The 57,671-nt window shown below is 45.4% G+C and carries 50 protein-coding genes and 3 tRNA genes (2 of these 53 cut by a window edge); 25 read left to right on the top strand and 28 right to left on the bottom strand.

Annotation, left to right across the window (positions count from 1 at the left end):
- Positions 1-433: the final stretch of a carbohydrate ABC transporter permease gene (locus tag AB5Z01_RS00515; protein ID WP_368365196.1), read on the top strand. It extends 497 nt beyond the left edge of the window; only the last 433 of its 930 coding nucleotides appear in the window; its start codon lies off the left edge, out of view; the stop codon is at positions 431-433.
- A gap of 6 nt (positions 434-439) precedes the next feature.
- Positions 440-1,321, top strand: a complete 882-nt coding sequence (locus AB5Z01_RS00510; protein ID WP_117897547.1) for a carbohydrate ABC transporter permease — start codon at positions 440-442, stop codon at positions 1,319-1,321.
- A 73-nt stretch (positions 1,322-1,394) separates the two neighbouring features.
- Here the strand turns inward: AB5Z01_RS00510 and AB5Z01_RS00505 are convergent, their stop codons facing one another.
- The 9 genes from AB5Z01_RS00505 to AB5Z01_RS00465 all read right to left on the bottom strand — a co-directional run bounded on the left by AB5Z01_RS00505 (position 1,395) and on the right by AB5Z01_RS00465 (position 8,410).
- Entirely contained in the window at positions 1,395-2,303 is a 909-nt protein-coding gene (locus AB5Z01_RS00505) for a hypothetical protein (RefSeq protein WP_278642831.1), read from the bottom strand.
- The gene (locus AB5Z01_RS00500) at positions 2,303-2,647 is read right to left on the bottom strand and encodes a hypothetical protein (protein ID WP_117865280.1); all 345 of its coding nucleotides are present in this window, start codon (positions 2,645-2,647) and stop codon (positions 2,303-2,305) included. Before AB5Z01_RS00500 ends, AB5Z01_RS00505 begins: the two co-directional genes overlap by 1 nt.
- The gene (locus AB5Z01_RS00495) at positions 2,640-3,062 is read right to left on the bottom strand and encodes a hypothetical protein (protein WP_256320967.1); all 423 of its coding nucleotides are present in this window, start codon (positions 3,060-3,062) and stop codon (positions 2,640-2,642) included. The genes AB5Z01_RS00500 and AB5Z01_RS00495 overlap by 8 nt, the downstream gene beginning before the upstream one ends.
- Before the next feature lie 15 nt (positions 3,063-3,077).
- The gene (locus AB5Z01_RS00490; protein WP_022287532.1) at positions 3,078-3,458 is read right to left on the bottom strand and encodes a hypothetical protein; all 381 of its coding nucleotides are present in this window, start codon (positions 3,456-3,458) and stop codon (positions 3,078-3,080) included.
- Between the two features lie 62 nt (positions 3,459-3,520).
- Positions 3,521-4,495 (bottom strand): hypothetical protein, encoded by a 975-nt coding sequence (locus AB5Z01_RS00485; protein WP_256320966.1) that lies wholly within the window; start codon positions 4,493-4,495, stop codon positions 3,521-3,523.
- Between the two features lie 176 nt (positions 4,496-4,671).
- Positions 4,672-5,508, bottom strand: coding sequence for a hypothetical protein (locus AB5Z01_RS00480; RefSeq protein WP_368365195.1), 837 nt, complete (start codon positions 5,506-5,508; stop codon positions 4,672-4,674).
- Positions 5,505-6,671 carry a phage portal protein gene (locus AB5Z01_RS00475; RefSeq protein ID WP_117905836.1) on the bottom strand — a complete coding sequence of 389 codons (1,167 nt, stop codon included), beginning with the start codon at positions 6,669-6,671 and terminating at the stop codon, positions 5,505-5,507. Before AB5Z01_RS00475 ends, AB5Z01_RS00480 begins: the two co-directional genes overlap by 4 nt.
- A 33-nt stretch (positions 6,672-6,704) precedes the next feature.
- A complete protein-coding gene (locus AB5Z01_RS00470) occupies positions 6,705-7,949 on the bottom strand; it encodes a PBSX family phage terminase large subunit (protein WP_287216052.1) in 1,245 nt (414 codons plus the stop codon).
- Positions 7,946-8,410: a terminase small subunit gene (locus AB5Z01_RS00465; RefSeq protein WP_368365194.1), complete on the bottom strand. Its 465-nt coding sequence runs from the start codon at positions 8,408-8,410 to the stop codon at positions 7,946-7,948. The genes AB5Z01_RS00470 and AB5Z01_RS00465 overlap by 4 nt, the downstream gene beginning before the upstream one ends.
- A 424-nt stretch (positions 8,411-8,834) precedes the next feature.
- On the opposite strand from AB5Z01_RS00465, the gene AB5Z01_RS00460 reads away from it, so the two are divergent.
- The 5 genes from AB5Z01_RS00460 (at position 8,835) to AB5Z01_RS00440 (ending at position 17,225) form a co-directional block, all read left to right on the top strand.
- Positions 8,835-10,367 (top strand): 4Fe-4S dicluster domain-containing protein, encoded by a 1,533-nt coding sequence (locus tag AB5Z01_RS00460; protein ID WP_117858009.1) that lies wholly within the window; start codon positions 8,835-8,837, stop codon positions 10,365-10,367.
- A gap of 865 nt (positions 10,368-11,232) precedes the next feature.
- The gene (locus AB5Z01_RS00455; RefSeq protein ID WP_195221184.1) at positions 11,233-12,333 is read left to right on the top strand and encodes a peptidoglycan bridge formation glycyltransferase FemA/FemB family protein; all 1,101 of its coding nucleotides are present in this window, start codon (positions 11,233-11,235) and stop codon (positions 12,331-12,333) included.
- A gap of 94 nt (positions 12,334-12,427) precedes the next feature.
- The gene (locus AB5Z01_RS00450) at positions 12,428-13,321 is read left to right on the top strand and encodes a hypothetical protein (protein ID WP_148303620.1); all 894 of its coding nucleotides are present in this window, start codon (positions 12,428-12,430) and stop codon (positions 13,319-13,321) included.
- 15 nt (positions 13,322-13,336) lie between these two features.
- Positions 13,337-14,242, top strand: coding sequence for a DUF368 domain-containing protein (locus AB5Z01_RS00445; protein ID WP_368365193.1), 906 nt, complete (start codon positions 13,337-13,339; stop codon positions 14,240-14,242).
- 571 nt (positions 14,243-14,813) lie between these two features.
- Complete coding sequence (locus AB5Z01_RS00440; RefSeq protein ID WP_022287542.1) at positions 14,814-17,225, top strand: glycogen/starch/alpha-glucan phosphorylase; 2,412 nt, start codon at positions 14,814-14,816, stop codon at positions 17,223-17,225.
- 290 nt (positions 17,226-17,515) lie between these two features.
- Here the strand turns inward: AB5Z01_RS00440 and rnr are convergent, their stop codons facing one another.
- The 8 genes from rnr to mscL all read right to left on the bottom strand — a co-directional run bounded on the left by rnr (position 17,516) and on the right by mscL (position 26,144).
- The gene (gene rnr / locus AB5Z01_RS00435) at positions 17,516-19,627 is read right to left on the bottom strand and encodes a ribonuclease R (protein WP_287216060.1); all 2,112 of its coding nucleotides are present in this window, start codon (positions 19,625-19,627) and stop codon (positions 17,516-17,518) included.
- Between the two features lie 70 nt (positions 19,628-19,697).
- Positions 19,698-19,952 (bottom strand): preprotein translocase subunit SecG, encoded by a 255-nt coding sequence (secG, locus tag AB5Z01_RS00430; RefSeq protein ID WP_022287545.1) that lies wholly within the window; start codon positions 19,950-19,952, stop codon positions 19,698-19,700.
- A gap of 84 nt (positions 19,953-20,036) precedes the next feature.
- Positions 20,037-21,473 carry a DUF389 domain-containing protein gene (locus AB5Z01_RS00425; protein ID WP_287216063.1) on the bottom strand — a complete coding sequence of 479 codons (1,437 nt, stop codon included), beginning with the start codon at positions 21,471-21,473 and terminating at the stop codon, positions 20,037-20,039.
- An 18-nt stretch (positions 21,474-21,491) separates the two neighbouring features.
- Positions 21,492-22,658, bottom strand: coding sequence for a serine hydrolase domain-containing protein (locus AB5Z01_RS00420; RefSeq protein WP_368365192.1), 1,167 nt, complete (start codon positions 22,656-22,658; stop codon positions 21,492-21,494).
- Positions 22,659-22,976: 318 nt separating this feature from the next.
- Positions 22,977-23,068 (bottom strand) — tRNA-Ser (locus AB5Z01_RS00415).
- A gap of 86 nt (positions 23,069-23,154) precedes the next feature.
- Positions 23,155-23,748, bottom strand: coding sequence for a hypothetical protein (locus AB5Z01_RS00410; protein WP_051706927.1), 594 nt, complete (start codon positions 23,746-23,748; stop codon positions 23,155-23,157).
- Positions 23,749-23,771: 23 nt separating this feature from the next.
- Positions 23,772-25,406, bottom strand: a complete 1,635-nt coding sequence (locus AB5Z01_RS00405) for a class I adenylate-forming enzyme family protein (RefSeq protein ID WP_368365191.1) — start codon at positions 25,404-25,406, stop codon at positions 23,772-23,774.
- Positions 25,407-25,694: 288 nt separating this feature from the next.
- Positions 25,695-26,144, bottom strand: a complete 450-nt coding sequence (gene mscL / locus AB5Z01_RS00400) for a large conductance mechanosensitive channel protein MscL (protein ID WP_022287550.1) — start codon at positions 26,142-26,144, stop codon at positions 25,695-25,697.
- 228 nt (positions 26,145-26,372) lie between these two features.
- Between mscL and AB5Z01_RS00395 the strand changes: the two genes are divergently transcribed.
- From AB5Z01_RS00395 to AB5Z01_RS00375, 5 genes are all read left to right on the top strand, one after another.
- Positions 26,373-26,448: transfer RNA gene (locus AB5Z01_RS00395), tRNA-Gln, on the top strand.
- 25 nt (positions 26,449-26,473) lie between these two features.
- Positions 26,474-26,549, top strand: a tRNA-Gln gene (locus AB5Z01_RS00390).
- A 200-nt stretch (positions 26,550-26,749) separates the two neighbouring features.
- Positions 26,750-28,510 (top strand): D-alanyl-D-alanine carboxypeptidase family protein, encoded by a 1,761-nt coding sequence (locus AB5Z01_RS00385; RefSeq protein WP_368365190.1) that lies wholly within the window; start codon positions 26,750-26,752, stop codon positions 28,508-28,510.
- A 268-nt stretch (positions 28,511-28,778) separates the two neighbouring features.
- Positions 28,779-29,972: a bifunctional phosphopantothenoylcysteine decarboxylase/phosphopantothenate--cysteine ligase CoaBC gene (gene coaBC / locus AB5Z01_RS00380; RefSeq protein ID WP_368365189.1), complete on the top strand. Its 1,194-nt coding sequence runs from the start codon at positions 28,779-28,781 to the stop codon at positions 29,970-29,972.
- A 50-nt stretch (positions 29,973-30,022) separates the two neighbouring features.
- A complete protein-coding gene (locus AB5Z01_RS00375) occupies positions 30,023-32,134 on the top strand; it encodes a glycoside hydrolase family 36 protein (protein ID WP_302833199.1) in 2,112 nt (703 codons plus the stop codon).
- Between the two features lie 281 nt (positions 32,135-32,415).
- Here AB5Z01_RS00375 and lnt read toward each other — a convergent pair whose 3' ends face one another.
- Positions 32,416-33,843 carry an apolipoprotein N-acyltransferase gene (gene lnt / locus AB5Z01_RS00370; protein WP_287214714.1) on the bottom strand — a complete coding sequence of 476 codons (1,428 nt, stop codon included), beginning with the start codon at positions 33,841-33,843 and terminating at the stop codon, positions 32,416-32,418.
- Between the two features lie 60 nt (positions 33,844-33,903).
- Between lnt and AB5Z01_RS00365 the strand changes: the two genes are divergently transcribed.
- Positions 33,904-35,256 carry a CCA tRNA nucleotidyltransferase gene (locus AB5Z01_RS00365; protein ID WP_368365188.1) on the top strand — a complete coding sequence of 451 codons (1,353 nt, stop codon included), beginning with the start codon at positions 33,904-33,906 and terminating at the stop codon, positions 35,254-35,256.
- The gene (locus AB5Z01_RS00360) at positions 35,216-35,710 is read left to right on the top strand and encodes a VanZ family protein (protein ID WP_368365187.1); all 495 of its coding nucleotides are present in this window, start codon (positions 35,216-35,218) and stop codon (positions 35,708-35,710) included. Before AB5Z01_RS00365 ends, AB5Z01_RS00360 begins: the two co-directional genes overlap by 41 nt.
- Before the next feature lie 122 nt (positions 35,711-35,832).
- Here the strand turns inward: AB5Z01_RS00360 and AB5Z01_RS00355 are convergent, their stop codons facing one another.
- Together AB5Z01_RS00355 and sigK are read right to left on the bottom strand one after the other, a co-directional pair.
- Entirely contained in the window at positions 35,833-36,249 is a 417-nt protein-coding gene (locus tag AB5Z01_RS00355; RefSeq protein WP_046439395.1) for an Hsp20/alpha crystallin family protein, read from the bottom strand.
- 255 nt (positions 36,250-36,504) lie between these two features.
- The gene (sigK, locus tag AB5Z01_RS00350; protein ID WP_041337407.1) at positions 36,505-37,194 is read right to left on the bottom strand and encodes an RNA polymerase sporulation sigma factor SigK; all 690 of its coding nucleotides are present in this window, start codon (positions 37,192-37,194) and stop codon (positions 36,505-36,507) included.
- A 255-nt stretch (positions 37,195-37,449) separates the two neighbouring features.
- On the opposite strand from sigK, the gene ptsP reads away from it, so the two are divergent.
- The 5 genes from ptsP (at position 37,450) to AB5Z01_RS00325 (ending at position 43,427) form a co-directional block, all read left to right on the top strand.
- A complete protein-coding gene (gene ptsP / locus AB5Z01_RS00345) occupies positions 37,450-39,117 on the top strand; it encodes a phosphoenolpyruvate--protein phosphotransferase (protein WP_368365186.1) in 1,668 nt (555 codons plus the stop codon).
- Between the two features lie 284 nt (positions 39,118-39,401).
- Positions 39,402-40,133, top strand: a complete 732-nt coding sequence (locus AB5Z01_RS00340; RefSeq protein WP_368365185.1) for a hypothetical protein — start codon at positions 39,402-39,404, stop codon at positions 40,131-40,133.
- Complete coding sequence (locus AB5Z01_RS00335; RefSeq protein WP_256320317.1) at positions 40,126-41,082, top strand: ABC transporter ATP-binding protein; 957 nt, start codon at positions 40,126-40,128, stop codon at positions 41,080-41,082. The genes AB5Z01_RS00340 and AB5Z01_RS00335 overlap by 8 nt, the downstream gene beginning before the upstream one ends.
- The gene (locus AB5Z01_RS00330; RefSeq protein ID WP_368365184.1) at positions 41,075-42,397 is read left to right on the top strand and encodes an ABC transporter permease; all 1,323 of its coding nucleotides are present in this window, start codon (positions 41,075-41,077) and stop codon (positions 42,395-42,397) included. Before AB5Z01_RS00335 ends, AB5Z01_RS00330 begins: the two co-directional genes overlap by 8 nt.
- 178 nt (positions 42,398-42,575) lie before the next feature.
- Positions 42,576-43,427 carry a putative manganese transporter gene (locus AB5Z01_RS00325; RefSeq protein ID WP_022287705.1) on the top strand — a complete coding sequence of 284 codons (852 nt, stop codon included), beginning with the start codon at positions 42,576-42,578 and terminating at the stop codon, positions 43,425-43,427.
- A gap of 92 nt (positions 43,428-43,519) precedes the next feature.
- Here the strand turns inward: AB5Z01_RS00325 and AB5Z01_RS00320 are convergent, their stop codons facing one another.
- The 6 genes from AB5Z01_RS00320 to sfsA all read right to left on the bottom strand — a co-directional run bounded on the left by AB5Z01_RS00320 (position 43,520) and on the right by sfsA (position 49,947).
- Complete coding sequence (locus AB5Z01_RS00320; protein ID WP_368365183.1) at positions 43,520-44,851, bottom strand: ATP-binding protein; 1,332 nt, start codon at positions 44,849-44,851, stop codon at positions 43,520-43,522.
- 25 nt (positions 44,852-44,876) lie between these two features.
- Positions 44,877-45,554 carry a response regulator transcription factor gene (locus AB5Z01_RS00315; protein WP_022287707.1) on the bottom strand — a complete coding sequence of 226 codons (678 nt, stop codon included), beginning with the start codon at positions 45,552-45,554 and terminating at the stop codon, positions 44,877-44,879.
- A gap of 434 nt (positions 45,555-45,988) precedes the next feature.
- Complete coding sequence (locus AB5Z01_RS00310; RefSeq protein WP_022287708.1) at positions 45,989-46,255, bottom strand: hypothetical protein; 267 nt, start codon at positions 46,253-46,255, stop codon at positions 45,989-45,991.
- Between the two features lie 215 nt (positions 46,256-46,470).
- Positions 46,471-47,865, bottom strand: a complete 1,395-nt coding sequence (locus tag AB5Z01_RS00305; protein WP_287214727.1) for an NlpC/P60 family protein — start codon at positions 47,863-47,865, stop codon at positions 46,471-46,473.
- A 172-nt stretch (positions 47,866-48,037) separates the two neighbouring features.
- Positions 48,038-49,201 (bottom strand): stage II sporulation protein P, encoded by a 1,164-nt coding sequence (gene spoIIP / locus AB5Z01_RS00300; RefSeq protein WP_287214728.1) that lies wholly within the window; start codon positions 49,199-49,201, stop codon positions 48,038-48,040.
- Between the two features lie 59 nt (positions 49,202-49,260).
- Entirely contained in the window at positions 49,261-49,947 is a 687-nt protein-coding gene (gene sfsA, locus AB5Z01_RS00295; RefSeq protein WP_278340338.1) for a DNA/RNA nuclease SfsA, read from the bottom strand.
- A gap of 222 nt (positions 49,948-50,169) precedes the next feature.
- On the opposite strand from sfsA, the gene AB5Z01_RS00290 reads away from it, so the two are divergent.
- From AB5Z01_RS00290 to dnaJ, 6 genes are all read left to right on the top strand, one after another.
- Positions 50,170-50,994, top strand: a complete 825-nt coding sequence (locus AB5Z01_RS00290; protein WP_022287712.1) for a hypothetical protein — start codon at positions 50,170-50,172, stop codon at positions 50,992-50,994.
- Between the two features lie 29 nt (positions 50,995-51,023).
- Entirely contained in the window at positions 51,024-51,761 is a 738-nt protein-coding gene (locus AB5Z01_RS00285; protein WP_368365182.1) for a hypothetical protein, read from the top strand.
- 251 nt (positions 51,762-52,012) lie between these two features.
- Entirely contained in the window at positions 52,013-53,041 is a 1,029-nt protein-coding gene (gene hrcA, locus AB5Z01_RS00280; RefSeq protein WP_022287714.1) for a heat-inducible transcriptional repressor HrcA, read from the top strand.
- Between the two features lie 22 nt (positions 53,042-53,063).
- Entirely contained in the window at positions 53,064-53,636 is a 573-nt protein-coding gene (gene grpE / locus AB5Z01_RS00275; RefSeq protein ID WP_022287715.1) for a nucleotide exchange factor GrpE, read from the top strand.
- A 63-nt stretch (positions 53,637-53,699) separates the two neighbouring features.
- Complete coding sequence (gene dnaK, locus AB5Z01_RS00270) at positions 53,700-55,574, top strand: molecular chaperone DnaK (RefSeq protein WP_117956727.1); 1,875 nt, start codon at positions 53,700-53,702, stop codon at positions 55,572-55,574.
- Between the two features lie 157 nt (positions 55,575-55,731).
- The gene (gene dnaJ, locus AB5Z01_RS00265) at positions 55,732-56,883 is read left to right on the top strand and encodes a molecular chaperone DnaJ (RefSeq protein WP_022287717.1); all 1,152 of its coding nucleotides are present in this window, start codon (positions 55,732-55,734) and stop codon (positions 56,881-56,883) included.
- A gap of 87 nt (positions 56,884-56,970) precedes the next feature.
- Here the strand turns inward: dnaJ and AB5Z01_RS00260 are convergent, their stop codons facing one another.
- Positions 56,971-57,342 carry a metal-dependent transcriptional regulator gene (locus AB5Z01_RS00260; protein WP_022287718.1) on the bottom strand — a complete coding sequence of 124 codons (372 nt, stop codon included), beginning with the start codon at positions 57,340-57,342 and terminating at the stop codon, positions 56,971-56,973.
- A gap of 184 nt (positions 57,343-57,526) precedes the next feature.
- A protein-coding gene (locus tag AB5Z01_RS00255; RefSeq protein ID WP_022287719.1) for a hypothetical protein crosses the window boundary here: on the bottom strand, positions 57,527-57,671 show its 3' portion. The gene runs 8 nt beyond the window's last position; 145 of the gene's 153 nt are visible here — the last part of the coding sequence; its start codon lies off the right edge, out of view; the stop codon is at positions 57,527-57,529.

Below are 57,671 nucleotides of genomic sequence, written 5' to 3'. Positions count from 1 at the left end.
AAGAGGTGTAGTTGGACTCATCAACTTCATACTTTGGTATGGTAATACAACAATTCTTCTTATGGCTGCTATCATGGGTGTTGATACATCACTCTATGAGTCAGCACAGATCGACGGTGCAACTTCCAGCCAGACATTCTGGAAGATCACAATTCCGCTCATCAAGCCTATCATGTCATATGTTCTTGTAACATCACTCATCGGTGGACTTCAGATGTACGACGTACCTGCCCTCCTCACAAAGGATATGGGTAACCCTAACGGAAAACTTAAGACCGTCGTAATGATAATCCAGGCAAATAAGCAGGGCGACATCGGTAAGGCGTCTGCACTCTGCGTAATAATCTTTATCGTTTCCGCTATTATCGGACTTGCACTTATGTTTGCATCTGCTGACCATGACGGAAAGAAGAAAAAGAAGAAAAGGGGGTAAGCTGAAATGCCAAGAAGTACTGAAATAGTTGGTGAAAAGACGAATAGTACTGGTCTTATCATACATAGGATAATAGCTTATGTTGTCCTTGTTCTTTTGGTCGTTGTTTCACTTTTCCCATTCTATCTTTTGATAATCAACGCAACACGAGGCAGATCACAGGCAGGTATCAGATGGTATCCTGACCACTTCCTCGCAACAAACTTCAAGAACCTTTTCAGCGGTTCAACAGCCGTAGCATACGGAAGCGTATGGCGTTCACTGGCTAACTCACTGTTCATATCAGCTTGTGCTTCATTGCTCAGCGTATACTTCTCAGCACTGACAGCATATGCAACACACGTTTACCAGTTCAAGCTGAGAAAGTTCGCAGATATGTTCATTCTCATCGTAATGATGGTTCCAACACAGGCTTCAGCTATCGGTTTCTACCAGTTCATGAACAAACTTGGCTGGACAGATACTTACATTCCGCTGATTGTTCCTGCTGTCGCAGCACCAGCTACATACTACTTCATGAAGCAGTATATGGCGTCTGCACTTCCGCTTGAGATCGTAGAAGCCGCCCGTATCGACGGTTGCGGAGAGTTCAAGACCTTCAACAAGATCGTTACTCCTATCCTCAAGCCTGCATTCGCAGTTCAGATCATCTTTACATTCGTAACAAACTGGAACAACTACTTTATGCCAAGACTTATTCTTACATCAAAGAGTAAGTACACGATCCCTCTGGTACTCAACGCAATGCGTTATGCAGGACCACAGGAGAAGGACGTGGGAATGTTCAGCTTGTACATCGTACTTGCTATCCTCCCTGTAGTAATTGTTTACCTTTGTCTTTCAAAGTTCATCATTCGTGGTGTTGCTCTGGGAAGCGTAAAGGGTTAATACGAAGCTTCAAACAGCGTACAGTTTTTCTGTACGCTGTTTTTTTGCTCTATTCATTCCTTACTTCTCTTTCCTATTCACATAAAAGCTTCGTTTGCATACCTTTGCTATTGACCGTTATCTCCATTCTGCTCACTCTTTTTCCATTTACGCCATATCCATTACAAATTATTTTATCCGTGATATCCTCACCGCAATACCCCTCATAAGTGATATGCTCCACCAAATACTCCCTCTCTGCAAACTCTATCCTATCTTTAAGCCCGACAACTACATTATTGAGCCACTGCTTATCAAGACCATAATACTTCTCCCTCGTGATACCATGTGGTATAGTTTTACCGCTTGAATAGCTATATCCATACTCCCCGTCCACGTTTTTCATATATATCTTCGACAGCATCGATCTCGTATCAAGCTGTTTGCCGTATTCAATAATACGCTGAGTACCGATATTCACCGAAAGGATACTCAGCGATACATTAACCTGCCTGTCCCCTCTAATATATGCACGCCTGCCGTAAGCCTTAACAGCATATACGCCAATAGCCTCCCACAGTGTAGACTTCTCTTTGATGTTCACATAGTTCACAGTGTCAGTTCCACTCTCGTAGGTTATCTCACTTGAGGGACTGTAGCTCTTCATAATATCCGTCAAACTCACCTTAGACCATACCCCGGGTTCAGGCTCGTTCTGCCCCAGCATAAGTGTTATCCCACGGCTTATAAGTTCAAGAACAGTTTTTCCGCCTCTCACCCTTGTTCTGATGTAATCCGCAGGACCGTAGTGCATACGCCTGCTGCCTATATAAAGTGCCACACGCCTGATGTTGTTAAGATTTATGCTGTTATTCAGAACGACAGACGCTCTAAGTTCACTGTATGGCGTATAGCGGTCTTTCACAAGCCTTGCTGAAACAATGTTTCTATAGTCCAAATTGCCACTGCCAATAAGTTCAAACCTGATGTATATCTTCGCCATTATTCCGCCCCCCTAAGCTTTATCATAAGGCTTCCGATCATCCTGTCAGGCTGAAAATCCATTTCTATCTCTGAGAGTATGTATCCGCTGTATAAGACCCCGTCTGCCGTGAAATTGATCGTCTTTCCTCCGTTCTCGCTTAGAGCAGCCCAAGCGTAAGCCTTGTCCGACGGAGCGATCCTGCCGCTGAACTGAAATATCTCCGCCGCCTTGCCTGAGATATTTCGCAAAATACCATTCACAGCCTTTGTTTCCTCCTGAATGTAACCTCCGCTTCGCTTAACTCCGTCCATGTAAAATGAACGTGTGCCGATGTCAAGCTTTATCTTTCCCTTTTTACTCACTTATATCCTCCTCACTGTAAATGCCGATACTAAGCTCTGCCTGCCTTTCGAGCCTGTGAAGGGGCAATGTCTGAACTGCGCTTCCAAGCTTTGCGTTCTTTACATTCAGAACCTCGCTTTTTGCAAGCTCCGCCATAACGCTTTCACACTTTCCCTGAAGCTCCTCCATGTCATCGTATTTTCCTGCCTTGCCCATGAGCCGCAGGTCGATATGACATATATACTCAGTGTAAAGCTTTTTGCCGCCCTGCCCAATGACTTCATCGACCACATCATAGCCTTTAAGTCCATAGAAGCCAATTGCTTCTCCACTGTGCAATAGACTGTCAGCCGAAGTGTATTCACCCATTGCAGTAAAGCCTGCTCCGTCAAGTATCTTTTTTATCTCTGCCGCCATTTCCGTCCAGACTGTCATGGCTCGTCCTCCTTCCTAATATGCGATAACGGCATTGAATACAAAGCCGTCCTTTGAGAAAAATCTTTCCGCCCTTGAAACTGCGCTGTCACGAAGCTCTCTTGCCGCCTTTATCCTGTTCTCCTCGTCAAAAGCCTCCACCGCCTTGCCCTGTGCCGTAAACATGACCTTATATTCAGCCGCTTTCAGACAAATAAATCTGTAAAAGACCTCCGCTGCCGCCGCAAATTCGCATATAGCCGTCCCGCCCTCAGCGACCATTCGCTCCTGGTCAACAGCCTTTTCCATTTCGTCAGCACACACCGTTATAAGCCCTGCATACACCTCAGCCGACGTGCTGTCAAGTCCGCTTAGCTCCATGAAATTGCTCTTTACATTGTCTTTGCTTATTGCCATTTTCCTGCTCCTTTCAAAAAATATACCCGCCCACCGTCCCTTTTTTTCATTATCCTCTCAGCTTACTTTGTAGTTTTCAGCGTCTTTACAGCACCGCTCGTAAGTACAGAGAAACCTGCAAGCACTGAGCAAACGATCTCGTTGCACTGATTAGTAAGAAGCTTATCGTAGTCCACGATAACATCTCCTCCAAGCACCATTTCAACCGCACTGCTCTGGTCGATGCCCACCGCAATACCGCCTGTGAGCTGAGGGCATTTTACAAGCGTTACACCATATGGCGTCTGAACTGTGCCGCCTGCCATATAGTCGCCAATGCAGTATTTCATCTCGTCCATAGCAAGGATCTTAGCCATAACATCAGGAGTACAGATCATGGTCGTCATGTTGAACTCGCCCATGGAAGCCCAAAAAGCCGCCAGATCAGCGTAAGTAAGCTCGCTGCCAATAAGAGTCTGAGCTGTAATACCTCTTGTTATCTCAGTCATGGCAAGACTGTTCACATCTCTGCTTATAGTCGCCCCAAGGTTTCTCAGCACCACGCCGAAAGCCTCAAGCTTCTGCTTCCTTACAGACTCAAAAGAACAGTTAAGACGTCTTGCAAACTTTGTAAGAGTCTTACTGGAGGTGCTAAGTCTGACAGTTGTGATAGGCACATTTCCACCCTCTGCCACAACGTCAGTTGAACCTGACTTTGTAACGTTCAGACCTCTGAAATCCACTCCGTCAGTGTATGAAACAGCCGCCGCTACCTTGCCCATGATAGAAGCCTCGTCCATGCCCTGCTTGACAGTGCGTCTTATGTACTCAGGAAAAAGCACTGCCGACTCAGTGGAAATGAAGAATTTTTCCACTCTGTCAGAATTTGCACCCTTTACCTTGATGTCAAAACGCTTGAGCTGTCTTTCAAAAGCGTCAAGACCTTTAAGCTCGGTGTTCTCATAGTTTGCGTCAGGATCAAGCTCAGCCAGCGCCTGTGTGAATGTCTTGCCTGTGATAGAATAAAGTCCCTTTTCAAGTTTGATATTGTTGTACATATTATTTTCTCCTTTTCGATAATTAAATTTGTCCGATTTTTTGTACTGATTTTCGTATCATCGAAAACCATTTGTCTTTTCGGGTGAACACTGTTCGCCCCTACAGTGATGATATCACATTCTGGCATTTAAGCCCCTATCTCCACATTGTCATCGCCCCCTTTCACATCTGTCCCTTACATCTTGTAATCCCCCGTGATAAAGCTCTCCCTTTCGGCTTTGTAGACCTCCTCATTCTCAGCCGCCTGCTTTTCAAGCCTGCCACGGAAGTCAATAAGCTCCGTAACTGTCATAAGCTCCGCAAGTTCTTTCACACGCTTTGCACTCATAAAAGGCTTGCAGAAATAGCTGAGCCTTAAAACGTCCTTTTCAAAAGCTTCCCTCGCAAGGGCAAGCTCATAGCTCTTGTCGGTGCTTTCCTGTTTCTTCCTTAAGGCAAAACGCTTCGTTACCCCTGCGTTCACCTGTGCAGGCACTGCCACGAACGACCACTCGTAAGCGTCAAGCGGCTCGTCAAGAATGTGATAACACAGCTTACCGCCGTATTCACCGCCCTTTTCATGGTCACAGCCGTCCTTGTACATATCCGCTCTGCATACAGAGCAAAGCTTCTTTCCCATGGTGCAGCTAACGGATACCTCTTTCTTTATTCCGCCCTGGATCTCGCTTATAAGGTCGCCGTTAGAAGCAGTTCGCACCATGTAAGCCTTTGCCATAAGCCTGCGGTAGACCTCTCCGTCTGCCGTAGTTTTCTCAGGCAGAGTTTCCACCCAAGTGTCGAATATTCTGGCAGTCTGCTTTGAGCTTTTAGGGTCATGGTCGAAAATACCCGTTCTGCCCTTAAAAAGCTCCGCAAGCTTCTCCAAAGCGCCTGATGAAAACTTTTCACCATCTCTGTCAATATCATTGTCACAAAGCGCCACCCTGAAAACAAAGACCTTGTCCTCCGTGAGCGGCTCTCTCGCATAGCCGTTTATCTTTTCAAGCTCCTCGCCTGATACTGTTTCGCTCATTGCATTTCCTCCTTTTTTCTCTCGTTCTCTACCCTTTCGTTTTCAAGCTCCGCCGCCTTAGCCTGCGCATTGTAAAGCCTTGACTTCGCCAACGCTTCCTCGTCCTGAAGATTTATATTGTCCCACTCTATCTCCACCCCACAAGCATATCCGTTAAGCCTTAAAAACGCCTCGCATATCTCTCTGAGTATAGGTTCAAGCAATCTGCGGTAATATTCAAGCTCGCTTGTGAGGATATCCGATTGCTGTGCAGACATTCGCTCAGTGGTTGACCAGTTCAGCCCAAGCAAAAACGGTGGTATTGAAAGCTTCGCCACAAGCTGTTCCATAAGCTGTCTGACAGGTATCTCCGTGTCGATCATCTGATTGTCAGCGCCTATGACCTTTATGTCCACATCACCCACAGCCACAAAATCCTGCACCGAGCCGTTTCGTGAGGCCCTCATGCCCCTGCTCCATTCCTGAGCTATCTGCTCTGCACGCTCCTTGGCTCTCGCCCTGTCGCTCTCCCCCTCAGGGTGATAAGTCACCGCATAGCGCACATTTCCTACCCTGTCGAAGTTCTGCCCCATGCACTCGTAAATTCGCATAAGTATCTCGCTCAGCGCAGGCAATCCACGGAGTATGGACACCCCGTCAGGGTGCTTAGGACTAGGATTGAGCGCCGTGTAAAGCAGTTTTTCAGGACTTCTTACCGGTATCTCCTCACCGCTTCCCATGTAAAAAATACGTTTTTCAAAAGCGTTCCTGCCCTCACGCACTCTGTACAAAGTCGGGTCGCCAACATATATCCCCTTGACCTTTCCAGTTCTGTAATCTGCATATATCCTGCCTATAGCCTTGCCATATGTAAGCAGTGAATCCAGATACATATCCGCAAAAGTGTAAATGGACTTTCCCGACACCCCCACGGAAACCTCTCTGCAAAACCTGTCAAGCTCCACCTGCGCCCTCTCGTCACAAGCCGTGACCTTAAAGCCCCCTGTGAGCCTTATTATCTTGCCGAAGCAAGCGTCAATGATCGGCACATTCGCCCTCAGTGCGTCATAAAGCTCCTGCTGAAAAACCCCCTCAGGCGCAAGCCTGTAATGAAACCCCGACTCTCTGTCAGAGCCTGCCGTGTTCGGCACAAATTCACGGACCTTCTTTCTGAAAATACTCATTTTCTCTCCTTTCTTTCTGTACACTTTTTTGTACTAATGTTCAACTGTCAGTACAAAAAAGTCGTCCTTTTCACGTCCCAGACATTCTGCCGCAAAGTATCTCATATCGTCCATGGCGTGATCGTTCTCTTTCACAGGTGCGTCCTTTCCTGCCTTTTCGTCCCAGCGGTAAAGATTTATCTCACGAAGCGTATCACGACACCTGCGGTTTATCCTTATCCTGCCGTCCTTTATGCAGTCCGACACAAGCCTGATACCCGAAACAACGTCGTTCTTTGCAGGCTGGACAGTGAATTTTCCATGCCTGCGTATGCACTGTATGAACGAAGCCGCCGAGGGGTCGCAAATGACCTTTTCGATGCAAAGTCCGTCGGCAAGCTCTTCAAGCCCCTTGTAATGCTCCTCGTCAGTTTTCTGCATACCTTCACGTCGAGAATCATAGTAATACTCCCTGAGCCTGTACCATACTCCACCACTCTCGCCCCAAAGCCCGAAGCTTGAAGGATTTACAGTGCCATAATCACAGCTTATAACATACCGCTCGCACTGTATATCCCCCTCAAAGACGTTTTTCTCCTCGTCGAACATAGGGTAAACAAGCCCCTCTGCCGCCGTCCATTTGCCAAGAACAAAACGCTCGTAAAACGTCCCCGTATATATCCTGTGATAGCGTTCTATCACCGCCCGGTCAAGGGTCGGATTGTCCTCCAGCACAAAATGTCTGTAGATAAGCCGTTTTTCCTCAGCCTTGTCTATCCACTCTTTCTTGAACCAGTGGTAAGGATTGTCAGGATTGCAGTTGAACCACAGCTTGCTCCCCGCCACCGAACACCTTGCCACAGCCTGCTCTATAAAGCTTCTGGGCATAAGTGCCGCCTCGTCAAGTAGCACCCCCGCAAGGGTCACGCCCTGGATAAGTGAGGGCGAGCCTTCGTCCCTGCCGCCAAAGTAGTAAAACCTGTTTTTCCTGCCGCAGAAGCTCACGTCCATATAGTTCTTTGACGTGACCTCCACAGCCGTCATGCCCATGGCTTTCATATACTCCCTGAGCGCAGGCAGGATATTCCTTTTCAGCGACACGATAGTTTTTGAGCATAGCCCAAAAATGCACTCGTCAAAATTAGTCATCGCCCATGTCATAAAAGACGCCGACAAACAAAAGGTCTTGCCCGATCTGACCGCACCGTCACAGATTATCCCGTCGTAATCACTAAGCTCCCGTGCCGTCCACCATCTGAAAACAAACCTCTGATTTTCCGACAGCCTTGTTATTTTCACAAGCTATCACCGTCCCTGCCGTAAATGCTCTCGATAAGTCGCTTCGACTCACCGCCGCCGTCAAGCTGAGGCGCAAGCTCCCCAAGCTTTTCCAAGGCTTTCTGCCTGTCAAAAAACTTGATCTCCAAAACGTTCTTTCCGCTGATCTTTATCTCGCTCACATTGAAAAGATCCATGCCCATGATGTCCCTTGCCGTCATGTTCTCAGCGTCAAAAACAAGCTTTACAGCGTCATTCACCGCCCCGAAAGCTATCCTGTTAAGCCCTCGCTTCACATAAGAAAGGGTGTCGCTGTCAGCCTCCTCCAGATTTTTAAGCTCCGCCTCCGTTTCTGCCGAGTGTAGAAGCTCAAGCCCCCTGTCCTCAGCCTCCTCCGCCCTTGCACCGGTGTGCAAAGCCGCTTCACGAAGATTTCTCAGATAGAAGAAAAATCTCGCAAATCTTTTCTGTTCGCCTGCCATATCGTTCCTCCTTTTTTAATTTCTGCGAAAGATGTACCACCGTATCTTAACGGCTCTCAAAAAACATCTCTCACTTATCCCGAAAAATGCCCCTTTTGTTGCATAAAAAATGCAACAATTGCAGAAATGTTGTCAAATTAAATCATTTATCATTTGTTTGCATAAATCACCCTGCCCAAAACTGTGCAAAAGCCACATACTTTCATGAACAGAAAAACTATTGGTAAAAAAGAAATACTTTTATTATTTGAGCCGTTTCGTGCCATTACTGCACCTTATTTCAGACAAATATGTAAGTCATGCGAAACTTTCAATATACCTTATGAAAAAAAGTATATATTACTTGACAAAAGCCGAAAAAATAGTACAATAGTAAGTGTATGACACAAATTTGAAGAACAACGCAGGAGGTAAAAATATGAAAATGAGAGGTATCTATTCCTCAGTAACAGATATCAGACGAAAAGTCTTTACAGAGGTGGCAAGACTTGCCTATGAAGAGGGCGATTATGCCGAAAAGATCGCAGAGCTTCCTTATAAGATAGTACCGGGAAGCAAAGCTGTTTACCGTGAGTCTATCTTCCTTGAAAGAGCTATCGTTGAAGAAAGGCTCCGTCTTGCTATCGGTCTACCCCTAAGACCGATCGAGGAGCATAAGTCTGTGGCTGACGGCATTGAAGAAAGTGCGATCGCAGAAAAGTATTACGATCCACCGCTTGTAAACATAATCAAGTTTGCCTGCAACGGCTGTCCTGAAACTCATTATCATGTTACCGACTGCTGTCAGGGCTGTCTTGCGCACCCATGTCAGGAAGTCTGTCCAAAGGGTGCCATAACCATCAAGCATGGCAAGTCAGTAATAGATCAGTCTAAGTGTATAAAGTGCGGCAGATGTCAGAGTGTCTGTCCATACAATGCAATAAACAAAATGGAAAGACCATGCGCAAGAGCCTGCGGCATGGACGCTATCGGCTCAGACGAAGAGGGCAAGGCAAAAATAGATTATGACAAGTGCGTATCCTGCGGAATGTGTCTTGTAAACTGTCCATTCGGCGCTATCGTAGACAAGGGACAGATATTCCAGCTTATAACAGCAATGAAGAAAAAGAAGAAGGTCATCGCTATCGTAGCACCTGCATTTGTAGGTCAGTTCGGACCAAAGGCAAGCCCTGAAAAGCTCACAGCGGCAATGAAGAAGCTTGGCTTTGCAGACGTGGTCGAGGTAGCAATAGGTGCAGACCTTTGTTCCATCGAGGAAGCAAAGGACTTCATGAGAGAAGTTCCTGAACATCAGCCATTCATGGCGACATCATGCTGTCCTGCATGGTCAGTAATGGCGAAGAAGCTTTTCCCTACCCTTGCCCCATACATTTCAATGGCTTTGACCCCAATGGTACTTACAGCAAGAATGCTCAAAAAGGACGATCCTGACGCTTGTATCGCATTTATCGGACCATGTGCGGCAAAGAAGCTTGAAGCTTCAAGACGTACTATCCGCAGCGACGTAGACTTTGTGCTTACCTTTGAAGAACTCATGGGAATGTTCAATGCCAAGGGCGTAACATTTGAAGACATTACAGATGAAGAAAAGGTAGATCTATGCGAGGGTACAGGTGACGGACGTGGCTTTGCAGTAAGCGGTGGCGTAGCAAAGGCAGTAGCAGACGTTATCCACAAGCTTGACCCAGAGCGTGAGGTCAAGGTAGTATCAGCGCAGGGACTTAAAGACTGCCGCAAGCTTCTCACACTTGCGAAAGCAGGCAAATATGACGGCTATCTTCTCGAGGGCATGGCTTGTCCTGGCGGCTGTGTAGCAGGTGCAGGAACGCTTCAGGCGGTAGAAAAGAGTACAGCGCTTGTAAACAAATATGTAAAGGACGCACCTTTACAGAACTCTCTCGACTCCAAATACGAGATCAATCTTGATCTTATCACCGAGTCGCATGATGACAAATAAGAGATAGAATTGAAACGGACAGCGTTATGCTGTCCGTTTTTTTGTACCGTCACTCGCCGTGACGGGCATTTTACGCCATACATTGTGGTATAAAACACTTTTTCACCGCTTTTTGAATTCGTATAGAATACTACACATTGTAATTATCACACACCCCCTGATACCCCCACAAACGGCAGTAGGGGCGAACAGTGTTCGCCCGTCGAAGAAACAAGCCCACGATTATATCATTGTTGGATAGAACTAAAAACTATCCAATCACATCTTCAGAGGAGCGACGCAATTTCTGCTTTGCAGAAATACGACATCCCGTTTCTGAGAGCGACAACGTTTGGTTTTATCACAAATTATGAGTAGACGTGCCGTGTTGTACAAAACATTGTGCGGATAACGTAAGAAAGTGCAGACAAACGGGTGCGGGACGTCGAGGGCGCCGTCCCCTACAATTCTACCCCGACTTCATCACGCCGAAAAATCGCTTCGCTCTTTGCGGATTTACGTTGTAATTGGGGATAGGATAGGCGGTGCAGATTTTTGCTCCGTTATTACTTTTGATAAGAAGCACAACTTTTGTGTGCTTTTTCTCATTAAATCTGCACCTTGTCGGCTATCGCCGAATGAGGCTCTGCCTCATACTCCGCAAGGGGCTTTGCCCCTAGACCCCACAAGCCCTCTGGCGCCGGGCTTGAGCGTGCGCTTTATCTCTCGCTTCGCTCGGTGCTTGGGGGCAGCTTTGCTCATTCCTCATTCCTCATTCCTCACTCCTCACTTAAACTCCCCCCTTGATTTTTCACTCAATATGTAGTATAATAAATGAAATAGTGCATAATAACAGAAAAATTCTTACAGAGAGGATCTTTATAAAATGGAAATAATCAATAAGTCCGATGAAAAACTCCTTGCAGAATATGAACAGTTCGCAAGCACCAGCAAATACGGCAATTTCATGCAATCCCTCAAATGGCCGAAGGTAAAGGACAACTGGGGCTGGGACGCTGTTATCTCCCGTGACGCTGACGGCAATATCCGTGGAACTTGCCTTATCATAATCAAAAAAGTGCCTATTTTCGGTGTTACTTTTATGTATGCCCCTCATGGCCCTGTTTGCGACTGGTCTGATAAAGAGGTCATGACCGACCTTTTCGAGGGCGTAAAGGTGCTTGCAAAGAAATACAAATGCTACCAGTTTATGTGGGACCCTTGTTTCGAGGAGGGCGACGACAAGTGTACAAAGCTTATCGAGGACATGGGTTTCCAGCACATACACAAAGCGGCTGAGCTGACCACTATTCAGGCTCGTAATAACTATATGCTCAGAAATATCGAGGGCAAGACCCCTGACGAGGTCATGGCGACTTTCAAGCCTGACTGGAGAAACCGTATCAGAAAAGCACCTAGAAAGGGCGTTTACTGCAAGGCTTGCGGCACTGAGGCTCTTGACGATTTCTACCCTCTCATGCAGGCAACAGGTATCAGAGATGGCTTCTCTATCCGTTCAAAGGAGTATTTTGTAAAAATGCTCAATGGTCTTGGTCCTGAACACTGCCGACTTTTCATGTGCTATGTTGACGAGGACGGCAAGCAGATACCGTTGTCAGGTGCAGTAACAACACAGTATGCAGGCAAGACCTGCTATGTTTACGGTGCTTCCGCAAACCACCACAGAAACCTCTACCCTAACTATCTCATGCAGTGGACGATGATAAACTGGGCTTTGGAGGGCAAAAACTATATCTATGATTTTCAGGGCATACCATTCTACAACGATGAAACAAACCCTAACTATGGCGTATACAAGTTCAAAAAGGGCTTTAACGGCGAGGTCGTTACCTATGAGGGCGAATTTTTCTACATTTTCAAGCCTTTCATGAAGAAAGTCGTAGACTTCTGCGAAAAGATAGTTATGGATAGACACGAACGCAAAAGACAGAAGCTTCTCAAAAACAGAAATAAGGATATGCAGTAGGCGGCAATAGATTAAATTTAAGAATTTTTGAACAGTTTATACATTTTTACCCATTCTTTACACAGACAACATTTGATTTTTACTTATATGTGATATGATTTACAAAGAGGTGAGCAAGGTGCATAAAGGCGTTATAAGGACCTTGTGGCTCATTGCCGCATTGAGCCTGGTGCTGAGTTATGCTGTGATGTGCATTGCATGGCTTTCAAAGGGCTGTCGCTATGGAGCGCAGTTTTGCATAAACGTTTTTATGAGAGCGCTTCCTCTTTGTCTTATATTCCTGTGCATCGTCGAGCTTGCAGGGCTTTTCATATGGGTCTTCAAAATAAAAAAGCTCGAAAGGCTCTACGCTAAAAAGGGCGGCTGTGACGAATATTTTGAGCTTCTTGAAAAATATCTTCTCAGGCAGAACAAAGATAAGGGTCACGGGCTTTTGAAGCTTGCCGCTGTTTACATTTCAGAAAAACGCTTTGAAAACTGTTTTCTCACACTTGACCGTATAGCTTTTGATAAGCTTACCCCCTCAGATCAGAACAAGTATTTTGAACTGCTTCTTTACGGCAGGCTCATGTCAGGTGATATTTCTCAGGCAAACGAGATATTTGTTTCGGCAGAGCATTACTTCAAGCGAGGTCTTCTCGATAAACGCAATGGGCAAATGCTTTTCACACTTGGTCTGCTGGAATATTTCAACGAACGCTTTGAAGCGGCGGTGAAGTTTTTTGACAGCGCAGAGAAAAGCCGTGACGCTGACAAGACGCTTCGGTGCAACTGTGAGCTTTACAAGGGCGAGTGTTTTCTCGCTCAGGGTGATGTGAGATCGGCAAAGGCTTCGGCTGAAAAAAGTGCGGCGCTCGTTAGTGACGATAAGCAGGAAGCACAGCTTGGAAAGCTGATGACACAGGTAGAAAAAGCTTACATCAGAACAAAAGAAAAGTCTGCTGATACGAAAGCAGACAACACCACGGAAGGAGGATATGCCTTTTAAGGCATAGAAACAAGTATGATAATAAACGCACTCAGAGGCTTTTGCATGGCTCTTGCGGACAGCGTCCCTGGAGTTTCAGGCGGAACTATAGCATTCCTGCTGGGCTTTTATGACAGCTTCATAAATTCCCTTAACGACATTATGGGACGTGACAATGCAAAGCGTAAAAAGGCATTTTTCTTTCTTATAAAGCTTGGCGTGGGCTGGGTGATCGGTATGCTTCTTGCAGTAAGCGTTCTTGCCAACGTGTTTGAAAGCGGCATCTACAAGGTAAGCTCGCTGTTTCTGGGCTTTATCATTCTGGCGATACCGGTCATGATAATGGAAGAAAAAGAGAGCATTAAGGGCAAATATTACAACATCATATGGGCTGTTATCGGCGTTGCTATCGTTGTGGGCATATCCCTTATAAATCCCTCCGGCAGCGGTGCTGACGTTTCTCACATGAATATAGGCACAGTGATATTCGTTGTTCTTGCAGGAATGTGCGCAATATCTGCAATGGTGCTTCCTGGCATTTCAGGCTCCACCATACTTCTCACATTCGGTCTTTATATGCCTGTTATCACGGGAATAAAAGAGTTTCTTCATCTGAATTTTGAGTATTTCGGACTGCTCTGCTCTCTTGGTATCGGCATTATCCTTGGGGTGTTCATTACCCTCAGGCTTATCAAAAAGGCTCTTGAAAAGTTCAGAAGCCAGACTATCTACTGTGTTATCGGCATGATGATAGGCTCACTGTACGCCATAGTTATAGGTCCTACAACGCTTAAAGAGCCTAAAGACCCTATGTCCTTCGGCACATTCAGCATCGTATTTTTTATCATCGGTGCGGCGATCGTGTTCGGTATTCAGGTAGCAAAGAGCGTGTATGACAAGAAACAGCTTGCAAAGGCTGAAGAAAAGATAGAAGAAGAATAGATATTATATCAAAACGAACGAATATATAAAAAGGCTCAATTTCTGCATCATAGAAATTGAGCCTTTTGCTACAGATAACGTAAGTACACTTTTTTCTGAGCACATATCGTATGGCCTATATGCCCACCTAGCAAATTCATATTCTTGTGATTATATAAAAACTACCGCCCCTACTGCCCCCTTTTGCTGTTCATTCTTCCAAAATCAGCATTTTATACAATTGAACGCCTTGACAATTATGCAACTATACCATATAATAAAATTAGGCAAATGCAATATCCTGTATTATATTCCAAACATAATATGACAACTATTGCAAAAATAGCATATCGGCGTCTATGATTTCTACAAATCATACGCCTGCCCTATGTAGAAAGTGTTTAAATTTTAGGTGCGTTTGGCATTTTTTCTTGCAAAAATTGTCGGCTTGTGGTATAATTATCAGGAGCAGGGGCGTGTTATTCCCCAAATGTGTGAAAACTATCCTTATTTCTCAAACGTTTTCGCCAATACAGTAATAAAGGTGCAGAGCGCAAAGCTCGACTTGAAAGTATATAGGAGGTAAAGATTTATGGCAAATAGTGCTGTAGAAAAAACAATTTCCACGCAGGAACTTAAAGAAAAGCTTCTTGACGTTCTTCACAACGATTTCCAGACAACACCTGAGGACGCTTCCGATCAGCAGGTATACGAGGCTCTTTCTAAGATCGTTGTAGGCATTCTTAAAGCTAAGAGAAGAAAGTTCACTGTTAAAACTCAGTCTGAGGGCAAGAAGAAGGTCTACTATCTTTCAATGGAATTTCTTATGGGAAGAAGCCTTAAGACTTCTCTTTATAACCTTGAAATGCAGAAGCAGGCTACAAAGGTCCTTAAGGACATGGGCATTTCTATAAACGGCATTTACGAGTGTGAGCCTGACGCAGGTCTTGGCAACGGTGGTCTTGGAAGACTTGCTGCCTGCTATCTTGACGCTCTTGCTGCCGACGGCTATCATGCTACAGGCTATTCTATCTGCTATGAATACGGTATCTTCAAGCAGAAGCTGGAGGACGGCTGGCAGACCGAGCTTCCTGACAACTGGCTCCCGGGCGGCTCTGTATGGCTCGTTCCTGTTCCGTCAAAGGCTGTCGAGGTTCGTTTTGACGGCGAGCTTAAGGAATACTGGGACAATCAGTATCACTGCGTAACTCACGAGAACTACACATCAGTTATGGCTGTTCCATACGATCTGTTCGTATCAGGCTACAACAGCGAGGCAGTTTCAAAGCTCAGACTTTGGAAAGCTGAAATGGCTGACTTTGATATGTCAATGTTCAATCAGGGCGACTATCAGAAGGCTCTTAGCAAGAACATCATTTCACAGGCTATCACAAAGGTGCTTTATCCTAACGACAACCACGCAGAGGGCAAGTCACTCAGACTTAGACAGCAGTATTTCCTTTGCGCTGCTTCTATCGGCGATATCGTAAATCAGCACATGAGCGTTTACGGCACACTTGACAATCTCCATGAAAAGGTAGCTATCCACATCAACGATACTCACCCGACACTCGCTATCCCAGAGCTTATGAGAGTTCTTCTTGATGATTGCGGCTATTCATGGGACAAGGCTTGGCACATCGTTACGAACACATTTGCATACACAAACCACACTGTAATGCCTGAGGCTTTGGAGAAGTGGGACTGCAACCTCCTCAAGAGCGTTTGCCCTAGAATCTTCTCTATCATCATCGAGATAAACGAGCGTTACTGCAAGGATCTTTGGGAGAGATACAAGGATCAGGCTAAGGTTTCACATATGTCTATCGTTGAGGACAACAAGGTAAAAATGGCTACACTTTGCGTACACGCTTGCCACAGTGTAAACGGCGTTGCAAAGATACACTCTGAGATCATCAAGAAAGAAACATTCAAGGACGAGTACCTTGACACACCAACAAAGTTCAAGAACGTTACAAACGGTATCGCATACAGAAGATGGCTCTATCAGTCTAACGAGGGTCTTACAGATCTTCTTTGCGAGAAGATAGGCGACGGTTTCCTCAAGAATGCCGCTGAGCTTTCTAAGCTTGCTGTATTCAAGGACGACAAGGACGTTCTTGACAGACTTGCAAAGATCAAGCTTGACAACAAGAAGAGTTTTGCAAAGTATGTAAAGAATCAGTACGGCGTTGTTCTCAACACTGATTCTATCTTCGACGTTCAGGTAAAGAGACTGCACGAATACAAGAGACAGCAGCTCAACGCTTTGAACATCATAGCACAGTACAACTACCTCAAGGCTAATCCAAACGCTGATTTTGTACCAAAGACATATATCTTTGCTGCAAAGGCTGCTCCTGGCTACTACATGGCAAAGCAGATCATCAAGCTTATCTGGAACATTTCTCAGGAGCTGAAAAAGGACAAGAAGCTCAACGAGAAGCTCAACGTTATCTTCCTTGAGGACTACAACGTATCACTTTCTGAGATACTCATGCCAGCGGCAAACATCTCTGAGCAGATCTCACTTGCTGGTACAGAGGCTTCAGGTACAGGTAACATGAAGCTTATGATAAACGGTGCTATCACACTTGGTACTCTTGACGGAGCAAACGTTGAGATACACGAGCAGGTAGGCGACGACAACATCATCATCTTCGGTATGAACGTTGACGAGGTAAACGCTTGCAAGTCAGGCTACAAGCCTATGGACATCTACAACTCCAACGCAGTTGTTAAGCAGGCTATCGACACACTTCAGTACGGCATCAACGGTCAGCAGTTCAACGAGATCGCTGACAGCCTGAAGAACTCTGACCCATACATGGCTCTCAAGGACTTCGATTCCTATCAGAAGGCACAGGCTTACGCTTCTGAGTGCTACAAGGATCAGACAAAGTGGCAGAAGATGAGCCTTGCAAACATTGCAGGCGCAGGTATCTTCTCCGCAGACCGTTCTGTTGAGGACTACGCTAGAGATATTTGGGGTCTTTCAAAGTAATTTATTTATACAAAAAATTATCGGACAGTTGCTTGGTGCGGCTGTCCGATTTTTTTGTACATATATGCAATTCATAAAGCCATAGATTTGTAGGGCGACATAACGGGCGAGAATATCGGGACGTCGGGGGCGTCGTCCCCTACATTGTTTGTGCAATATTTATACAATGTGAAAATCAACATAAAAAATAGTGACGTGCGAGAAAAGCGGGCTGTCGAGGGCGCCAGCCCCTACATTTTTTGACACACAAAAAAGGACGGCTTTTCTTCGCCGTCCTTTTGATTTTTAATTTAGTCCTCGTCAGCAAGTGCAAAATCTATCTTGCCCGAATTTACATTTGCGTTTATCACCTTTACTCTGATAGGGTCGCCCACACGATATTCCATGCCGTTTGTAAGGTTTTTCAGGCTCACCATATCGTCGCAGACATACTCACCGTCAGGCATATTGTCCGTGTGAAGAAGTCCCTCGCAGGTGTCAGGAAGTGCGATAAAAAGACCGAACTCAACGGCTGAAACCACTGTTCCGTCAAACTCCTCACCGATATGAGCGTTCATATACTCAGCCTTGTAGCAATCCTCACAGCTTCGCTCCACCTGCATTGCGGTAAGCTCCGTCTTTGTGGACTGGTCGGCGGAGGCGTAAACGAACTTGTTGAACTTTGTGGCGCACTCCTCTGCACTGCTGCCACTGAGAAAAGCTGACATTATCCTATGGATAGTCAGGTCAGGGTAACGTCTGATAGGTGAAGTGAAGTGGGCATAATCCTCCAGCGCAAGTCCAAAGTGACCCACAGGCTCGGTGGAATATCTTGCCTTTGACATACTTCTCAGAACGATATTGTTCATGATAAGGTCGATGTCAGTACCCTTTGCGGCTTTTAGTATCTCAGACATATCCCCAGGGCAAGCCTTTTCGCCCAGCTTATACTGGACGTTCAGCTTAACAAGCGCTTCTCTCAGGGATTCAAGCTTCTCGTCTGACGGCTCTTCGTGGATACGATAAACGAACGGCAGGTTATTATCCATGCCAAATCTTGCGGCACACTCGTTTGCAACAAGCATGAAGTCCTCTATTATCTCTTCACTTCTTCCACGGGTACGCCTCTCAACGCCCACGCAGATATCCTCGTCATTGATGATAAGCTTGCTCTCAGAGGTTTCAAGCTCAGGACAGCCACGGTTTTTCTTGTTTTTGTACAAAATATCCGCAAGCTCCTTTATAATAGGAAGCTGACCTGAAACCTCGGCATATTTTTCTTTAAGTTCAGCATCGTCACTGCCTGCCAAAAGTGAATTTATCTCGGAATAAACGCCCTTTACACGGGAGCGGATAACAGTTTTTGCAAACTTATACTCGGTGATATTGCCCTGCTTGTCAAGTTCACAAAGACATGAGAACGCAAGTCTGTCCTCCTGCGGATTAAGGGAGCAGATACCGTTTGAAAGCTCCTTTGGGAGCATTGGTATAACTCGGTTTGCGTAATAAACGCTTGTGCCACGCTTGAAAGCTTCGTTATCCAGTTGTGACTTAGGCTGAACATAGTGGGAAACGTCGGCAATGTGAACGCCAAGGAGATAACCTGTTTTGGTTCGTTCAACAGAAATTGCGTCGTCGATATCCTTTGTATCTGCGCCGTCAATGGTGAATATCGGCTTGTCACGGAGGTCAAGGCGGTTGGGTATCTCATCTTTTATCCTAGAATAATCGGACACTTCCCTAGCCTCATAGATGACCTCGCCAGGAAAAACAGGTGTCAGACCATTGACCTCAAGGACGCTCATTGCGCAGGCGGAGGCTTTCATGGAGCTTCCATAGCTTGAAACTATCTCGCAGACGTGTTCAGAGTGCCTGTTTCCACGCTTTGTGACCTGCGCCACAACCTTGTCGCCCTCGTGAAGCTCAAGACGCATTGGGTTCTCAAAGGTCATTGCATATTTTGACAGCATATCAGGAACGATTTTCAGCACGCCGAACTCGCTCACAAGCTCCCCCGTAAACTTGGCAAAATTTTCCTCCACAATGCTCATGACCTCGCCCTCGGTGCAAGCTCCCTCGCCCTTGAAGGTTCTCACAAGGACGATATCGTGTGGCATTGCGCCTTTGAGGTACTTGCCCACAACAAAAATTTCCTCGTCAGTGTCAAGATTTTTCACAAAGCCGTAGGTCTTATTGAGCCTTACCACCTCGCACTTGACGAATTTCTTAGGGTCAACGAGCCTTATGCCGAATTTATCTTCCATTATCTCGCCATTTTTCTTCATTTTGTCAACGGCTTTTGTGAATTTTTCAAACTCAAAGCCCTTTCCTCTGCATGATCTCAGCAGTTCTTTGAAAGTCAGTGGCTTTTTGCCTGCTTTTTTTAACTTTGAGTATATTATTTTTCTGTAATCTAACTTCATAAATTTCCTTTCTTTTTACTGTTACTTTACTTTCCAAAAGAAAAAGCCCTGCACGGAGCAGGGCGGGCAATTATTTCTTGATCTGATAAATGATATTTACAGCAAGAGTTATCACGAATATCAGTATCGCACTTATCCTTGTCAGTCTGTTAAGCTTAGCGTCCTTGGTGTTTGAACCGTTCTTTCCATAGAAAGAATCGTTATATCCACCGCCGATAGCAGATGTAAGACCCTGCTCTTTGGTGTCCTGCGCAAGAACTACAAGTATGATAACGAGGCTGGCTACGATCAGCAGTGCGCCTGCAACGATCTCAATTACGCTCATTTTTGTTCCTCCAAAACATAATTATACATTTTAATATATTATAGCACACATCTTCTCAGATTGCAAGGGGTTTTCAGAATTTTTTCAATTCTTTTTCTTTTTATCGGTGCTTTCAGCCTTTGAGGTGGTATCTTTCTGCTTCTCCACCTGCTGGATAACTGTGACGTTTGACACGTCAAGACGTTTTTTCAGAAGTTCTGTGACAGTTTTGAGCTGTTCATCGGTAAGAGCCTTGTTCTCATATAGCACCACTGTTACGCCATTAACTGTTGTGGGCGAGCCTACTGAATGGCTGCTCATGTGACCGCCTGCCGCACCTGTTATGTTTGGATAAACGATAGCAAGTTCCTCGGCGATATCGCTCATGTCTATATCATAGCTCTGATAGCTGTCAAGCTGTGCTTTCAGATTTTCATTCTCGGCTTTAAGGTCGTCGTTTTCTTTCTGCGCAAGCACCTGTGCCACCTTGTTCTGTGTTTCCTCATCGTCGGCATTCTTTTCAAGCATCTTTTCGACCTCGTCAGCGGTAACACCGCTTTCCACCTCGGTCTGTGTTATCACAAGCTTATAATCTCCCAATCCGAAAGCTTTCAGCTCGCTTTGAAGCGCCTTTGTATCGGCAGTGCTTATCTTCTTGCCAAGAAGTGCCACTTCTATCATACGTTTATCGGTATCTATAGTTTTCTGCACTATCTGAGTGCCGTCAAAGTCAAAATTCTCGGTGATAAACTTCTCTGCACTGCTGTTATCCATTGTCTTTTTCACAATATCATAGCCAAGATAAATACTAGGCAGCATGGTAATAACTGTGATAAAAGCGATATTTCTGTGTATCTTTTTCAAAGCCTTCGGGGAAATATCGTTGCCGTGAGGCAGCCTTAAAAACTTCAGCACAACGATAGCCGCAAGGCAGATGAAAAAGCTGTTTATGAAAAAGAGATACAATGCTCCGCCGAAATAATCAAGGCGGTGTCTTGCCAGTCCATAGCCTGCGGTACAAAGCGGCGGCATGAGTGCTGTTGCGATAGCCACACCTGGGATAACGTTGCTTTTCTCCTTACGGGTCTGACCTATTATGCCGGCAAGTCCGCCAAAAAGGGCAATAAGAACGTCCCACGCTGTAGGTGTGGTTCGGGCGAGAAGCTCGGAGGAGGCTGTGGTGATAGGTGAGATAGTAAAGTAAATAGTCGAGGTGATAAGGCAAATGACCACCTGAATGCCAAGTCTTATTGCCGCACCCTTTGAAAGAGTCAGGTCATTGGTGGCAATTCCGTAGCCTATGGCTGTTATACCGCCCATAAGAGGCGAGATAAGCATAGCACCGATTATAACGGCGGTGGAGTTCATATTCAGACCTATGGAAGCTATAAGTATGGCAAGCATGAGGATACACATATTAGTACCCTGAAGCTTTGCGCCAGATATTATCGTATTATGTATCTCATCAGGGTCAGCCATATCCCAGCGCAGACTGAACATATTTCTAAGCCCTTGTATAAATCTGCCTTCCTGTAATTTCAAATCTCAGACCTCCTTTGCTTATTTTACTGCACCCCATGCGATGTTCTGCAAACGCCTTGCAGAATCGGTGGTGCCTGCGCCTGTCTGCTGGATAAAATATAGTATGCAGAGCTGTTCTTTTGGGTCAATGCTGAAATAGCAGCCCATCCAGCCGTCCCAGCCGAAAGAGCCTTCTGACTGGATAAGACCTGCGGTGGAAGGGTCGTCAAGGATACGCATGAAGTTACCGTAGCCGTGACCCTTTGTGCTGTCCCAGTTAAGGGTCTTGCGCTGTTCAGGGGTCAGACCGTTTCTTGTCATGAAATCGACCGTGTTTCTGCCGAGTATCCTCACGCCGTCAAGCTCGCCCTTGTTCATAAGCATTTTGGCAAACTTTGCATAGTCCTCTACAGTGGAAACAAGACCTGCTCCGCCCGACTCAAAGGCAGGAGGTACAGTGTAATCAGTAAGGCAAAGGTGGAAGTGAGTGAACGGCTCGTTTCCGCCATTTTTGTATTCATAACACTGGGCAAGTCGGCTGTACTTTTCCGCTGGGATATAGAAGCCTGTATCGTTCATACCGAGGGGTTCAAAGATCTCTTTTCTAAGAAAATCTCCGAACTTAATGCCAGAAACCACCTCGATAACAGCACCCATGATGTCAGCAGACGCACCGTACATCCACTTTTCACCAGGGGTGGACATAAGAGGCCGCTTGCCCATTTCCTTTGCGAAGCTCACAGTATCCAGAAGCTTTTCGCCCTTGAGATATTTTTCAGACTGCTCGCCCCAAAGCGCACCCATTTTCTGACCTGCGGGAGTGCCGTCAGGATAAGGGATACCGGAAGTCATGGTGAGCAGGTCGCCTATAGTTATATCTCTGTCAGCAGGACGCTCACCGTTCTCATCAAGAACCACAGGGTCGGAGAACTCAGGGATAAACCACTTGAGCAGGTGACGAGTGTCGAGCAGGCCACGCTCGATAAGTATCATTGCGGCAGTGGCTGTGACAGGCTTTGACATAGAAAAGAGTCTGAAAATGCTGTCAGTTTTCATAGGGATATTTTTCTCCTTGTCAGCAAGACCAAAGCTTTTGAGATAGACAGTTTCGCCTTTATGGATAACGCTGAGAACTGAGCCTGAGAAAACACCGTTGGTTATCTCTTTTTGTGCAACAGCGTCGAGATATTTAAAATTTTCGTACATGATAGACCTCCGTGTTATGATGTTTGATATATAGGATTATAACACAGTTCGGGTGGAAATGCAAGATTTTGTGTGACAACAAAAAAATCCGCCCTACCACAGTAAGGCGGAATTAGGTGCAGGGGCACGCCCCCTACATTGTAAAGTTTACAAACAAACTTATTGAGCGGGACTGAAGTTTGATAACAAAAAAGCCATGACGGACAATGCCCGTCACGGCGAGCATCAAACCCCTCCCAGCGTATCATACCTATGGGCGGGAGCAAAAAAATCCGCTACCATAATGATAGCGGATTGGGTGCAGGGGCACGCCCCTGCTGGCGGAGATGGAGAGATTTGAACTCTCGCTACGGTTTTGCCGTACTACCGCATTTCGAGTGCGGACCCTTCAGCCACTTGGGTACATCTCCTTGTGTCAACTATACTATTATACAAGTAATCACAAAAAAAGTCAAGCCCTTTGTGCAAATTTAAGCACAAAGAGCTTGTCAATTATCTATTGCTGAGCACGCCTCTGCATCTCCTTAACATATGCAAGCGTTTCAGGAGTGTAACCTACCATTGCGTTGGGACAACATTGGGAAAGCAATTGCATAAGCCCCATGGCGGTGTCCTTGCCCTTGGCATATACGTTAAAACGCAGTACATTCTTCTTGTGCTTCGTGCAGACGATTATCTCGTTGGTGTAGCTGATGAAATTCATACTCGCTGTGTGCTGGTAAATGCCGTAGGCTTCCTCTCGCCAGCACATCTGAAATGGCACTTTCTTGTTGGCAAGCACCCTGTCGGATACGATAATATAATCGTCCTGATATTGTATGTTGGCGTAAAGCTCGTCAGCCTGCTGTAAAAGATCGGGATTGGCTTTGAATATGCCGCTCTTTTCAGGGTGCGTCCTCCGTGACGTACCAAATATAAGAAATATAACACCAGGCGTAAGCGCAAAAAGTCCAAGTATCAATACGCTGTATTCACCGGCTACTACCGCCGCAAATGAGATAAATCCACCCATTAGCGTGAGTATCACACCGCCAACTATCATTGCTATCATTCTTTTTCGTATGTTGGCAAATACTACTTCTCGTCCCATTTTCGTTACCCCTCTTTTACTTTTTATCCGTGATTCTGCTTTGCCACAAGGCTCTCGCCGCAGTATATCTTTCTAAGCTTCGGCTTCTCTATCTTGCCTGTTGGATTTCTCGGTATGTCTGAAAAAATTATCTTGTGCGGACGCTTGTATCTCGGAAGCTTCTGGCAAAACGCCATTATCTCTTCCTCTGTGCATGGGTGGTCTGGCTTTAGCTCGATTATTGCCGCCGCTATCTCGCCCAAACGCTGGTCAGGCAGACCAATTACTGCCACGTCCCTGATAGCGTCATGACTTCTCAAAAAGTCTTCTATCTGTACAGGGTAAAGATTTTCTCCACCACTTATAATAACGTCCTTTTTGCGGTCAACAAGGTAAATAAATCCGTCCTCGTCCTCCTGAGCCATGTCGCCAGTGAAGAGCCAGCCGTCTTTGAGAGTTTCAGCCGTCGCCTTTGGATCTCTGTAGTAGCAGGTCATAACGCCAGGACCTTTTACGCAAAGCTCGCCCACTTCGCCACGCTTTACAGTGTTGCCCTTATCATCAACTATCTTGACCTTCCAGCCAAAGCCTGCCTTGCCTATTGCGCCTACCTTGTCAATGTTATCCACACCAAGGTGTACACAGCCGGGACCTATAGATTCGCTAAGACCATAGTTAGTGTCATATTTGTGGTTAGGGAAAACCTTTTTCCAGCGTGCAATAAGTGACGGCGGAACAGGCTGTGCGCCTATGTGCATAAGCCTCCACTGTGAAAGCTCATACTTTGAAAGTGTCACCTCGCCGCTGTCGATAGCGTCAAGGATATCCTGCGCCCAAGGCACAAGAAGCCATACGATAGTACACTTTTCCCTTGATACAGTATCAAGTATAAATTCAGGCTTCACGCCCTTGAGAAGCACCGCCTTGCCCCCTGAGATAAGGCTTCCGAACCAGTGCATCTTCGCACCTGTGTGATAAAGGGGAGGAATACAAAGGAAAACGTCCTCCTTTGTCTGACCGTGATGGTTCTGCTCAACTCTTGCGGCGTGCATAAGGCTCTCGTGATTGTGCAGGATAGCCTTCGGGAAGCCAGTTGTGCCTGACGAGAAGTAGATAGCCGCATCGTCCTCATCAGTAAGCTCTATGTACGGAGTAGTGCTTGCGCAGTTTGCAGTGAGCCTGTCATAATGCTCTGCAAATGACGGACAGTTCTCGCCAACATAGAAAAGAAGTCTGTTCTTGCTTATCTCATCAGCTATCTCCTCAACTCTGCCGATAAATTCAGGGCCAAATACAAGAATATCCACCTCGGCAAGGTCAAGACAGTATTTTATCTCCTCTGGAGTGTATCTGAAATTCAGCGGCACTGCAAGCGCACCCGTCTTAAGGATACCAAAATAAATAGGCAGCCATTCAAGACAGTTCATAAGCAGGATACCCACCTTGTCACCCTTTTTTACCCCACGGGATAAAAGCAGATTGGCAAAGCGGTTAGCCTTTTCGTTGAAAACGCTCCAGGTTATCTCACGGCGATAATGACAGACTGGATTAGGCTCGATAAGCTCATATTCCTTCCAAGTCACACGTCTGGTTTCTCTAATTTCAGGATTGACCTCTACCAGAGCAACATCGTTTCCGAACTCTCTTGCGTTACGCTCCAGTATCTCGGTTATAGGCATACAAAAACTTCCTTTCATAATTAAAAGCTTGAAAGCTAGAAAACTTAAAAGCTTAAAAGTATTCACAAACATATATGTTATTATTTTATCATATGATGACAAAAAAGTAAAGAGATTTAAAACAGAATAAGTGACAAAGTGACAGATAAATAATTGTGGAGTTTTTACAGAAGAAAAGTGTTTGCCCCTACCTGAATTTGAGCGAAAACCGTCAAAAAGATAACCAACAAAAAAGACAGCCCCACATGGGAGCTGTCCCTTAACTTAAAAAGTGTACCGTTTCAGATCTTATTCTTCTGCCTTTTCTTCCTCTTTGCTCGCCTCAGCCGCCTGCTGTGCCTTGAGAAGATCCCTGATCTCTGTAAGAAGCACTATGTCCACCGGTGGCTCTGCAGGCTTTTCAGGCTCTTCATGCTTGCCAAGTGACGCAAGCTTGTTTATGACCTTCATTATTACAAAAATAACGAACGCCATGATTATGAAGTTGATCACTGCCGTCAGAAATGCGCCGTAGTTTATGTACTGATTTCCAAGCAAATGTATCTTGCCCTCTACGTCAGCACCGCCTATACAGCCTATTATCGGGTTGATAAAATTCTCCGTAAATGACGTCACGATACCCTGAAACGCAGCACCTATGATAACGCCCACTGCCAAGTCCATGACGTTTCCTTTGAGAGCAAACGCCTTGAACTCATTTACAAACTTCTTGATAAATCCTTTTTTCTTCTCTTCCATAACGGTTACGACCTTTCGTTTTTTGTTCCGAGCCACGTTCTTATGGTCATTTTATCACATATTTTGACCATTTTCAATAGTTTTTCTACAAAATCGTACGGTTTTACGTCGTTTTGCCCATATATGTTAATACGCTGTAAATGCTTTGTAAACAAATATGAAAAGGTATTGCATTTCTCGAAATGGTGTGCTATAATGATTAAGCTGTTTGAGTGAGGGACATGACGATGGGATATAGCCAAGAGGTAAGGCAGCGGACTTTGACTCCGTCATTCCGATGGTTCGAATCCATCTATCCCAACCAAAAACAAGCTAAATCGAACAAACATTGGGGTGTCGCCAAGTGGTAAGGCAACGGACTCTGACTCCGTCATTCCGAAGGTTCGAATCCTTCCACCCCAGCCACAAAAGACCGTAGATTTTTTCTGCGGTCTTTGTTTTTTTATACATTCTTTCAGCAACCAAAAGAGAGGTTTTGCAACTGAGTATAGGTAAACATAAAAAACAAAATGTGAACAAAAATAATTCAGGATTGCGTGTTTACAAACTGGTAAAAATGTGTTATACTTAAAGTGCAAAAGAATTTCATCAAAGGAGGTCTGAAAATGAAAAAGATAATAAACAGAAAAAATGCAGCGGCAGTGGCTTGTGCCGCTATGATGATATGTGCGGCAGGTGCTGTGCCTGACAGCGTGCTAAGTGTGAGTATGCCTGTGCAGGCGGCTGAAGCTGCGGAGCAGACAAGTCTGCCTCAGGTCACAGGGCTGACATCTAAAACCCCTGATATAAGCTCCATAAGACTTAGCTGGAACGCTGTGAGCGGTGCGGACGGCTATTCTGTGGGAATGCGTTCAAAGGGTCAGTATCCTGAGATAGCAGACGTTACGGACACTACATATCTTGTTACAGGTCTGCCTGCGGCAACGAGGGAGAACTTCAAGGTAAGAGCATATAAGATAGTGAACGGTCAAAAGGTCTATGGCGACTATTCAGTGAACTACAATTCCGCCACAAATCCACGCCCTATAAGCGGTCTTAAAGCTCAGACGGGCAATGCTTCCGTTAGCCTTTCATGGAAAAAAGTGGGCTGCTCAAACTATCGTGTCTTTATGCTGAATAACGGCAAGTGGAAGCAGGTAGCGCAGACGGATACAAACAGCTACACTGTCAAAGGACTTGACGCAGGAAGCTATAAATTTAAAGTAAGAGCCTGCAAGCGTGACGATAAGGGTGCAAATCACTACGGCAAATATTCGCAGGAGATAACGGCACAGGCTGTCATGGTGAACAAGGTCACTGGTCTGACATCTAAGACCCCTAACACAAGCTCTATAAAGCTTAGCTGGAACGCTGTGAGCGGTGCGGACGGCTATTCTGTGGGAATGCGTTCAAAGGGTAAATATCCTGAGATAGCTGACGTGAAAGGCACGACCTACACTGTCAAGGGTCTGCCTGCGGCAACAAGGGAGAATTTCAAGGTAAGAGCATATAAGATAGTAGACGGAGTTAAGATATACAGCGACTATTGTGAAAACTACAATTCCGCCACAAATCCAAGGAAGGTAACAGGAGTAAAAGCTTCTGACATCACCGCTTCTACACTTGACCTTAACTGGAAGTCTGTAGGCTGCACAAGCTACAAGGTGTTTATATACACAAACGGCAAGTGGAAGAACATAGCTTCATCTACGGTAAATTCCTGCGCAATAAACGGACTTTACGCAAAGACTACATACAGATTCAAGGTAAGAGCCTGCAAGACGGACGATAAAGGTTCAAATCACTATGGAGCATATTCCGAGGAGATAACCGTCAAGACCCCAGACCACACTGTCGAGGTCATAAACGGCATGAGCTATGTTGACGGAGTTCTTTTGGCGAACAAAACATATTCCCTCCCTGCAAGCTACGACCCAAAGGGTCTGACCAAAGAAACATCAGCGGCATTCAAAAAGATGCAGACCGCTGCATATAAAGACGGCATAAGCCTGTGGGTATGCTCAGGCTACCGCTCTTATTACGATCAGAGGTACCTTTATAATATGTACTGCAACCGTGACGGCAAGGCTGCAGCAGACAAATACTCCGCAAGACCCGGCTACAGCGACCATCAGACGGGCATGGCAATAGACGTAAACAACGCCAGCGACTCATTTGGCGGCACAAGAGAAGCCAAGTGGCTTGCCAACAACTGTGCGAAATATGGTTTTATAATTCGTTATCCAAAGGGCAAGGAGGCTTACACCGGTTATCAGTACGAGCCTTGGCATATAAGGTATGTAGGCACGCCTTTAGCACAAAACATAACCAACAGCGGACTTTCTCTTGAAGAATACTTCGGGATAACTTCGCAATACAAGGATTGACATATGGTTCAGACCGCTGTTCACGGGCATCTGTGGGCAGCGGTTTTCTGTTATTTTACATACTCACTTATCACTTGAAATCTTGCATTTCAACATGATCTGTGTTATACTATATTTAAGGCAATACCGCACAAAGATTGTGCGTCAGATGCGTAGTCAGATTTTTTGTGTGATATGACGGAAAATCTGCAAGCAGATGGCGTGCAAAGCCGTCAGGCGGGCTTTGTGCGGTGTTGCCTTATATATTTCCACTAAGGAGGTCATCTCTATGCTTCTTTCAGGTAAGACGGTCGTTCTCGGCGTCAGCGGCAGTATTGCGGCTTACAAGATCCCAACTTTAGCAAGACTGCTTAAAAAGCAAGGCTGCAATGTTCAGGTACTCATGACACAGAACGCCACTCAATTTATAAACCCTATCACTTTTGAATCCCTCACGGGCAACAAGTGCCTTATAGATACTTTTGACAGAAATTTTCAATACAGTGTTGAACACGTCGCTCTTGCAAAGCAGGCTGACCTTGTTATGGTCGCTCCTGCTTCCGCTAATGTTATCGGCAAGATAGCATACGGCATTGCTGACGATATGCTCACCACCACTGTCATGGCTTGCCCTTGCAAGAAAATGATATCACCTGCCATGAACCACAATATGTATCACAATCCTATTGTGCAGGACAATATCCGGAAGCTTGAGCGTTTCGGCTACGAGATGATCGCTCCTGACAGAGGTATGCTTGCAAACGGTGATGACGGCGACGGCAGAATGCCTGAGCCTGAGGTGTTGTTTGAATACATTCTTCGGGAGCTTGCTTTTGAGAAGGATCTTGCAGGCAAAAATGTGCTTGTTACGGCTGGTGCGACCATGGAGGCTATCGACCCTGTGAGGTACATCACTAATCATTCAAGCGGAAAAATGGGCTGTGCGGTGGCTAAAGCGGCTATGCAAAGAGGTGCAAAGGTGACGTTGGTGGCAGGTCACATGGAGGTTTTGCCGCCTATGTTCGTGGACGTTGTGAACGTAAAGTCTGCGGCGGATATGTTTGAAGCTGTCACAAAGCTTGCTCCTGAGCAGGATATTATCGTAAAGGCGGCGGCTGTGGCTGACTACACGCCTGTTGCGGTGGCTGACTACAAGATAAAGAAGTCTGACGACGACATGAAGATAGAGCTAAAACGCACGCAGGATATTCTTGGCTATCTCGGTCAGCACAAACGTGATGGTCAGGTCATATGCGGTTTTTCCATGGAAACGCAGGACGTTATCAAAAACTCTGAGAAAAAGCTCACCAACAAAAACTGCGATATGATATGCGCAAACTCACTAAAGACCGCTGGCGCAGGCTTCAAGACGGACACTAATGTTATCACCCTTATCACTGATGGCGGTGCTGTGGAGCTGCCTATTATGACCAAAGAGCAAGCCGCTCACAGGATACTTGACGAGCTTGCGAAAATGATATAAGTGTACGATAATATGTACAGATAAACAGATCACGAAAGGAAACACGCCATATGAAACGTATTGAGATATATGAAAACGGCATTAATATAGTATTTGAGATAACAGACGAGAACGAGGCAAAGCTTCTGCACTTCTCTGCTCTGCCTTTTGATGAAGCCAAGACGGCTTCATACATGGGGCTGAAAACTTTCAGACCTGTAGAGATACAGGCGAGCGGTATCGACCGCCCTGACGAGCGTCACGGAAACAAATATATTGTGACCGCTCCGGGTTGGAGAATGAAGTTCAAGGACTTCCGTGATGTGAACAATGACCATGGCAGAAAGCTTGAGCTTGTGACATTTGACGAGGGCACAGGTCTTGAAGCTGTGTCCCACTATCAGTTTTACACCGGCACATCTGTTGTACGCTGTTGGACTACCCTTACAAACAAGGGCAGCGAGGTACAGACCATTGAATATATGTCCTCCTTTGCACTGACGGGCGTAGAAAAAGAGGGGCTTAAAAAGCCTGAGGACAAGATGAAGATATGGGTATGCCACAACTCATGGCAGCGTGAATTGCAGTGGCAGGACTACACTCTTGAACAGGTGGGGCTTGCGTCCTCTGCTAAGCCTACGGAACAGCGTTCATCAAAGGTATTTGCCTGCACAAACGTTGGAAACTGGTCGGCAAAGGAATACATACCAATGGGTGTGCTTGAAAACACAGAAGCAGGCTCGGTGCTGTTTTGGCAGATAGAGCAAAACGGCTCTTGGCACTGGGAGCTTTCGGACGTGGGAGGACACTTCTATTTACAGCTTTCTGGTCCGTCTGAGATAGAGTCCCACTGGTATAAAAACCTTGCGCCTAATGAGAGCATAGAAAGCGTGAAATGTGCAGTAGGCTCGGTGACAGGAAGCTTTGACAAGGCTATGGGCGAGCTGACGAAATACCGCAGAAAAATACGTCGTCGCAACAAGGACAATCAGAGGCTTGCGGTAATATTCAACGACTACATGAACTGTCTGTGGGGCGACCCTACGGCTGAAAAGGAGTTTCCCCTTGTGGACGCTGCGGCAGAGGCTGGCTGTGAATATTTCTGCATTGACGCAGGCTGGTATGCTGACGGCTTTTGGTGGGACGAGGTCGGCGAATGGAAAGAGAGCAGAAAGCGTTTTCCGAACGGCGTAAAGGAAGTTGCCGACTATATCCGCAAGAAGGGCATGATACCGGGATTATGGCTTGAGATAGAGGTCATGGGAATAAAATGTCCGCTTGTGGACAGCGTTTGCGATGACAGTTGGTTCTTCACACGTCACGGCAAGAGGGTCTATGACAGAAGCCGTTATCAGCTTGATTTCAGAAACCCGAAAGTCCGTTCCCACGCTGACGAGGTAATAGACAGGCTTGTTTCGGAATACGGCATAGGCTATATAAAAATGGATTACAACATAGAGCCTGGCATAGGCACTGAGCAGAACTGCGACAGCGTGGGCGAGGGTCTGTGGGGTCATGAAAAGGCTTACCTTGAATGGCTTGACGGTGTTTTTGCTCGTCACCCTGACCTTATTATAGAAAACTGCTCCAGTGGCGGACTCAGAATGGACTATGCGATGCTTTCAAGATACTCCATTCAGTCCACATCAGATCAGGACGATTACAAAAAATACTGCACCATTGCGGCGAACTCCCCTACTGCCCTTTGCCCTGAGCAATCGGCTATCTGGGCTTATCCTATCACATCAGGTGACAGAGAAGAAGTTGTTTTCAACATGATTAACGCAATGCTTCTGCGTATCCACCAGAGCGGTCACCTTGGCAACATCGACCCTGAACGCAAGGCACTTGTTAAGGAAGCTATCAGCGTTTACAAGAAGATAAGGGCAGACATAAAGGAAGCAGTGCCGTTCTGGAGCTTGGGACTGTCAAAATTTTCGGACGACTGGGTATCTCTCGGTCTGAGAAACGGCAACAAGGCTTATCTTGCCGTATGGAGGAGAGAGGGCAAGAGCGACACCTGCGTTTTGCCTATAGGCTTCCTCAAGGGTGTTGACGCAAGGGTGAAGTGCATTTATCCTGATTTCAGCGAAACCCCTGTGGAGTTTTCAAAGGCGACAGGCAATGTTTCCGTTAAGTTTGACAGACCTTATATGGCTAGACTTTTTGAGATAGAGTGGTAAAAATACGAGCTTGGTAGGGTTTCTGTAGTTTGTGCAAAAAAATGCGGGCGAACAATGTTCGCCCCTACATATGAATTTGTGCTTTGGCACGATCTTGTAGGGGAGCGGCGCAATTTCTGTTCGCAAGCTCACAGAAATACGACGTCCCGCTCCTCGAGGTTTCGCCTTATAATTTATCGCACAAACCCTGAAACCCGACAAAGGGCGGTAGGGGCGAACACTGTTCGCCCGTCGGATATCGGAGTTGTCTGATACACCTAATAAGATTGTGTTGCTCAAAGTCACCTGCCAATAAGGGTAACTTTTCCCCACACCGCACCTTTTGATTTGTCCGATTTTACGGACAGTTGCTCGCCTGTGGGAGATATTATCGCTGATATTCCGCAGTTTCCTGCACGGAGGACATATCTTCTGTTCTCAACGGCTCGCATTATGCAGTGGCGGTAATGCTGTTCACGGGCGGAGCTTTTGCCAAACCATGAATCGTTGGTGGAAACGCAAATTATCTGTGCGCCCTGCTCTTTCTGTCGGCTCACAAGGCTTGGAAAAATGGACTCTATGCAGATAACAGAGCCTATGGTCATGCCGTCTGAGGCAAGGGGCTTGGTGTGTCTTTCGTCTGCACATTCGCTCATAGTGTCAAGGTGGAAAATGCCTGCAAAAGGTGTCTTTTCACCGAAAGGCACAAGCACTTGTTTCAGGTAGGGCGAAGACGCAATGCCGTTTTTATCATAGGCGAAAAGGGCATTGTAATCCTTGCCGTTTTCAAGATAGAACGAGCCTGTCACAAGGGTACACCCATGGGTGGCGGCAAAGTCTGATATAAGGGAAAATTCTTTTAGCTGTTCGTCATAGTCTTTCGACACGGCAGTTTCAGGAAGCAGAACAAGGTCAGTACCCCACCGCCAACAGCTTTCCATTATAGAAAGATAGGAGCGTGCTGAGTCAAGGGCTTTACGGTGTGATTTTTCCCTGCCCTCCAGACTATCCTGTGCGCAGATAACGTCTATCTGAGGGTAGATGTTATCAAGCTTTTTGTCGAGGTTTATGGAATAAAGTCCGTAGCTTAAATTTGCCCCCTGCAAAAGCAGTGCAAAGGCGGTGTAGGCAAAACGCTTTTTGCCAGTATATATCTCTCCATGCAGACCGTTGAGCAGGAAAATTATAAAGCTTGTAAGGCGGCAGCTTATGAGCGTGGCGGATTGCAAAAGCAGTGGCGAACTTGTTACAGCTAGCCATGCCGCAGACCACGGAAACGCCAAAATCGGAACTTTCTCTTGAAGCCACTCCCCTGCTGTCAAAAGCAGGCAGAGCAAAACTATCTCAGACAAACGGTGTTTGAGATGCGGTCGCAGGGGCAGGAAAAGGCTCAGTGGAAGATACATAAGGATACACTCCCACAAGGTCAGACCTAACCACGCTAAAGTGGCAAGAGGTATAGAGGCAAAGGACGGCAGAGGACATATTTTCCATATGGTGAGCATAAAAGTGAGCTGAAAAAGATAATATGGTACAAAAAAGCACAGAAAATCAAGCCTGAAAGCCCTTTTTTCATGGCAGACTGACAGGCAATGCACCATTGGCGCAAAGATAAAAAACGCAAGCCACGGCAAATTCAAGATAGATTGCATAAGCGCGCTCACTATACCCGTAAGGGCGAGGAACGCTCTCCGTGAGATTTTGGGGTCAATTATTTTCGAGATATTCATGTAAATATTATGACCCGAAAGTCGCACATAATTCACAAAACTATAAAGGGAGGCAGTAAATTGGAGATCTTTATTCCGCAGTTTGTCAGGACGGCTCTTGACAGGCTGAATGAGTGCGGCTACGAGGGATATATAGTCGGTGGCTGTGTAAGAGATAGTTTGCTTGGCAAAAAGCCTCATGATTACGATGTCTGCACAAACTGCACCCCTGACAAAATGCTTGAAGTTTTCGCAAATTTCCGCACTATTGAAACCGGGCTGAAGCATGGCACGCTCACTGTTTTGATAGAGGGCGAGCCGGTGGAGATAACCTGTTATCGCAGTGACGGAGAGTATATAGGGCATAGAAAGCCTGCTCAGGTGACATTTGAAAGCTCGCTGGAGGAGGACTTAAAACGTCGTGACTTTACTGTGAACGCTATGGCATACTCACCAAAAGAGGGGCTTATTGACCTTTACGGTGGACAAGGCGACCTTGAAAAGGGCATTATAAAATGCGTTGGCGAACCTGAAAAGCGTTTTGACGAGGATGCTCTGAGGATATTAAGAGGGCTGAGATTTTCTTCATGCCTTGGGTTTGAGATCGAGGAAAAGACCTCAAAGGCTATACTTGAACAACGTGAGCTTTTAAAAAGCATTTCTGCTGAACGCATTGCGTCGGAGCTTAAAAAGCTTCTCTGTGGAAAGGGTGCAAGGAAGATATTGCTTGACTATCGTGAGGTCATAGCAGTGTTCATACCTGAGCTTCGGGAAAGCTTTGATTTCAGGCAGAACAATCCCCACCATTTTCTTGATGTTTACGGTCACATTTGTTTGAGCGTTGAGAACGTCAGACCACAGTGGCAGATGAGGCTTACTATGCTTCTTCACGATATCGGCAAGCCGAGAATGCACACTGTTGATGAGAACGGCATTTCCCACTTTAAAAAGCACCAGTTCCAGGGGGCTTACATGGCGGAGAAGATATTAAAAAGGCTCAGGATAGACAACGCTTCGGCGAAATATATTTATGAGCTTATATGGGAGCATGACAACAGGATACCTGCCACGAAAAAGTCGGTGCGGAGATTTATGGCTCAGCATGATTTTGACTTTGTTATGGATTATCTGGAGGTGCGCAGGGCTGACACATATGCCCAGTCGGACTACAAACGGCAGGAAAAGCTTGCAGAACTTGACCATATCGCAGAGCTTGCAATAGAGATAAAAGAGGACAACGAGTGTATCCACATTTGCGACCTTGACATAAACGGCAAGGATCTTATACAAATGGGCTTTGGAGGAAAGGATATCGGCATTGGGCTGGAGCTTGCATTGAATGGTGTTATAGACGAAAAGGTGGAAAACAAAAAAGAGGAGCTGAAAGGCTACATTGAAAGCAACTTCAAAAGGCAGGATAAAGATAATACTTAAAGGGTCGGCACTTGTGCTGTGGTGCGTGGTGATATTCATGTTTTCGGCAAACAATGCTGACGAGTCCAACAAGCAATCAAATGCGGTGTTTAACACAGTGATAGAATTTGTCAACCCTGTATATGACAGCCTTGACACTACAGCGCAGGCGGAATACAAGGACACCGCCACGTTCATCATAAGAAAGCTTGCGCATTTCAGCGAATACGCCTTGCTTGGAATACTGGCTTTTATAAATCTTGCTATGGTGAAAAAGCTTGGATACAGAGGGCTTTTTGCGGCAGTTTTTTCTTGCGTCTACGCTTCAAGTGATGAGATACATCAGCTTTTCGTGCCGGGGCGTGCAGGGCAGGTGGGTGATGTTCTTATCGACACAAGCGGTGCAGTGGCAGGAATTTTACTTGCCATACTAATACGAAAAATATGGCTCAAAAGCCGTGAGAAAAAATCGTGATAACAAAAAAATATCCGTGGGGGCATTTCGCTCTCACGGATATTTTATTCTAGCAAAACCTATTGCAAATCATATCGTGACCCATTGGTATCGCCTCATTCAAAGCTTTGGCTTTACTTAAATCACTTTATCTCAAGCCTTTTGGTTTCAGGCTTTACCTCCTGCATCTTTGGCAGGTCAAGGGTCAGGATACCATTCTTGTACTCTGCGGCGATATTGTTGGTATCAATGCCTGTAAGGTCAAAGCTTCTCTGATAAGAACCGTATGTCCTCTCACGGCGGATATACTTGTCTTTCTTATCCTCTGTCTCTGCCTTATGCTCAGCGGTAAGAACAAGATCGTTGCCTGAGATGTCAAGCTTGATATCGTCCTTATCAAAGCCCGGAAGCTCTGCTTCCATTACATATTTGTCGCCCTCGTCCTTGATATCGGTCTTGAAGCTCTGGAGTGCATTTTCTCCAAAGAAATCATTCTCAAAATCATGGAATGCGTTAAACAGGTCGTAGCTCTTTCTTTCAAATGGTGTAAGTCCAAACATATAAATTCCTCCTTGATGTGTTATATCTTAAATTGTCTTGTAAGCTTTTATCATTTATTCTGTTCTTCCATTGGTATCATTTCCTTTCTTCATTGTCTTTATGATACCCCTGCTATGTGTTCATTGTGTGAAGATATTGTGAACATTAGCTGAATTTTAGCACTATTATTATGTGAGTGCTAGCATATTAGTTTTACGAGTGCTAAAATAATGTCATGACATGATATGATAATCAGCGGGCTGCGTCAACGCCTATCACTGCTTATCGAAGCGGTCTTTAAGAAGCTTCAAGGCTTTCTTTTCTATCCTTGAAACATAGGAACGTGAGATACCAAGGCGTTTTGCGACTTCTCGCTGCGGCAGTTGCGGCTGACCGAAAAGACCATAGCGCAGAGTGACTATCTGTCTTTCACGCTCATCAAGAGAGCTTTCAATATAGCGGTAGAGCTGTTCACTGCGAATGGAAAGCTCTATTTTGTCGGCAACGTCCTCTCCGTCTGCGATTATGTCGATAAGGCAAAGCTGATTGCCGTCCTTATCGGAGTCAACAGGCTCGTCAAAGTGGATATCGTTGGCAGACTTTTTCTGGGAGCGAAAGTGCATTAGTATCTCGTTCTCCACGCACCTGCTCCCATAGGTGGCGAAGCGACAGCCTTTCTTGTGGTCAAATGTTGACACAGCTTTTATTAGACCGATAGTGCCGATAGAGATAAGATCCTCCTGATCTGTGGAATTTGAATAATACTTTTTTATAATGTGTGCCACAAGACGGAGATTGTGTTCGATAAGCTTATCCTTTGCCGCCTTGTCACCCTGCGCCATTCTCTCAAAACACTCACGCTCCTCCTTTGCCGAAAGCGGTTTCGGAAACACGCTGCGGCTGTCAAAATGCAGTGCGAAAAATAGAAAATTCCCCGTAAGCAGTTCAAACAGTGCTGAAAACATATTTGTCCCTCCTTATTTAAAGTATCGCTCATACGCTTTTTAATCATATGATTTTTAGGGATTGTACTATTCTGATTTTGACATAAGGTCGCTAAATGTTTCTGATTTGTTAAATTTGCTGAAATATTGATTGTCTTGTTTGCTAAAATCACGAATATTGTTAACGTTTTGTAAACAGACGGCATTTTACTTTTATCGTTAAACAAAGGGTGATATAATTATATTAGATAGGTATGTTTTTGGGGGTGAGCGCTCATGATAAGCATAAAAGGACGATCGGTATTCGGAAGCATTGCAAGAGGAAAGCTGACCTTTTATCATCGTGACGAATTTATCATCAACAAGATAAAAGTGTCCGACCCTGAACTTGAATACAAAAAATATGTCAAGGCTAAAAACGCTGCTCTTGTGGAACTTGGGGAGCTTTATGACCGTGCAAGGTTAAGCGTTGGAGAAGGCGACGCTCAAATATTTGTGATACACCAAATGCTTATCACCGACGAGCAATACGACAGCAGTATTCGCACAAAGATACTTGACGAGCATTTCAATGCCGATTATGCGGTCGCAAGCACTTCAAGAAGCTTTGCGGAGATGCTTGCACAAATGGACAGCGAATATATGCAAAGCAGAGCGGCTGACGTCAAGGACGTTTCAAACAGACTTTTAAGACACATTTTAAACTGTGCCGACAAGCTTCCCATACTTAAAGAGAATGCCATTATCTGCACCGGTGACCTTATGCCCTCAGAAACCCTGCTCATGGACAAGACGAAGATAAAGGGCTTCTGCACAAGGTCCGGTTCTGTGAACTCTCATACTGCGATACTTGCGAAAAATCTTGGCATACCTGCCATTGTGAACGTTGGAACGGAGCTTTCTGACGAATACGAGGGCAAGGAAGCCGTCCTTGACGGCTACAGCGGAACGCTTTACATAGAGCCTGATGAGCATACTCTCAGACAGCTTGAATACAAGGAAGCCGTTGAGGGCAGGAAAAAGGAACTTCTCACAAGGCTCAAAGGAAGAAAAAACATCACTCGTGACGGACATGAGATAAAGATATATGCGAATATACTCAACTCTGAGGAGCTTGAATCGGCGGTAAAAAACGACGCAGGTGGGATAGGTCTTTTCAGAACGGAGTTTATGTGCTTTGACAGACCTGCTTTTCCTGACGAGGATTTTCAGTTTTACACCTACCGCAAGGCATTGGAGGCAATGGAGGGTAAAGAGGTCATAATAGGCACTTATGATATAGGTGCAGACAAGATACCTGATTGTGCAGACATGAGTGCTGAGAGAAATCCCTCTATGGGCTGTAGAGGCATACGATTTTGTCTTGAAAGAGAAAGCATATTCAAAACACAGCTAAGGGCGTTATACAGAGCGTCTGTTTACGGACAGCTTTCAATACTTCTGCCTATGGTCATAGACGTGAGCGAGATACTGAGGGTGAAAGAGCTTATCGTGCAGGTCAAGGCAGAGCTTATAAAAGAGGGCAAGAAGTTTTCAGACAGCGTTAAGCTCGGGGCAATGATAGAGACCCCTGCGGCGGTGATGACAAGCGATATCATAGCCAAAGAGGTGGACTTTTTCAACATCGGAACCAACGACCTTGAACAGTTTGCTTTCGGTCTTGACAGGCAGAACCCATGCTATGACAGGGTGTCCCCGAAAAATCACAGGGCACTGCTGAGAATGATAAAAATGGTGTGCGACAACGCCCATGCAAACGGCATAAAAGCAGGCATTTGCGGTGAGATAGCAGGCGACCCAACGCTCACAGAGATATTTCTGGAGCTTGATGTGGATATGCTGTCGGTAGTTCCGTCAAGGATACTGCCACTGAGAAAGGCGGTAAGGAGCATAAGTCTTAAAGAACCGAAAAAGGCAGAGAATGACCTGAAGCTGTTTTTATAAAAAGGATAATTTTCCTCATTCCATATAGGCGGTGGGATACGTTATCGTGCGTGTCCCACCGCCTTTTTGCTTTGCTTGCAAATACGCTAATAAGGAGAGCGAACTGTTCACCACTACAGATATTTAAACAAAGAACGTATTTTATCTTATGGTCTGTATGGTTGTCTTATGAAAATCTTAAGCGTTTCTTAAAGCGGTTGACAGTTGGAAAGGGTTATGATAAACTTATATATGCCACTAAAAAATACGTCTGAAAAAAAGACAAAACACAAGGAGGAGAAACTTTGAAACTAAGAAACATAAACAGAGGTCTGGTTCTTGGCGGTGTGCTTGCGCTGGGCGTTGTATGCTACTCAGTGTATGATAACAACCAGTTCAAGACTTCCAAGCCTGAGATAGAACAGACCATGAGGGATTATATCGCAGACTTGACAAGTGCAAACGTTGGAAGCAGTGATAAGTTAAAAAGTCAACTTACAGATTTTGTGGATAAGCATTATGCTGACTACACCACTTCTGACAATGAGTACGCTTCGTCAAAGTCAGGACTTCTGGACGAAATAAACCAAGCTGAAGTTGCAACGCAAGGAGGAGATATCACCTCGGCTGAGTATGACATAAAAGAGATGTCAATAAACAAGAGTGGAGCCGACGGAGCAAAGGTCACTATGATATACAATGTGTGCTATGACGTATCAAAGGGCGACCCAACTTTTCTCACAACCAACGGCATAAGGACCATGACAAGCGGTAACTACACAAATTCCGACAACTATGAGCCTAGCACATCTTCATACAAGGCGATTTTCAGTTATGAAAATGCTGAATTTTATCTTTTGCGTACCTCTGACGGCTGGAAGATAGCAACGTCCAGCAACTACGGACATGGCGAGGATTACAGCTTTGATGATAACAACAGTGACAGCGTGGCTGATGAAAGCAAGTCTGAGTCTGAGATAGTTCCGGACAGCAGTGCAGAAAATACCGACAGCGAGGGGGCAGACAGCGTTGAGTGATACTATTCTAAAGATAAAGGGGCTTAACAAGACCCTTGGCAAAAAGCAGATACTTCACAGCATAGATATGGAGTGTTACAGTGGCGAGGTCTACGGCTTTCTCGGTCCTAACGGTGCAGGAAAGACCACAACTATAAAGATAGCAGTGGGACTTTTACAGCTTGACGAGGGGGAGATATCCATTAACGGAAAGGATATCAGAAAAGACTTTGAGGGCGCAATGGCGAACGTTGGAGGCATTGTTGAAAACCCTGAGATGTATAAATATCTCTCGGGACTTGAAAACCTACGTCAGTATGCAAGAATGAGAGAGGGAGTAACTGAGGAGCGTATCAAAGAGGTGGTGGAGCTTGTAAGGCTTTCAAACCGCATTAATGACAAGGTGTCGAAATACTCTCTGGGTATGCGTCAGCGTCTTGGCGTTGCGCAGGCTATCCTTCACAGACCAAAGCTTCTTATCCTTGACGAGCCTACAAACGGTCTTGACCCGCAGGGCATAAAGGAGCTTCGTGACATACTTAAAGAGCTTGCTCACAAGGAAGGTACTTGCGTTGTGGTATCGTCACATCTCATGAGCGAAATGGAAATGATGTGCGACAGAGTGGGCATTATCGCAAACGGAAAAATGATAGGCTCATACACAATGGAGGAGCTTATCTCACAGTCTGACAGCTCAATTGCTGAATATGTACTTGAAGTTGACGACCCGCAAAAGGCTATGGGTCTTATAAAGCTCGCAGACGAGGGCAAGCACATCGACAAGGAAACAGGTGCAGTTGTCCTTTCTATCCCTGTGGAGATAGAGAAGAAAAAGATAGCCTCGGTGAACAAGACGCTTATCGAGGGCGGAGTTTCACTTTACACTGTTCACCGCAGAGAGAACAAGAAGCTTGAGGACGTATTCATCGAGCTTACAGGAGGAAAGGAAGGGGGCGTACAGATTGGCTAGATTTTTCAGACTTGTGAAAAACGAGTACATAAAGGTTTTCAAAAAGCTATCCACAAAAATAATGATCGTGCTTATAATAATATGTGCGCTTGGATTTTCAGGCATTGCACTTTTTGCAAAGCACAATATGGAGAGCAATAACTATTCAAGCTATGACGCAACTGGTGATTATCAGGAAACCATAGATTGGCTCAAAAACACAAACGGCGACCCTAACGAGATCGCAATGTGGCAGTATCTTATGGACAACGATATCGACAGCGATGATTGGAGATATGATGTACTGTCAGCCGTGTTCGCAGACGGCACTGGTGATATGTCAGGGATAAAGAAGTATCTTGACGACAACGATTGGCGTGGCTTCTGTCAATACAGGCTGGATAATGACATACTCACAGAGGGTGAAAAGTGGGAATATCAATACAGGTTGGACAAGGATATTTCCTTTGACAAGTCAAACGAGAAGAAAAACGATCTTATCATGACAGTTGCAAACGCAAAAAACACCATTGCGACCATGGGCGACGCAAAGTCTGACGGACAGAACAGCAGAGCAAAGCTGGAGGATAATATAAAACTTGCACTCTATCAGCTTGACAATGATAAGCTCGACAACACAGCAAACCAAATGACGCTGTTTGAAACAGACGAGCCTGAGCAGATAACATTCTGGACTGTGTTTCTCACAAGCACTTCCCTTGTAACGGTAGTCGCACTGCTTGCTATCGTTATCGCAGGCGGCATTGTATCCTCTGAATTTTCACAGGGAACTGTCAAGTTCCTGCTTATAAACCCTGTTAAACGCTGGAAGATACTGATGTCAAAATACTTCACTGTCATCACAGTGGGTTACATAATGCTTTGCATACTTTTCGTTGTGATGATACCTATTACAGGGCTTATGCTCGGCTTTGACGGCTTCTCAACGCCTTATATCTATGTAAGCGGCGGCGATGTAAAGGAAATGCCTACACTGCTTTATGCGGCAGAGCAATATCTGATGAAAAGCGTTGAAATGGTGGTAATGTCAACACTGGCGTTTGCTATCTCGTCACTTGTAAGAAGCACAGCCCTTGCTATCGGCGTCAGCGTATTCACAATGTGCATAGGCTCAACGGTCACACAGCTTTTGGGTCAGCTTGGACAGGATTGGGCAAGATTCCTTGTGTTCGCAAACACAGACCTTGCTTCTATCTCAAAGGGGTACTCAATATTTGCTCAGCACAGCCTGACCTTTGCCGTGGGCGTTCTTATAGCACACATGGTGGTGTTCCTACTTACTGCGTGGGACGGCTTTACAAAGCGTTCTGTATAAAACAGAATAAAAACATCAAACGGGCGGAGAAATTTCGCTCGTTTTTTGTTGCTGAAAAGGGTAAACAAATGAACAGATTATCATATAAACATAAGATTGACAAGGGTGAATAAATATTGTATAATAGTCGAGTTGATACAGAGATCGTTTTAATGGATATTTTACAGGAGATAGATATATGTTTGAAACTTTAGTTGACGTTTTTCTTGACGCATTAATAGACAGCCTTAAGATACTGCCTTTTCTGTTCGGTGTTTATCTGCTTATAGAGTATATAGAACATCGTTCTGCCGACAAGCTTGGAAAGGCTCTTAGAAAAATGGGACCCTTCGGTGCAATAGGAGGAAGCATACTTGGAGCAGTGCCGCAGTGCGGATTTTCCGTTGTGGCTTCCAACCTTTACTCAGGCAGGCTCATCACAATGGGAACTCTCATTTCGGTATACCTTGCCACAAGCGACGAGGCAATACCAATGATGATAGCAAACCCTGCATTTGCCGGCAAGCTTTGGCAGCTTATTCTTATAAAGGTAGCTGTGGCTATAATAGCAGGTGTGCTTGTTGACCTTATCTTAAAGCTTATGGGCAAAAAGCAGGACGAAGAGCCTTTCAAAGAGATATGCGAGGACTGCGACTGCGAACACCACAGTATTTTGCACTCGGCACTTCACCACACTGTAAGCATAATACTTTTTATATTTGCGGTAAACCTTATTCTCGGAGCGGTAATGGAGTTTGCAGGAGAGGACACTGTTAAGACCCTGCTTATGTCTGACAGCATAGTTCAGCCGTTCATAGCAGGAATAATAGGCTTTATCCCGAACTGTGCGGCTTCTGTTGTTCTCACTCAGCTTTATATCGAGGGCGTTGTGAGCTTCGGCTCGCTTATTGCAGGACTTTGCACAGGAGCAGGAGTGGGACTTCTGGTGCTTTTCAAGACCAACAAGCACAACATGAAAGAGAATTTCGCCATAATGGGAATACTTTATGTTTTCGGTGTGGCAGCAGGCTTTGTGGCAAGTCTGTTCTAAAATATGATAGACAGATAAAAGGAGCAATTCGCAATGAACTGCTCCTTTTTGTTTGCAAAAAATCTTCGTATGTATAATGGGTTGCCCCTACACTACATCATATCCTCAATAAGATAAGGCAGGCTTATGCGGAAGCAAACGCCGCCTTTTTTCATATCGTTTTCTACCTCTATGCTGCCCTCGGAAAGCTCGATTATCCTTTTTACAAGTGCAAGTCCAAGACCGTTGCCCTCTGTTGCACGGGAGCGGTCGCCCTGATAGAACTTATCAAATATCTTCGCCTTTACGTCAGGGGCTATAGACGGACCGTTATCCCATATCTCCGCCGAAATATTCTTCTCGTTGCGGAAAAGCTTCACGCTTATCTTTCCGCCCTCAGGGGTGAACTTGATAGCGTTGTTGATGATATTCTGCCATATCTGCGCCATAAGCTCCTCACTGCCCACATACATGATATCCTCAAGGTCGATATCAAGGTCGATTTTTTTCTTCGACCACTCAGGTTCAAGCACAAGAAGTATTTTTCTTATCTGCTCGTCAAGAGAAAATCTTGTCTTTTTGCCCACTGTTTTCTGATTTTCAAGCTTTGTGAGCCTCAAAATATTTGACGAAAGCTTTGAAAGCCGTGATGTTTCGTCGATTATTATCTGCGTGTATTCCTCACGCTCCTGCTCGGTTATATCGTCAGATTGCAGAAGCTTTGCAAAGCCCTGTATAGAAGCCAGAGGCGTTTTGAACTCGTGGGAAACGTTTGAGATAAAGTCACCTCTCAGCGTTTCCGTACCTGCAAGCTCCTCAGCCATTTTGTTAAAGTTCTGCGCAAGTATGCTGTATTCAGGATCAGACGGCTCTCTTACTCTTACCTTAAAATTGCCCTTTGCTATCTCAGCCGCCGCCGCACTAAGATCTCGTATAGGCTGTATAATGCTTCGGCTCATGAACGCTGTTATAATAGTACCGATAACGATACAGACCATAAAAGCTATGATGACAACAAGGTTTACTACCCAGTAAACGCTGTCGCTTGAAAAGCTGTCTATGATAACGAACTTATCATAGACCTGAGAGATTATAGTTGCGTTAGGCACAACGCCCTCTGAGGACACATAATATCCCTTATGCACGATATCTGCAAAATGGTCGTGTACTCTTGAATCGTTTTTATCCACCACTGACAGACTATAGGCTGAATTGTTCACAATGGAAACTATCTCGTCCACAGTGAAGCCGCCCTTTTCTTCAAGCTGATCCATTGCCATGGAAAGCTCCACCAACTGCTGTTCGGCATTGCTTTTCATTACAGGGCTGCACACCATTACAAGCACTGACACCGATATAGAAGCCGACACCAGCATCACAAAGAAAAACATAAGAGTCTGCTTGAACTGCAAACTTGTTTTATTTTTGGTCTTTTTCTTATCCAAACCCCTCACCCCTCAAGCTTATCCCTCACTGCTTTTTCACAGCCTTATAGCCAAGTCCACGAACCGTGACAATATCAAATGACTCACAGCTTCCGTAACGCTCTCTAAGCCTTTTAACGTGAACGTCAACAGTACGCTCGTCAACGTCCTTATCCATGCCCCAAAGCTCGTCAAGGAGCTGGCGGCGTGTGAATATCTTGTCAGGGTAGCTGAGCAGTTTAAAAAGCAGTTTGAACTCCATTTGCGGTATAGTTTCCGCCGCACCGCCGTCAACCGCCACGCTCATAGCGTCATAATCAAGCACGCAGTTTCCCACAGTAAGAGAATGTTCCGACGCCATTTTTGAACGCCTTAAAAGCGCACCCACACGGAGTATCATCTCATTTATATCAATAGGCTTTACCATATAATCGTCTGTGCCGGCAGAAAAGCCCTCCTGCTTGTCCTCGAAGGTCTCCTTTGCGGTGACCATAAGTATAGGCAGGTTGAAATCAGCCTTTCTGAGCTGTCTTGTAAGCTCATAGCCGTCCATATTCGGCATCATTATATCTGAAATTATAAGGTCTATATTCGTTTTTTCAAGAACGTCCAAAGCCTCCAGACCGTCATTTGCAAGAAAAGTCACATAGCCATGCTGTTTAAGTGCGGCAGACATGAGCTTTCTAAGGCTTGCGTCGTCCTCCACCACAAGTATCTGAAACATAAAATATCCTCCCTCGTAAAAAAAATTCCCCAATAATGACATTATAGCTTATAATTGTGAACTGGTGATTAACATTTATTTTTTTCAAAAAACTCTCCGAAATCCCCTGAAAATTCATATTCGGTTCACACAGAACTGGTATTATATAATCACAGCAGAAGATACAAAAAAAGCTTTGGTAATTGGTAAAACTTAAAGTCAGGTTTTTGTCTTCTTTCCCTCTGCGATTCCCCAAGTCGCTGATACATTTCCTCGTCTTTAGGTTTTACCAAATACCAAAGAATCCCTTTCATAATTCTATAAAAAATTAATGCTCATTTCAGCCGATGGAAGTGGGTATTAATTTTTTTTGCTCTTTTAAGACAAGATACGACAAAAAACCGCAGAAGCCATATAAAATGACCTCTGCGGATATTTTTTGCCTTTATTAGCCGTTAGCTACAAAGCTTTTCACGAAGCTCAGCCGCCTTTCCCAGAAGCGCACAGATGTAGCTGTCCACATCAGGCTTTGCAAATCCACCAAGCGCTGAGCCTTTAAGCTTTCGCTGACCTGTTTCTCCGGGGATAACAAAGTTATCACCGTTCTTTTTCTTTTCGATAGCCGACTCCAGCATATAGATCTCGCTGGTTATGGTGTCGATATATTTTAATGTATCAAGCTTATCATAGCCGCCAAAAAAACACGTTTTCAGACTATCCATTTTTCTTCCCCCTGCCTTACTGCTGTTTTGTACAGCAATTGTTATCAAAGCCTACAATCTTTATTTGATTTAATTATATCACAAATACTTAGCTTTGTCAATAGGTTTGAAAATGAATGTTCACATTTAAGTAATTTTATATGAATTTTCGTGGCGTTTTCTGTTGAATCATTATAGATATAAAAAACGCAGCCCTTGCAGACTGCGTTTTTACGTTATATAAGTCTTTTGATTATAGTGATGTTGTTGTATCTTGAAAAATACTCAACATTTGAAATAACGATACCAGTGTCAGTGTTCTGGGCGTGTACCATTTTGCCGTCGCCGATATAGATAGCAACGTGGTAAATGCTCGAGATCGACGCTCCGCCAAAGAAGATAACGTCGCCCTTCTTCATGTTGTTATATGAAACTGTAGTGCCGTATAAAGCCTGCGAAGCCGCATAGTGCGGAAGATTTATTCCCACCTGTGCGAACGAGAGCATCACAAGACCCGAACAATCCGTTGCACCAAACTGTGAACCGCCCCATACATACGCTCCGCCCACCATGCTTTTGGCATATGAAACAACAGTGTCTATTTTAGAACTGCTTGAATAATCAGGCTTAGGTGCAGGCGCTGCTGTTGTTGTGGTAGTGGTCTTTTTGCTTGTTTCAGGCTTTGGCTTAGCTGTTTCCTGCGGAGTTGTGGTGGTCTGAACCGTAGTTTCGTCAGGCTTTTCCGTCTGAGCCGACTTTTTCGTGGTAGTGGTCTTTTCACCGCTGTTACCACTCTTTTTGGTGGTGGTAGTCTTTTTCTTGGTGGTGGTCGTAGTCGTGGTGGTATTCGCCTTTGAGGACACCTCCGCATACTTATTATCCACCTGCTGTGACTTATCTTCAAGGTCGCTCTTATCGTTCTTTATCTGCTCGATAAGCTTGCCCGACTCCTGCTCCATTTTCAAAAGCTCCGCCTGCTCGCCCGCCAAAGTTTTCTGCTCCTTGGCATATTCCTCAGCCTTTGCTTTGAGCTGTTTTATCTGCTCATCAAGCTCCGCCTTGGTCTTTTCAAGCTTTTTATACTGATCCAAAAGCTCGTTAAGCTCGTCATTATCGTGCTTTGCAACTCTCGTCACAAGCTCTATCCTCATAAGAATGTCATAAAAATCAGATGAATTTATCAGCACGTTCGTGTACGAATCTGCTCCTCCTGCAACATACATTGCACGAATACGCTCCATAAAATCGTCCTTGCCCTCGTTTATTGCAGTTTCCTGCAAGTCAAGGCTGTGCTGAGTGTCAAGCTGTTTGCCGTCAAGCTCTGCCATTTGATCTTCAAGCTCAGAGGAATATTTCTCTGAATTTGCTATCTTTTTCTGTATGGACTTATATTTTTTCTTTATAGCCTCAAGGTTGTCCTGCTCGTCGGCAAGCTTTTTGTCAGCGTCAGCTATCTGCTTGTCAAGCTCCTGCTGTTGCTTTTTCAGCTCTTCAAGCTGACTGCTGTATGTATCGTTATCCGCCAAAGCGATATCACTTACGCTTCCGTCAGAAAAACCAAAGGCGGCAAAAGCTATGCACAGAGCCATACAACCTGCGGCTATTCTTTTCATGGGGTAAATTTTTTTCATAATATCAGTTCTCCAAAATATAAGCGTATTATATATTTCTCACGCTGTAACGTTTATGTAGTCCCTTTTATTATAACGCAAAACCCCGTCCTTGTCAAGAAACCAACCGCTAAAAGCCGTATTTTCGGCATTTTAAGACAATTCGCCACACATATTTTGTGCGTTATTGCACCTATTCTCCTCCGAACATCTCACCCAAGGTCTTTCCTATAAGCTCGCCTGTATACTGAGCCTGAGTGATAGAATTGCCGTGGCTTCCCACCTCTATAAGAAGCGAGCCGGTGGTCAAGTCCTGATTATAGTGGCGATAGTCGAAAAGTACAGGCCGTGTAAGCCCCTGCCAATCGCTCTCCAAAGCCGACTGCAAAGCACAGGCAAAGTGAAAATTCTTCATATAGTCAGGCATACCCATAGTGCCGTCATCACAGCCTGATATTATCATAAGCTGAGCCGCTTCCCTGCCCTCTATCTCCGCCACAGGCGCGAGCCTTGTGCCGTCCTCACGCTCTATGCCGTCACGATGAACGTCAAGGCATACCTTTATAGAGGGGTACTCCTCCAATATCTGCTTTACCGCCATTCGGCTTGAATCGTAAGAGCCGTCATAGCTGGGATAATCATGCACAAGTGTATCGTGGATATACGCAACGCCTGCTTTGTCAAGCTGTTCGCATATCTTGTCCCCTACCGACAGCATATTCATTTCAGGGTCGGTGGTCTTGCAGGAAAAGGAGCTGTCATAGTGGTCTTTGTCTGTGGGCTCAAAGCTTTCCGTGGCGTGGGTATGATAAATAAGTATCTGCGGTTCAGAGGAATTTCCGTCTATTTGAAAATCATACGGCTTTGAGCTTTCCTCGTAAAGCTCATCATTTGAAAGCTCAGTGCAGTTTCTCACCTGACCGCCGCCGTCAAGGTCGAAATACTGCTCGCCGTCATATCTGCCATAGGTGTATTTTTCTATAACACCGTCATTCCCCTCCATGCTTGCAGGATATGGTATCTTGTCCGTCACGTCCTGAGCAGGCAAAGGACTTGGCACTTCTGCGCTTACAGAGGGCGTTTGCTTCTCCTGTGGCGCCATATCCATATCCCATATGCTGTGCTTTGACACCACCGCCGCTTCAAGTTTACTTGGATATGCGGTCTGCGCAGTTGTTTTGCTATCATCATCAGCGGAAAAATAAGGCTTGTATTCTCCCATAGCCACCCCTGCCGCCACAGCAGCCACCCTGCCGAACCTGCTTGCAGATCTTGCATAAAGCCATATCCCCGTGGGCATAACGAACGCCACAATTATAACTGCAACACAACGCAGGCAGACTTTCTTTATATCCAATGCTGTCACTCCCATATACATCTTAGTATTATAATGTATATGCAGGACGAGCCGTCATATTACCTGCCCAGCTTCACCTTAACAGGCTTGCCCACTGTCATAGAGTCATGGGTCACGTTGCAGTCATAGCATAGTATCTTCACGCCCTTTCGGGAAGCTTTCTCCAAAGCCTCTCCGAACTCAGGGTGAGTGTCATAATTTGGAGTGAAATATTTCACATCGCTCATCTGAACGAGTATCATTATATAAGACTCATACCCCTCATCAAGGCAGTGAGAAAGTTCCTCTATATGCTTCACCCCACGGAGGGTAGGAGCGTCAGGGAAAAGCACAACGCCGTCTTTCTCCAGCGTACAGCCCTTGACTTCCATGAAGATCTTCCTATCCTGCGACTCTAAGTAAAAGTCAAAGCGTGAATTGCCGTATTTCTTTTCGGGATAGACCGAGAAGCCCTCGCCAAAAGGCATTTTTTCTCTCAGCCACTCCCCTACCGCCTTATTCGGGGCTTGGCTGTCCATGTTTATGAGCCTGTCACCTTTTTCCACTGCAACAAGGTCAAAAGCGGTCTTTCTCGATTCGCTGTCTGAATGTTCAAGCCAAACAGTACACCCCTCCACCAAAAGCTCTTTGCATCTGCCCGTATTTTTCACATGGCAGACCTCGGCTTTGCCGTCTATCTCAACGTTGGCGATAAACCTATTCGGCCTTGATAGAAATTTGCCTTTATGTATATTATCGTATCTCATAATTCGCTCCTTTTATTCTTACTATTCACATTATACCACAAATATGTTTGATTATAAATACCTAAATCAAGCTTTCTTAGCTTTGCTGATTTGTGATTCGATACGAAAAGAGAAAAATATTTCACAAAATCTATTGACGTTATTTGTGAAATATGTTATAGTTTTGAGTATAGGTTATATAACAATAATAATTTATTAAAATTTTAGAAAGAGGTATTTATAATGAAAAAAATAACTGCACTTCTCGTTTCACTTATAATGTCATGCGCAGTAATGGCAGGCTGTTCTGACAGCAGTTCTTCAAGCTCATCAAAAGCAGACAGCACATCAAAGGCAGAAACAAGCGCAGCCGCTGACGAGTCAACTGCTTCAGAAGCAGGCACAGCCACAGATCTCGAGGATACTCTCACAGCGCAGTATACAAAGAAGATACAGGGCGAGAGCCTTGCTATCGACATGACAGTGGCAAGCGAATATGACAATTCATCAGCTGTTGTTGAGATAGCAGGCGGCAATATGCACATGAAAATGAACTTTATGGGCGTGGATATGGACATCTATAATATCGACGGAGTTATGTACACACTTGACAGCGAGTCAAAAACGTATTACACTGTTGATATGGAAGAATCTATCGACGACTTCAAGAGCGAGATAGGCTACGGAATTAACGACAGCTACAAGTTCATAAGCTCTGAAACAACTGACGACGGTCTTATCTGCGAAACTTTTGAAAGCACAGAAGATCCTGATATCGAGCTTGAATCAGGCGTAACTCTCGACACAAGCGATTCTGACGATTATTCTTTCACAACAACATTCAAGTATTACTTCAATGCTGACACAAAGGATATTGTTAAGATAGAAACTATCTCTGACGGCTCAACGACTACTGTTACAGTAAACTCATTCACAACTGAAAACGTTGAAGTCAAGCTCCCTGACGATTTTGACAGTTGGACAGAGCAGTCTTTCGATAAGGACACTGAAGATATCCCTTATGACGCTGAACTCGATGTTGAGTCAGGCGCTGAGTCAGCCGAGTGATTCTTGTCATTTTTCGGAGGCAAAATATTATGAACAAGAAAATGGTAACTATTATTGCAGCTTTGGCAATGTGTACAGCAATGGCAGGCTGCACTGGGAGCGATACTGCAAGCTCTTCAAAGGCTGAAACAACTACTACAACAACGGCTGCCGCAGAATCAGCTGCTCCTGCTGAAAGCACAGCAGACGAAAGTGCTGTCACAAATGTTGGCACAACAGATTATGACGTTGACGGCGATTTCAGAGCTTTCGAGCAGATGAAAGACAAGTATGAGGGCAACTATCTTGCTAACCTTACAGGTCAGATGTCAAACAACGGCACAAAGTATACTATCTGCATAAAGGACGGCAAGGCTTATCAGGCACTCACAGTTCAGGGCATGAAGTCATACACAGTTTGCCCTGGCGACGGAAAGCTTTACAACGTTTCAGAAGGCACGACCACCTACAGTATCGAGGACTTTGACGAAAACGAGTTGAAGGCAGCCGACATACTTTTCGGAGCGACACTCGATTTCGACCACGCATATATTGACACAACAACAAACGTTGTTCACGAGTATTATAACCTCGACAGCAGTGTTTCAGGCGGTGAGGGTCAGATAGTTTACGGCTTTGACGGCGCTACATATGACCTTAAGCAGGTAGTTCTGCTCCCAGAGGGTGCTGACGAATCAAGTGCAGTTTACTTCACTGTAGATTCCATGGGCGAAGCAGACGACAGCCTGCTTGCTGTTCCTGATCTTTCTGCTTATACAAAAGAATAATTTTATCTGATCTTTTTCCAACATCGGGCGGACAGACCACTGCGGTCTGCCCGTTTTTTTGCATTTTCAGCAAAGCGTTGTGCAATATGACGGAAAAGAAATTCAAATATTTTTAAAATTTGTGAGAAAAATAGTCTTAAACCCCTTGACAAAATCGTCAAAAGGGTATAAACTATACTTAGCACTCGAGAAGAAAGAGTGCTAACACTTAAATGCAATAAGTGCTAACAAGAAGAACGGGTGGTGAGCAAATGGACGACCGCAAGCTGAAAATACTTTCAGCGGTAGTCAATGAATATATCGTAACAGGCGAGCCTGTAGGCTCAAAGGCGATAATGGCTCACGTCAAAGCGTCCTCAGCGACCATAAGAAATGAAATGGCAGAGCTTGAGAAGCAAGGCTATCTCGAACAGCCACACACCTCCGCAGGCAGAATACCAACATATAAGGGCTACAGGCTTTATGTTGACCAGCTCATGGAGCAAAACCAGCTTACAGCAAATGAAAAGAAGATGCTGGATTCAATGATACCGCAGGAATATGTCACAGAGGAAGACCTTGTGAACAAGGCTTCAATGGCATTGGCGGATCTTACGAAATGTGCGGCGGTGGTCGCAAACGCAACGCCAAAGTTCTCGCTTATCTCAAAGGTAGAGGTAATACCTACAGGAAAGAGAATGTACGTTATTTTGATGATAACGTCCAACGGCTCTATTAAGAATAAGGTTTGCCGATTGGAGTTCGACCTCAGTCAGGATCAGCTTGAGTTTTTTGATAACTTCGTAAAGGAAAATCTCAACGGTGTGCCTATCGACAGTCTTTCGGACGCTTATCTTGAAAAGCTCACAGAAGCAATGGGAACGTACATGATGACCCTTTCACCGCTTGTTTCCGAGATCATGAAGATGACAAAGGAAATGAGCAGCGTGTCTATCAAAGGTCAGAGTAATCTTCTCACCTGCAAGGACTTCAACCAGAATGAGATAATAAGCTTTCTCGATAATCAGAAGGAGCTTAAAGGATTTATTGACGAAACGTTCTCAGGGCTTCACGTTATGTTCTCCCCTGAGCGTGACGGGTTTGTTATCCACAACTCCTCTATTATAACAGCTCCGTTCTCAAAGGACGGCAAAACAGCAGGTGCGCTGGGGCTTATAGGTCCTATGAGACTCGACTATGCGAAGTTTATCCCATATCTCGAGTATTTCACAGGAAAGATATCGGAAATGATATCCGAAAAGCCACAAGAGCAAAACAAAGAAGATGACGAAAACGAATAAAAAGAAAGGCAGGCGGCGTAAATTGAGTAAGGAAACTGAAAAGGACACCGAGCTTGAAAAAGAGGAAAACACCTCTGCTGAAAGCGAAGAAGTAAAAGAAGCGGCGGATACCGCAGAAAATGCCACTGAGGATACAGAGAAAAAGGCGGAGGAGAGCGAAACAGAAAAGCTGAAAAAAGAGCTTGCCGAAGCAAATGACAAGTATCTCAGACTTATGGCTGAATATGATAACTTCAGAAAAAGAAGCGCAAAGGAAAGACTGGAGCTTACAGACACAGCAAAGGGAAATGTGATAAACGGCTTCCTGCCGGTGTTTGACAACTTTGAAAGAGCGTTAGGCACAGAAACTCAGGACGCAGTTTATAAACAGGGTGTTGAAATGATCTTCAATCAGTTCAGCGACGCTCTGAAAAAGCTCAACGTTGAGGTCATGGAGCTTGCGGGCAAGGAATTTGACCCAAACGTTGCAACAGCGGTAAGCACAGTTGACGACCCTGACCTGGGTGAAAATATTGTGGCGCAGGTGCTTCAAAACGGCTACACCATAGGCGGCAAGGTAATAAGACACGCTATGGTAATAGTAGCAAACCCATAAACAAAGACATCGGGACTTAAGGTCTTGATATAAATTAAGTAAATTTTGAAAGGACTTGATCTTATGAGCAAAATCATCGGTATAGATTTAGGTACAACAAACTCTTGTGTAGCAGTTATGGAGGGCGGCGAAGCCGTTGTTATCCCTAACAGCGAGGGTGCAAGAACAACTCCGTCGGTAGTTGGCGTTTCAAAGAACGGCGACAGACTTATCGGTCAGGTAGCAAAAAGACAGGCTGTTACAAACTATGACAACACTGTAATTTCTATCAAGAGACATATGGGCTCTGACTACAAGGCTCACATGGGCGGCAAGGATTACACTCCACAGGAAATTTCAGCTATGATACTCCAGAAGCTGAAAGCTGACGCTGAGGCTTATCTGGGCGAAAAGGTAACAGAGGCTGTTATCACAGTTCCTGCATACTTCACAGACGCACAAAGACAGGCTACTAAGGACGCAGGTCAGATCGCAGGTCTGACAGTAAAGAGAATCATCAATGAGCCAACAGCCGCTGCACTTTCTTACGGTATCGATAAGGAAGAGGATCAGAAGGTCATGGTTTACGACCTGGGCGGCGGTACATTCGATGTATCTATCATCGAAATGGGCGACGGTGTTACAGAAGTTCTTGCCACAGCAGGTAACAACCACCTGGGCGGCGACGACTTCGACCAGAGAATTATCGACTGGATGATCGCAGAGTTCAAGAAGACTGAGGGCGTTGACCTCTCAGGTGATAAAATGGCAATGCAGAGACTCAAGGAAGCTGCTGAGAAGGCTAAGATAGAGCTTTCTTCTACTGCTTCATCAACTATCTCTCTCCCATTCATCACAGCAGACGCTACAGGTCCAAAGCATCTTGAAATGACACTTACACAGGCTAAGTTCAACGAAATGACAGCAGACCTTGTTGAGTCAACAATGGGACCAGTTCGTCAGGCACTTTCAGACTCAGGTCTGTCAGCTAACGAGCTTCAGAAAGTCCTTATGGTCGGCGGTTCTTCAAGAATACCAGCCGTTCAGGAAGCTGTTAAGAAATTCCTTGGCAAAGAGCCATTCAAGGGCATCAACCCAGATGAGTGCGTAGCACTTGGCGCTGCATATCAGGGCGGCGTTCTCGCAGGCGACGTTAAGGACGGTCTGCTCCTCCTCGATGTAACTCCACTGTCACTTGGTCTTGAAACAATGGGCGGTATCTGCACAAAGATCATCGAGAGAAACACAACTATACCTACAAAGAAGTCACAGATATTCTCAACTGCCGCTGATAATCAGTCAGCCGTTGATATCAACGTACTTCAGGGTGAGCGTGAGTTCGCAAAGGACAACAAACAGCTCGGTATGTTCAGACTTGACGGAATCGCTCCAGCTCCAAGAGGCGTTCCACAGATCGAGGTAACATTCGATATCGACGCTAACGGTATCGTACACGTTTCCGCTAAGGATCTTGGCACAGGCAAGGAGCAGAACATCACGATCACTTCTTCAACAAATATGTCTAAGGACGATATAGATAAGGCTGTCAAGGAAGCTGAGGCATATGCAGCAGAGGACGCTAAGAAGAAAGAGGACGTTGACGCTAGAAACGCTGCTGACCAGCTTTGCTTCCAGGCTGAAAAGTCACTGGGCGAGTTCGGCGACAAGGTAGACGCTGCTGACAAGTCAGCTTGTCAGGCTAAGATAGACGCTCTTAAGGAAGCCCTCAAGGGTACTGATATCGAGGCTATCAAGGCTAAGCACAAGGAGCTTGAGGAAACATTCCAGGGCGTTGCAACTAAGGTATATCAGCAGGCTGCACAGGCACAGCAGGCAGCAGGCGGTGCCGCAGGCTTTGACCCTAACAACATGGGCGGAGCAAATGGCGGCAGCAACGGCGGCGCTTCAAACAACGGTGGCGACGACGTTATAGACGCTGAATTTACTGACGCAGAATAAATCATAACGGCTGCCTCTGCTCCGATTTTTCGAGCAGGGGCTATTGCCGTATTAAAAGGCTGTGTGAAAAGCGTGAAAGGACTATACTTACAAAAAGGAGGCAAGCCCATGCCCCAAGACTTTCACGATCTGCAGCTTACAGAGCATGGGCGTTTATATGGCTGAAAAAAGAGATTACTATGAAGTGCTTGGCGTTTCTAAAACTGCCACAGACGATGAATTAAAAAAGGCATTCCGTAAGCTTGCAAAGCAGTATCACCCTGACCTTCACCCTGGCGACAAAGAGTGCGAGGAGAAGTTCAAGGAAGTAAATGAAGCTTATGAGGTGCTTTCAGATAAAGATAAAAGAGCAAGATATGACCAGTTTGGTCACGCAGGCGTAGACCCGAACTACGGTGCAGGCGGTGGAGCAGGTGCAGGAGGCTTCGGCGGATTTGGCGATATGGGCGATATTTTCGATTCCATTTTCGGTGGATTTGGCGGTGGCTTCGGTGGCGGACGTTCTGCTAACCCTAACGCACCAAGACGCGGCGAGGATATAAGAGCGAACGTTGTTCTTGACTTCATGGAAGCCTGCAAGGGCAAGACTGTGAAACTTCGCATAAACAGAGCCGAAAAGTGTCCTGATTGTCACGGCACAGGCGCAGCCGCAGGTTCTTCGCCTAAGACCTGTCCTGACTGCCACGGCACTGGTACAGTAAGGATAACACAGAGAACGCCTTTCGGAAACATCGCTCAGACCACGACTTGCAGTCGCTGTGGCGGTAAGGGTCAGATAATCGACAACCCTTGTCATACCTGCAACGGTCAGGGCAGAGTAAAGAAAGTATCTGAAAAGGAGATAAACGTTCCTGCTGGCATCGACGATGGTCAGACACTTAGAGTAGGCGGTGAGGGCAACTGCGGTATAAACGGAGGTCCTAACGGCGACCTGCACATCAACATTACAGTTCGACCTGACCCTATTTTCGAGCGTGACGGCTATGACGTGTGGACAGAGATACCGCTTACTTATGCACAGGCTACTCTCGGTGACGAGATAACAGTTCCTACAGTTGACGGCAAGGTAAAATACACAGTGCCAGAGGGTACACAGACCGGCACAGTGTTCCGCCTGAGAGGCAAGGGCATAAAGAAGGTGAACAGAAACGACCACGGCGACCACTACGTTCGTGTAACAGTTGAAGTTCCACGCAATCTGACCAAAGAGCAGAAAGAAAAGCTCCGTGACTACGAAAAGTCCCTCGGTGAAAAGAACTACGCAAAGCGCAAAACATTCTTTGACAAGCTCAAAGACAAATTCAAATAACCAAAAAAAAGGAGAACGGCACAAGGCTGTTCTCCTTTTTGTTTGCAAAAAAATGCCGCAGGAAGACCCACGGCAATTATCATCTTATCAAGCCATACCTGTGTGCTTTTTGATAGCCGCAAAGGACTCCGCACTGATAACGTGTTCCATACGGCAAGCGTCCTCTACTGCAACTTTCTCGTCAACACCAAGCTTTATGAGCCACTGTGAAAGCAACGTATGACGCTCATACATTTTCTCGGCTATCTCCAAGCCCTTGTCTGTCAAACGAATATAACCGTCCTTGTCGACAGTTATATAGCCGTTCTCACGGAGATTTTTCATTGCCACACTTACGCTCGGCTTTGAAAACTCAAGTTCGTTTACTATATCTATGCTTCTTACCTCGCCTTTGCCCTTGCGCTGGCTGAGAATAAGTATCGTTTCGAGATAATTTTCAGCTGATTCTCTTATCTGCATTATAACGTCCCTCCCTAGAACAAGTTTGTCATCAGGTCATTACGACTATTATATCACATTTCAAACCGCATTTCAAGTGCAAGCACGCTTTTTCAGCGATTTCGATAAACTTTACATCAATGAATTGTGTTGATATACAAAGGCACTGCTCACAAAAAGCAGTGCCTTTAAAGCTGTCTGTTATTTACTGTATACCGCACTCCTCATAGTCTTTCCACTTTTCGGCATGCTCCTTATCCTCAAAATATTTGTATACAAAAAGCGCAGTTGACGCAACAACAAGTATCATCGCACCCATTAAAGTCCAGAACGACTTTTTTCTTGAATAG

Source organism: Ruminococcus sp. RTP21359st1_H3_RTP21359_211015, assembly GCF_040909065.1.
In the GTDB taxonomy this organism is placed as follows: domain Bacteria; phylum Bacillota; class Clostridia; order Oscillospirales; family Ruminococcaceae; genus Hominimerdicola; species Hominimerdicola aceti.
Note: the sequence above shows the minus strand (reverse complement) of the source record. Positions and strands in the feature narration are given on the sequence as shown.

What these genes read in the sequence shown, in the direction of transcription:
- AB5Z01_RS00315 (WP_022287707.1), bottom strand. Translation starts at nt 45,554, where the DNA reads ATGTTTCAGATACTTGTGGTGGAGGACGACGCAAGCCTTAGAAAGCTC.
- dnaJ (WP_022287717.1), top strand. Translation starts at nt 55,732, where the DNA reads ATGGCTGAAAAAAGAGATTACTATGAAGTGCTTGGCGTTTCTAAAACT.
- AB5Z01_RS00485 (WP_256320966.1), bottom strand. Translation starts at nt 4,495, where the DNA reads ATGTACAACAATATCAAACTTGAAAAGGGACTTTATTCTATCACAGGC.
- AB5Z01_RS00375 (WP_302833199.1), top strand. Translation starts at nt 30,023, where the DNA reads ATGAAACGTATTGAGATATATGAAAACGGCATTAATATAGTATTTGAG.
- AB5Z01_RS00490 (WP_022287532.1), bottom strand. Translation starts at nt 3,458, where the DNA reads ATGGCAATAAGCAAAGACAATGTAAAGAGCAATTTCATGGAGCTAAGC.
- secG (WP_022287545.1), bottom strand. Translation starts at nt 19,952, where the DNA reads ATGAGCGTAATTGAGATCGTTGCAGGCGCACTGCTGATCGTAGCCAGC.
- AB5Z01_RS00285 (WP_368365182.1), top strand. Translation starts at nt 51,024, where the DNA reads ATGAACAAGAAAATGGTAACTATTATTGCAGCTTTGGCAATGTGTACA.
- mscL (WP_022287550.1), bottom strand. Translation starts at nt 26,144, where the DNA reads ATGGAAGAGAAGAAAAAAGGATTTATCAAGAAGTTTGTAAATGAGTTC.
- AB5Z01_RS00355 (WP_046439395.1), bottom strand. Translation starts at nt 36,249, where the DNA reads ATGTTTGGACTTACACCATTTGAAAGAAAGAGCTACGACCTGTTTAAC.
- AB5Z01_RS00455 (WP_195221184.1), top strand. Translation starts at nt 11,233, where the DNA reads ATGGAAATAATCAATAAGTCCGATGAAAAACTCCTTGCAGAATATGAA.
- AB5Z01_RS00405 (WP_368365191.1), bottom strand. Translation starts at nt 25,406, where the DNA reads ATGCCTATAACCGAGATACTGGAGCGTAACGCAAGAGAGTTCGGAAAC.
- AB5Z01_RS00445 (WP_368365193.1), top strand. Translation starts at nt 13,337, where the DNA reads ATGATAATAAACGCACTCAGAGGCTTTTGCATGGCTCTTGCGGACAGC.
- AB5Z01_RS00495 (WP_256320967.1), bottom strand. Translation starts at nt 3,062, where the DNA reads ATGACAGTCTGGACGGAAATGGCGGCAGAGATAAAAAAGATACTTGAC.
- AB5Z01_RS00440 (WP_022287542.1), top strand. Translation starts at nt 14,814, where the DNA reads ATGGCAAATAGTGCTGTAGAAAAAACAATTTCCACGCAGGAACTTAAA.
- AB5Z01_RS00420 (WP_368365192.1), bottom strand. Translation starts at nt 22,658, where the DNA reads ATGTACGAAAATTTTAAATATCTCGACGCTGTTGCACAAAAAGAGATA.
- AB5Z01_RS00410 (WP_051706927.1), bottom strand. Translation starts at nt 23,748, where the DNA reads ATGGGACGAGAAGTAGTATTTGCCAACATACGAAAAAGAATGATAGCA.
- coaBC (WP_368365189.1), top strand. Translation starts at nt 28,779, where the DNA reads ATGCTTCTTTCAGGTAAGACGGTCGTTCTCGGCGTCAGCGGCAGTATT.
- sfsA (WP_278340338.1), bottom strand. Translation starts at nt 49,947, where the DNA reads ATGAGATACGATAATATACATAAAGGCAAATTTCTATCAAGGCCGAAT.
- AB5Z01_RS00505 (WP_278642831.1), bottom strand. Translation starts at nt 2,303, where the DNA reads ATGGCGAAGATATACATCAGGTTTGAACTTATTGGCAGTGGCAATTTG.
- AB5Z01_RS00480 (WP_368365195.1), bottom strand. Translation starts at nt 5,508, where the DNA reads ATGAGCGAAACAGTATCAGGCGAGGAGCTTGAAAAGATAAACGGCTAT.
- AB5Z01_RS00290 (WP_022287712.1), top strand. Translation starts at nt 50,170, where the DNA reads ATGAAAAAAATAACTGCACTTCTCGTTTCACTTATAATGTCATGCGCA.
- AB5Z01_RS00460 (WP_117858009.1), top strand. Translation starts at nt 8,835, where the DNA reads ATGAGAGGTATCTATTCCTCAGTAACAGATATCAGACGAAAAGTCTTT.
- AB5Z01_RS00310 (WP_022287708.1), bottom strand. Translation starts at nt 46,255, where the DNA reads ATGGATAGTCTGAAAACGTGTTTTTTTGGCGGCTATGATAAGCTTGAT.
- AB5Z01_RS00385 (WP_368365190.1), top strand. Translation starts at nt 26,750, where the DNA reads ATGAAAAAGATAATAAACAGAAAAAATGCAGCGGCAGTGGCTTGTGCC.
- hrcA (WP_022287714.1), top strand. Translation starts at nt 52,013, where the DNA reads ATGGACGACCGCAAGCTGAAAATACTTTCAGCGGTAGTCAATGAATAT.
- lnt (WP_287214714.1), bottom strand. Translation starts at nt 33,843, where the DNA reads ATGAATATCTCGAAAATAATTGACCCCAAAATCTCACGGAGAGCGTTC.
- AB5Z01_RS00260 (WP_022287718.1), bottom strand. Translation starts at nt 57,342, where the DNA reads ATGCAGATAAGAGAATCAGCTGAAAATTATCTCGAAACGATACTTATT.
- dnaK (WP_117956727.1), top strand. Translation starts at nt 53,700, where the DNA reads ATGAGCAAAATCATCGGTATAGATTTAGGTACAACAAACTCTTGTGTA.
- AB5Z01_RS00305 (WP_287214727.1), bottom strand. Translation starts at nt 47,865, where the DNA reads ATGAAAAAAATTTACCCCATGAAAAGAATAGCCGCAGGTTGTATGGCT.
- AB5Z01_RS00450 (WP_148303620.1), top strand. Translation starts at nt 12,428, where the DNA reads ATGATTTACAAAGAGGTGAGCAAGGTGCATAAAGGCGTTATAAGGACC.
- rnr (WP_287216060.1), bottom strand. Translation starts at nt 19,627, where the DNA reads ATGAAGTTAGATTACAGAAAAATAATATACTCAAAGTTAAAAAAAGCA.
- AB5Z01_RS00510 (WP_117897547.1), top strand. Translation starts at nt 440, where the DNA reads ATGCCAAGAAGTACTGAAATAGTTGGTGAAAAGACGAATAGTACTGGT.
- sigK (WP_041337407.1), bottom strand. Translation starts at nt 37,194, where the DNA reads ATGTTTTCAGCACTGTTTGAACTGCTTACGGGGAATTTTCTATTTTTC.
- ptsP (WP_368365186.1), top strand. Translation starts at nt 37,450, where the DNA reads ATGATAAGCATAAAAGGACGATCGGTATTCGGAAGCATTGCAAGAGGA.
- AB5Z01_RS00465 (WP_368365194.1), bottom strand. Translation starts at nt 8,410, where the DNA reads ATGGCAGGCGAACAGAAAAGATTTGCGAGATTTTTCTTCTATCTGAGA.
- AB5Z01_RS00325 (WP_022287705.1), top strand. Translation starts at nt 42,576, where the DNA reads ATGTTTGAAACTTTAGTTGACGTTTTTCTTGACGCATTAATAGACAGC.
- AB5Z01_RS00475 (WP_117905836.1), bottom strand. Translation starts at nt 6,671, where the DNA reads ATGAGTATTTTCAGAAAGAAGGTCCGTGAATTTGTGCCGAACACGGCA.